Genomic DNA, 57,671 nt, shown 5'->3' on the forward strand with positions numbered 1-57,671 from the left:
CGAATCGTTCCATAGTGTCTTAAAAAAAGGGCTCATTTATCAGCAACAATACGCAACACGTGCACAAGCACAGCAAGATAGTTGGGAATACATTGAAATTTTCTATAATCGTAAAAGAATCCATTCAGCGAATGGTTATTTATCGCCGGCAGAAAAAGAACGTATGTACGAATCATGGGCTGCATAATTTAAATTTTCTGTGTCTATTTTATTGACGTAATATCACAGAGTCAAAACTTAACATTTTCCACACACATCACTACACATTTTTCCTTTACTGAGAATATACTAATTATTGTGGTTCCATGGCATATGCTAACAAGTTGGAATCATATTATATTCGATACAATAAGGAGGTTATAATGTATGGATCATTCTTTTTTTAAACCGGGTCCCTGTAGTCAGTTTCCTTTTCCTCATGCCTTTCCTGCAGCATCCGGAGACTGTTGTCCGCCGCAGGTCTTTTTTTCTCTAGAACAGCAGCAACAGTTCCCTCAGCTTTTACAAGCTGTTAACTCATCACTCCAAGCATTTTTTACAGATCCAAACGCACAAATGAGTGCAGCATTACAAGCTACTTTGCGGCCATTACTCACATTTTTACAACGTCTCATTCCACAAACACCTCAAACACAATTCTCTATTCAAACACTGCAGCAGCTCCTAGCGGCATTACAGGATCCCACATTACCAGTAGAAATAATTTCAGAGTTATCCCAGCTCTTTTTACAATCTTTATCCGCAGTAGGAAGCGCTTCAAATCTGCCTTCCACGTCCTTACAAGTACTATATCAGTTAATTTTACAAGGTATTATAAATAGTACACCGCAAGGTACAACACCTGGGGTGCCTGTAGAGCCAGGACAAATACAAGGGTTAGAGGCGGTATTAGCGCAATTAGCCCATGCCCTTGCAGCCTTTTTTGGAAATCCAAATGCAAATACAGCGGCTAATTTACAACAACAGCTCAATCAACTGTTAGCGATTTTGAATACCTTTCCTTCCAACCCGCAAACTGAATCCCTAAAAATTTTCATTCAAAATATCGTTGCACAATTACAAGGCCCGGACTTTAATACGAGTCTCATCTCCCAATTGATTTCTCAATTATTTAATGGTCTTTCTTCTTTCTTCGGAACATTACTTTTAGATCCGGCGACCTTGCAAGCCCTTATTCAATCCTTAATCGATGCGGCGTCCAATAACATTCCCCAAGGACCTTCGCCAAGTATTCCTGTTGATCCAATACAGTCCCAACAACTCCAACAATTATTACAGCAACTGACTTCCCTATTACAAGTGTATTTGACAGATCCAACGAATCCAGCAAATGTAACGGGGTTACAAAATGTACTTTCTCAATTTTTAGCGATTTTGAATACCTTTCCTTCCAATCCACAAACGGAGTTTTTAAAACAACTCCTACAAAATATTGTGACATTACTACAGGACCCAAATGCTTCTCCTTCTCAAATCTCACAATTACTCCAACAATTTTTAAATGGTCTTTCTTCCTTTTTTTCTACGCTCATACTCGATCCTACTACTTTACAAACACTCTTAACGGCATTATTACAGGCTCTTAACGTAACTGCAGGAGAATCTGGTGCTGGACCTCAAGGACCAACAGGACCTCAAGGGCCTACAGGATCTCAAGGGCCTACTGGAAGCTTTGAAGGTGCGCAGCCTTTTGATCCAAATAATACAGGATTGTACCAACCAGGTGACATTGTCATATATGAAGGCGCAGTATATGTGGTCAATACGGCAGATCCTCAAGGGATTCCAGGGGAATCTCCAGACTATACGTCTCTTGTTTCTTCTGGTGCAACTGGACCTACGGGACCTCAAGGGCCTACTGGAAGCTTTGAAGGTGCGCAGCCTTTTGATCCAAATAATACAGGATTGTACCAACCAGGTGACATTGTCATATATGAAGGCGCAGTATATGTGGTCAATACGGCAGATCCTCAAGGGATTCCAGGGGAATCTCCAGACTATACGTCTCTTGTTTCTTCTGGTGCAACTGGACCTACGGGACCTCAAGGGCCTACTGGAAGCTTTGAAGGTGCGCAGCCCTTTGATCCAAATAATACAGGATTGTACCAACCAGGTGACATTGTCATATATGAAGGCGCAGTATATGTGGTCAATACGGCAGATCCTCAAGGGATTCCAGGGGAATCTCCAGACTATACGTCTCTTGTTTCTTCTGGTGCAACTGGACCTACGGGACCTCAAGGGCCTACTGGAAGCTTTGAAGGTGCGCAGCCTTTTGATCCAAATAATACAGGATTGTACCAACCAGGTGACATTGTCATATATGAAGGCGCAGTATATGTGGTCAATACGGCAGATCCTCAAGGGATTCCAGGGGAATCTCCAGACTATACGTCTCTTGTTTCTTCTGGTGCAACTGGACCTACGGGACCTCAAGGGCCTACTGGAAGCTTTGAAGGTGCGCAGCCTTTTGATCCAAATAATACAGGATTGTACCAACCAGGTGACATTGTCATATATGAAGGCGCAGTATATGTGGTCAATACGGCAGATCCTCAAGGGATTCCAGGGGAATCTCCAGACTATACGTCTCTTGTTTCTTCTGGTGCAACTGGACCTACGGGACCTCAAGGGCCTACTGGAAGCTTTGAAGGTGCGCAGCCTTTTGATCCAAATAATACAGGATTGTACCAACCAGGTGACATTGTCATATATGAAGGCGCAGTATATGTGGTCAATACGGCAGATCCTCAAGGGATTCCAGGGGAATCTCCAGACTATACGTCTCTTGTTTCTTCTGGTGCAACTGGACCTACGGGACCTCAAGGGCCTACTGGAAGCTTTGAAGGTGCGCAGCCCTTTGATCCAAATAATACAGGATTGTACCAACCAGGTGACATTGTCATATATGAAGGCGCAGTATATGTGGTCAATACGGCAGATCCTCAAGGGATTCCAGGGGAATCTCCAGACTATACGTCTCTTGTTTCTTCTGGTGCAACTGGACCTACGGGACCTCAAGGGCCTACTGGAAGCTTTGAAGGTGCGCAGCCTTTTGATCCAAATAATACAGGATTGTACCAACCAGGTGACATTGTCATATATGAAGGCGCAGTATATGTGGTCAATACGGCAGATCCTCAAGGGATTCCAGGGGAATCTCCAGACTATACGTCTCTTGTTTCTTCTGGTGCAACTGGACCTACGGGACCTCAAGGGCCTACTGGAAGCTTTGAAGGTGCGCAGCCTTTTGATCCAAATAATACAGGATTGTACCAACCAGGTGACATTGTCATATATGAAGGCGCAGTATATGTGGTCAATACGGCAGATCCTCAAGGGATTCCAGGGGAATCTCCAGACTATACGTCTCTTGTTTCTTCTGGTGCAACTGGACCTACGGGACCTCAAGGACCTACGGGTATAATCGAATCGTTTGGTGATTATTATACACTCAGCCCAGCGGATGGAACTCCAATAATCGTTAACGGTGGAGAAATATTCCCTTTACTAGGTATAAATGTTCAAAATGGAATGACATTAGCGGATAATATCATTACAATAGGTGTCCCAGGGGTCTATTTTATCTCATATTTTTATACACCTTATAATAATAATCCCAGTACACAGTACACCATGCAGTTATTGGTAAATGGTACTCCGCCGTTAGGAACAGTGCTGTATACTAACTCTGCACCGGGAACGATTGCCGCACAACTCACATTTCTAGCTGCACTTCAGGCAGGAGATAAATTATCATTTAGAAATTCAGGGTCGGGGGCTATTCGAATAGATGTTCCAGGTATTCAAGATCAACCACTAGCATGTTCATCTACGCTATTTCGAATTTCCAGTATTCCTGGTACTTTTAGACTAGGCCGTTCTAGGTTTTTTAATGAAAATTAACTTTAGTGATGACCTTTCATTCTAGAATATGTTTTTATATACGATACAAAATCTGATAAAATTATTTTGATGCAAATAATTGATAAATTAAATAAAAAGCGAAGATTCCCATGCAGTGCCCCCTGTCAAGTAGACAGTATTTAAAAAGAGCAACTAAGCAACCTGAGTTCTATATTTATATGGACTCAGGTTATTTAATTTCTTTTGAAATCTTTGATGATTATAAAAGTGCATATATTTACGCACGGCAAGTTTGACCTCATTCGCTTTACGGAAGGAGCGTAAATGAAAACACTCTGCAATAGCGGATAAGTACAAGCGCTGTCCATTGAAAATCAAATAGGTAATATCGGTTACCCATTTTTCATTGGGTTTTGAAGCTTGAAACTCCCTATTTAGATGGTTCTCTGAAATCACATAAGCTTCGTTTTTTCCGTAATAAGGTCGTTTTTTCCCTAATTATGGCTTTGATACCTAGTTCACTCATCAATCTTTGGATGCGCTTATGACTCAAATGAAGGTTATATGTGGCTTTCCGCCACACTTGTATTCTTCTATATCCATAAATTCCTCTTAATTTTTTATGACACTCCAATATCTTTTTCTTAATTTCGATATCCTCGGATTGTTTTTTTGAAGGCGTCGTATGCCGTTTTATCCATTTGTAGTAGCCACTTCTGGTTACACCAACAATATCGCATAGAATGGTCATTGTATAACCTGTTTTTGTCATTTCATGGATGACTTCGAATTTTTTCGTTTTGGATACGACTTTCATTCCTCCTTTTACATCCCTAAGAATCTGCTTAAAATCTTTTCAATAAAATTGCCACACCTGCCAATAAGCAACTCTGTCTACTATTTTCAAGTGTTCGTTCACAATTCTTCCACATTCTACGGTAATTTTCTAACCAAGCAAAGGTGCGTTCCACAATCCAGCGTTTTGGTAACACAACAAATTTGTGAAGTTCAGAGCGTTTGATGATTTCAACCGAACAATCAATCGTTCCTTTTATGGATTGTGCAAAGGATGAGCCCGTATATCCGCCATCACAAAGTATAGTTGTCACTTTTTCCAATGTTTTCTTGTGCCTTTCACACATTTGGATGGCACCCTCTCGGTCTGTTATGTTCGCAGTTGTTACATCAATCGTATGAATGAGACCGTTTGTATCTACAGCGATATGACGTTTGATTCCTAACACTTTCTTTCCAGCATCATAACCCTTTTCACCAGCTATCCATGTGTTTTTCACGCTTTGTGCATCTACGATGCAGAATCTTGTCTGATTCTTACGTCCATCTTGCTCACGATAGGTTTCAACCAATTTTTTTATGCACTTTTTCGAGAAGACTTATACCATTCTCGTTTGTTTTTCGCCAAATCTGATAGTAGAAATACACCGTTTGCCAGTTTGGGAAGTCACTTGGTAGATTGCGCCATTGGCAGCCTGTTGGTAAGCACGTACAGAACACCGCAGAATACCTCATATAAATCAACTGTGCGTGAACGCGTCCTTTTTCGTGCGTGTTCCAAATCTGATATTACGTCAATAAAATAGACACAGAAAATTTAAATTATGCAGCCCGCGATTCGTACATACGTTCTTTTTCTACCGGCGATAAATAACCATTCGCTGAATGGATTCTTTTACGATTATAGAAAATTTCAATGTATTCCCAACTATCTTGCTGTGCTTGTGCACGTGTTGCGTATTGTTGCTGATAAATGAGCTCTTTTTTTAAGACACTATGGAACGATTCGATACAAGCGTTATCATAACAGTTTCCTTTTCTACTCATGCTACATGTCATTCCATACTGTTGTAATTGATTTTGATAATCGTTGGAAACATATTGACTTCCCCGATCAGAATGATGCAAGACAGAACTTGCCGGTTTCTGTCGGAAATAGGCTTGTTGTAAAGCTTTCAATACTAATTCTTTTGTCATCGTACGATCAGCATGCCAGCCCACAATTTTTCTAGAATACAAGTCCATCAGACTTGCTACATACAACCAGCCTTCTTTCGTCGATACATAGGTAATATCGGCTACCCAAACTTGATTTGGCTTTTCTGCCTTGAATTGACGATCTAACACATTGTTATGTACCGGATAAGAATGTTTGGAATTTGTAGTAGCTTTATATTTTTTTACAGTTCTTGATTTTAACCCTTGTTCTTTTATGATTCTTGCCACTGTTTTTTGTGAGATACGCCTGCCCTTTTGGCGTAAGATGGACGTTACTTTAGGGCTTCCATATAAACAACGTGATTCTAAGAAAATACAGTGTATTTCTTTAGTGACTTGTTCTCTTTGTACTTGCCTGGGATTTTTAGTATGATTTTTCCATTTGTAATATCCGCTTCGGGATACATGTAGAACTTGGCACATCTTCTCCACTCGGTATGTGAAGCGGTGTTGATGGATAAGTTGAAATTTTACCGATGGTCTTTCGCGAAGAAGTGCATCGCCTTTTTTAAGATTGCATTTTCTTCCTCTAAATCTAAAATACGTCGCTCCATCTCGTTTGTTTTTTGATCTTCAGAACGGAACGTTCGTTGCTTTACAAATTTGGGCTCTTTTTTATATTTCTTTACCCAACCGTGAAGGGTATTTACTGAAATCCCTAATTCTCGAGCAACTTGAGCTACATTCTTTCCTGTTTGTAAAATATGTTTTACGCTTTGGCGTTTAAATTCTTCTTCATATTGTTTTACTTTCCCCATGTAGACACCTCATTTAGTTCATTTTTTATCATATTAACTTGTGTCTACTTTTTAGTCTAACATCATTTGTGGTTACGTATAATTTTGCCAGTGTCTATCCACCTTTATCGATGTTAAAACATTAAACGGAACTTAAATAATGGTAACTCATCCTGTTACGTGTCTGAATTTGACGGTGTCCGATCTGAAGCCGTATTTCGAAGACGCCTACGAAAAAGCGTCACCACTAAAAGAAGAATAGGAATACCCGTCTGAAAAGGAATGGATACGAACTGGATGACTTGTAAGCCCTCTGTTATATGCTCTGAGAAATTGCTTGAAATGATGATGGAAGAAAAAAGAATCGTCACTCCAAAAGGAAATACAAGTTTATGATGCTTTTCCACTTTAAAAAGATCTGCCGCTGCGATCACGGATATATAATAATAAATCGCTACCTTAAAAAAATTCCCGATAATTAAAGCGAACATAACAATTACATCTATACGTTGTAGAAAATCTCCAATGCCCACTTTACTTAATGCCGTATACAAAGGGATAGGCGTTCTACTAACAATATTCACACCAAGTACCCCCACATCAAGTGCCACTGTATAACTCAAGATGGCTCCGCTTACCATCATCGCCCATAACCCAATCGGAATCCCTTGTTTAGGTTTATTCAAATATGGAAGCACCATTGAAAAAGCAAGCATCTCTGCGAAAGGGAAAAAATATGTCTGCGGAACTGTTAGTAATACAGGTTTGTAACCTTTTTCTAATATAGGTAAAAGATTGGGGACATGAATAATTCGAGAGGAAAATAAAACAATAGTCCCTATTACTCCAATGATGATTAATATCATAAAGTATATGCTAGCTGTTCGAGCTAGCACCTCAATTCCTTTATAAATCAAATAGGCGACTACCAGGGTCATGGAAAGATTGAGTACAAATAGGGGAGTTAGATCATATAAGGCGATGTTTAGCAGATTACTACAATCTCGTAAGTTTCTAGCAGCCGCATTCATAAAATATGCCGTATACAAAAGAGCAATGGGCCAGCCAATATATTTCCCTAGAATTTTTTGTATATAACTTGTAAAAAGCAGATTGGGAAAGAAGCGATGCAGCGTACCATGAACAATAAACATGGCCATTCCACATGCCAAACCGAGTAGAACAGCAAGCCAAGCATCTTTTTCTGCTTCCATCCCCACGCCAACTACAAGTGCACTTCCAAATTCAAATAAAATAATTAAAGCGAATAATTGTACTGCGTTTATTTTGATTTTTTCCAAGACCTCACATCCTTTTTTGTATATTTATTCGTTGGTCTCTTTCGTATGATACGTCTTGGTTCGCATACCTGAATGATGAATAACTACATTCACAGTCACATCCACTTTACTTTCAGAAAAAGTATGATTCCAATCATGTTTCCATTTATTCCATACTTTTGGATGCGAGAGATTGAGTACTTCTCCAAATCCTAAAACATCACTTTTCTCGTTTTGTGCTAACTTGACTGCTGCTAAGATATCTGTCTCTGTTTTATTTCTCCATTGTCGTTCCAACTCTTTGATGATAACTGTCTGATTCAGATCGAGAGCGCATTGTACCTCGCTTATAATTCCTTCCTCATGTATATTGACATGGAACATTGGCTTCCCGTGATGAAGGCTTGCTGTCACATTCGTTTTGGAACGGAGTATTTCAATACCAATGGCATTTTTTTTCTTTTGACAATTGAGGTTTATAGTGGACCCCTTCATCTTATTTTGAATCAATATAATTCCTCTTGCTTGTCTGTTCGGAAGCCAACGCATGAGTTTCCCATCCTTGAAGAGGGCCAATCTACCGATATTAACAGAAACAGAAGGTTTGCTTTTTTCGACATTCGATTTCTCATCTCCTTCTAGCGAGTCTCCATCCAGTCTTACACCACTTATCACCAACTGTTTTCCTTGTTTCCCCAATCCATTAACGATATCATCGATTTCTACCCTTGTATTCTCTGACCACAACTTTTCTGTTAATTTCATTTTTGTAGAAAGACTGTTGGAGGGGAGTTTCTCAATAGGTGTGAGCGTTTCAAGGATCTGTTTGGCTTCATCTCTTTCTGCGATCAATACCATAGAAGTAAGGCGAGTTTCAGGGGTCCTCTCAAAAAAGTCGAATAGATTTGAGATCCCTTTTTTTGCTAACGATTCCCCGATAATGACAAGCTGTAAATGGGAGAAATATAATTCCCGGGGCACCTTTTTTGATGTTTTTCGAATGGCTTCTAATAACGTACGTCCCGTTGTTGTATAAACTGTGATTGGAGTGGAATATCCAGATCCCCCCTCGATACTTCCCGCTGCTTCACCTACGTTAGCAATTTGAAGTGATACTCGGTATCCTTTGTTTTCTGCATCCTTATCTATGCCAAGTGCCATGACAATCGCCAAACTTTTTATTTCTTTGCTATCCCAACAGCCGGTAAGTAGGACCGTAGTTATAACCAACATGACAATGATACACTTGCTATTTCTCATCCATATCCTCCTTACTCATGTTTTGACTGGGAGAAGATTGAAGATCGCGTGCCATCCTGGTTCTATTCTGCCGACTAATAAGTCGAGGTCTTGTGAAAAAGGACCATAATGGAAAACGGAATAAGGTATCCTTTTGATCTGATGAAACCCATGGTGCAAAAGGAGCCAGATAAGGAATACCGAAAGAGCGTAGACTGGACATATGACCTATAATCATAATCGTACCGAGCATAACACCATAAAAACCCAGTATCCCCGCTACTATCATGAAAGGAAAACGCAAAATACGAGTAGTGGCTAAACTGAAAGAAGGTATGGTGAAACTGGCGATCCCTGATGCTGCCACGATAATGACCATAGATGCTGATATAATACCTGCTTGCACAGCCGCTTGACCCAATATTAAAGCGCCTACGATTGAAACCGCTTGACCTAGCGCTCGTGGCATTCTCAATCCAGCCTCACGTATTACTTCAAAGCTTACCTCCATTAACAACGCCTCGATTAATAATGGAAAAGGAGCACCGTCTCTTTGCGCAGCAAGACTCAAGAGAAGAGAGGTTGGAATCATCTCTTGGTGAAACGAAAGGGCGGCGATGTATACGGGTGTTCCCAATAGGCAAACAAGAAAAGAAAAAAAACGTAAGAATCGTAAAAATGTACTAATGACGAAACCTTGATAGTAATCCTCGGGTGATTGGAAAAATTGAAAAAATACAGTAGGTGAAAGGAGAACAAAAGGTGTTCCATCCACCAGAATGGCAACTCGCCCTTCTAGTAAATTGCCTACCACACTATCTGGACGTTCTGTACTATAGATAGTTGGAAAAAGAGTGAATGTCTCATCTTGAATGAGTTCCTCGATATAACCTGATTCCAAAATTGCATCTATTTCAATGGAATTTAAACGTTGTTTGATTTCTCGCACGAGTTTATCACTGGCAATGTCTTTTATATACAGGATACCAATGTCGGTTTGAGTCACGCTACCTACTTTCGTTATTTCCAGCCAAAGTTTCGAGCTCTTGATCCGCCGACGAACAAGAGAAATGTTTGTTGCGATGGATTCAGTGAAGCAGTCTTTCGGACCACGTATCGTTACTTGGGAAGTTGGTTCTGTAATAGAACGGGTTTCCCCCCCTCTTGTGTTAACACTAAGCGCTTCGGGCCAATCATCCATTAAAATGATCGTGTCTCCCGATAACATCGACAAGCATAATTCATCCCAACGTGAAATACTTTGTAGTTCACCCACCACCAAGACATCTTGTTTTATCCTGTTATATAGTTCACAAACGTCATGGATTTTAGTCTCATCCAGATCATCCTTCAACGATTGCAAAATCCAATCATCCATTGCGCCCTTATTTACTAATCCATCTATATACATTACCACAACGGTTATTTTAAGGGATATTCCTATTTCTATTTTACAAAATTTAATATCAGGGCTGTTACCAAACTCTTGTTTTATATGGTCAAGATTTTTTGTTATATCTGAATGAAGAAGATTCATGCCTTTACCAGCACCCTTTTGTTCTTTCTTACATGTGATGCCTCTGCTCGTTTTATGAAATTTACATTCCATTTTTGATTCTCCTTTAGCTTTGATAAGTATTGTTTTGTACATAGAAATTTTTATGTGGGGGCATGTCATATCTCGGATAAAATTTTAAAAAACCAAAAGCTTATAAATAATAAAATGTGTATTCGGGAATATATGAGATAAACTCCTTTTTATAAGAAATTGTGTGTACTATATAACCATAAGTTTTATAAAGATATGATATTTTTAATATGCGATGTTTATGGTATTGTATACCATAAATTACTTGGTTCTGGTGATATTAAGTCAATAAAATAGACACAGATAAATTTAATTATGCAGCTCTTGTCCCGTACGTACGTTCTTTTTCTGTCGGAGATAAATAACCATTCGCTGAATGAATTCTTTTACGATTATAGAAAATTTCAATGTATTCCCAAATATCTTGCTGTGCTTGCGCACGTGTTGGATATTGTTGCTGATAAATAAGTTCTTTTTTCAAGACACCATGGAATGATTCGATACAAGCGTTATCATAACAGTTCCCTTTTCTGCTCATGCTACCTTGCATTCCATACTGGGGTATAGCCGCATGCCCATCAACTTAAGAATCTTTACTACCCCAAAGTGTAAAAAAAACGTTATTCTTTCTAAAAATCTAAATAGAAAGGATGGCGTTTTCTTATGAATCTTTCGATTCAAGATGAATTACAACTATTTTCTGAAGAACTGTGCTGTCATTTAACCCCTTCTCTTTTAGAAGAACTCGCAAAAGAATTAGGGTGTGTCTAAAAACTATTTTTATGATACGATTACCTCAAACAATCCAAAGAGAGGTATTTTCCATGACATCACGCCGCTACGAACTTACAAATGAACAATGGGAACAAATCAAAGACATCTTTCCACCGTACACGACTGGACGTCCCCTTAAAAGGAGTAATCGCGAAATGTTCAATGCAATGTTGTGGATAGCCAGAAGCGGTGCACCCTGGCGTGACTTGCCGGAACATTATGGTTTATGGAAAACCGTGTATGCCCGCTTCTGTAAATGTGAACTGTCCATACTGTGCAACTTCCATACAAATTGATAAGAATGGTGTAGTACAAGAGATTTGTGAATTCTGTGGTGGTCATATGCGGGAACAACAAACAGGTATGCTACAGATTTGTCAAAATGGTGAGCGTTTTGAATTTACAACAATGCAACAGCATATCTTCTTAGAGCATATTAATCAGTCTGTAGGTGAATTGAAACAGTATCACACGTACGATTTGTATTTGTTGCTAAAAGAAGTCAGAGAAGCACGCAGTCAAACGTATTATGGTTTGCAATTGCTCAATAAAGCATCTAAAACAGAAAAAAAATTAAAGGTTACTGCAAATGAAACGGGTGGAGAGTATGAGTATTACACAAGAAAAGCATGGGTAATTGAGAATATTCTCTTAGAACGTCAAGAATTCTTTCCAGAAAAGATTACAGCTCGTGTTCTTCAATATATGGAAGAACAAATTCAAAAATCGAAAAAGAAGACCATGAAGATATCAAAGGTACAACGTCAGCATAGAAGAGAAGCTTGAGAAATCTTTATACAATTTGAATTTTATATAAAATGGGGGAATGAATTATGAATACGGTAGTTAATTTGAGTATTGAAGAACTTCATAAAAAACAAGAAAAAAAGTATAAGGATATATTTGATAAATTTGAAATCGGTCAGCGAATAGAATTAAGTTCATCTTCTTATGAGCCAGATATTCCTCTCGGAGCCACAGGTAAAATATTAGATAAAAAATATAGCAAGAACGGATGTGATCTAAGAGTTGACTTTGAAGGCTATGAAACTTGGATTGATGGAGAAGATGTTTTCTAAAAGCAATTGCATATTTTAGATAGTTAATCAGTCAAACCTCCACTGATGAAAGTTTGACTGATAACGTATTACAATTTGAATTTTGTATAAAAATGGAGGGGTAATTATGAACGTTGGTGAATGGGTTTTAGCTGAAAATCAAGTCGGTTTTATCGTTTTTAAAAACCATACTGAAACATCTATAAAAGTTAAATGTAACTACTCAGCTTCCTCACGGAGGCTTTTTTCATTTACTAGTCTGATATGTACTTTTTGTGTGAATACTAGATATATCATACAAGGAGGTGGTATTTATGTTGAAAAAACAAGAAATTCTAGCTGTCTATCAAAAGGGACCTCAAGCTATTTGCGATTTTGTTCATCAATTAGAAAGTCAAATACAGAATTTAAAAGAGCGTATAGAAGAATTAGAAAATCGTTCAAAAAAAAACTCTACAAATAGTCATAAACCACCCTCTACAGATGGTTTTCGTAAGCCTATTACAAAAAGTTTGCGAAAATCATCCCAGCGTCAAACCGGTGGCCAGTTGGGCCACAAAGGACATACTCTTGGTTTGACAGCGACTCCAGACCATACAATTACATATTCTCCTACCTATTGTACTTGTTGCTATACTTCTTTAGACCATGAGCCTGTAAAAGGATACCGCATTCGCCAAGTGTATGATTTACCACCTATCCAGATAGAAGTAACAGAACATAAAGTGGAACAAAAAGAGTGCCCACATTGCCATTCTATTCAAGAATCCCAGTTTCCTTCTACTGTCTCTCGTCCTGTTCAATATGGTCCAAATATAAAAAGACTAATCCCCTATTTAACGCATTATCAGTGTCTTTCTTTAAAAAGAACAAAAGAATTCTTTCAAGATTGTTTTGGACATTCTATCAGTGAAGGAACGTTAGTCAATCATACAAACAGTTTTTCGGCTCAATTGCAGCCTTTTCTCCAAGAAGTAAAAGACCAGATCCTTCAGTCTTCTGTTGTCCATTTTGATGAAACCGGTATGCGTGTAGAAAATAAAACACAATGGTTACATACTGCCAGTACACCGGAGGTGACATTGCAACATATTCATCAAAAACGCGGAAAAGAAGCGTAACTACTCAGCTTCCTCACGGAGGCTCTTTTAATTTACTAGTCTGATATGTACTTTTTGTGTGAATACTAGATATATCATACAAGGAGGTGATAGTTGTGTTGAAAAAGCAAGAGATTCTAGCTGTCTACCAAAGGGGACCTCAAGCTATTTGCGATTTTGTTCATCAATTAGAAAATCAAATACAGAATTTAAAAGAGCGTATAGAAGTATTAGAAAATTGTTCAAAAAAAAACTCTACAAATGGTCATAAACCACCTTCTAGGCTTAGTGACAGGGTGTCTGCTCTAATCCGCAGAATAATTCCCATTAAAAGTAAAATTAGATTGCATATTTTGAAGCATGCAGTATTTCATCAAAAATCATTCAATTTTTTGCTGTTTATAAACATAAGTTATGACACCGAGCAATACCTTGCATTTACTGCATATAAAATATAGAGTCAAATCTTTAGAGTTATGAAGCTTTTTGTAAAAAGAAAACATTTATGTTAATGATAAACTCATATTTTTTACTATAACTGGAAACAATCTTGCGGACCACAGCAGTTACCCTGTCACTAAGCCTTGAAGCGATTGAATAGCGATATTTGATTTTTCAGATAAAACTTTACTGTCTGTTACTAATTGTACTTTGAAACGCTCAAGTGAAGAATTCGTTTGTTCTAAATGTTCATATGCTGCTTGTGCTTGTTGTTGCATTTGATCAACAGCCGTGATAAAATCCTTTTTCGCTTGTTCATTATTATTTAGACTCCCAAGCAAATCCAATAATTTATTGTAGTAACCGTTAAATCGATTATTGCATCGTATCATTTCTTGATTCATGGCTAAAATTTGCGGATTATATTCATCTAACCATTCACGGACATTTGTTTTCGCAAAAGATTGATGATTAGTCAAACTGCTCATCGCTTCAACTTTTGCATCCGGTTGTTGTAATATGACTAATCCATAAGCCTGAATTAATGGTGCTTGTATTCCTAGCATTCTAATAGAGTTTGAGAGTGTATGTACCTCAGCTAATCCTTGAGTATGGACTTGCTGACTATTTGGAGGGTGTTGCAAAACTCATAAATATTCAAAAATAAATGCATAAAAAAATCCGTTTTCCTGGAAGAATGATAGTACCCTAAACTATCTCCAGAAAGGACGGATTTACTAGTATGATAACCAATTTTGATCACAATCAATCCATTTTACACATTTTATTTGCCTACGTAGACAGTTTAACCATTGGAGGCGTTCCGCCTATTACAGGCCGCCCACCTATCTGTAGAAAAGCTTTACTCAAATGTTTTTTTGTGAAAACGGTATTCCAAATCAATTCATTACGTAAGTTAACTCGCTTTTTGCATCAATATCCTTCATTTCGTGTATCTTGTGGTCTTTCCTTTGTTCCTCATATATCCACTTTCTCACGTGTAGGAACTTGGTTTCGCAATGAAGGTATTCCGTTGATTCATAAACAAACTCTTGAAGAAATGAATTTAGGATTAATTCCGTGTGTTTTAATTGATAGCACTGCCTTACGGAGTAGTTTATATGATTCCCAAGCAAAATGGGGGAAATCTACTCGTTATGGTTGGTATAAGGGATATAAAGCTCATGTCTGTTCTACACCAGAAGGTGTTGTATTGTCGTATGCATTTACAACAGCGAACGTACATGATAGCAAAATGGCTCCTGTATTGCTTCAAGATATACAAAATCAAAATGTGTTATTTTCCATTGCAGATGCTGCTTATGATAGTCAGCGCATTTATGAAATTGCAAAAACATGTGATATTTTTGCGGTGAATCCAATTAACCCACGTAATGGCGAACAAAGCAAAAGTACACATCGCCGTGTATTATCTCATTTTGCACAAACCATCTTTGGCAAACAGTTGATGAAAGAGCGTGGGAAAATTGAACAACAGTTTGGTCATCTCAAAGATAAAGGGCTGGAACAGCCACGTTGGTATGGTCAAAATCGCTATTTATTACATGTTCAGCTAGTTTTTCTGATTCATAACATTGCATATTTATTTTAGTTTTGCAACACCCTCTATTTGGTGCCGCTAGAGCCGTTACGCTAGTAAAACAGCTCGTTGATAATGTTGTCGCTACCAACCCAATAAGACATATTTTTTTCATGGGTAATTTCCTCCTTTTATTGCTTATCACGTCAGAAATCATTATATACATCATGTAAAGGAATATAACAGAATATAAAGTAACTTTATTAAATGATAATAACTTTAGTTTTGTATATTAAGTTGTAAGGTAATAGTCTACACTATTTTATAGTTAGTCACTTCTATCTGGATAAGTGGTAAATCATATGCTTGGCGAGTGTCGTATCCTTTTATTGATATCCAAGAGATACAAAAGGTAGAGAGGAGACGGTTCTGTTGTAAAGTTTTTGAAAGTAAGCTGAATTTTTGAAAAATAGGGTGAGGAGTATCCAAAATGAGATATTTTAAAGGGAAACCATTCAAGAAAGATATTATTTTAGTAGCCGTCGGCTACTATTGTCGTTTTTCTTTAATCTATCGTGACGTATCTGAAATTTTAAAAGAACGTGGTGTATCGGTTTATCCTACAACGATTATACGTTTGGTGCATGAATATAGAAATTTGATTTATCAAATGTGGAAGAAGAAAAATAAATCAGCACATTTCGTATGGCATTTAGATGAAACCTATATCAAAGTCAAAGGAGAGTGGCGTTACCTTTATCGTGCGATTGATCAAGAAGGATACACCTTGGATATCCAACTTCGTAAAACAAGAGATCATCAAGCTTCCTATATGTTTATGCAAAGATTAGTAAAAGCTTTTGGAGAACCAACGGTTCTCACAACAGACAAGGATCCATCCTTACTTTGTGCGTTCAAAAAATTGAAAAAGAACGGTTTTTATGCGCATACGGAACATTGCACCATTAAGCATCTCAATAATCTCATCGAACAAGACCATAGACATATCAAACGACGTTTGGTTAAATCCGCAGGATTTCAAAATCTTCGTCATGCTTCCCGTACCATTAAAGGAATCGAAACGATTCATGCTATATACGTCGAAAAAGAGAAGTCATATTCCATCCTTCTCCTTTTCGACGTATAAGGAATTACAGGAGTTATTCAGAACCGCTTAAACTATAATTGTATTTTGTAAAAGAATTTGTGTTTTCTCAAACTTTGCAACAGAACCCGTATTCGTATTTTAGATTTAACTGCATTTCAACTTCCGGATATATTTTCATCAATTTATCCTGGTGCGGGAGGATGCAGCCATACAGCGTGAGTATGATTTATTATCCTTCATATCCATCATTGTAAAAAGATAAAACGAGAACGATTGGAATGCCATTTGTATGGGCAACTGATTGCCATTCTACTTTGTTCTTCTACCATGTTTCAAATGCGGCAATTGCTTCTTATGAAAAAGAAACGAGAACGGAGTGAATATAAGGCCATATATACGATTAAAGATTACTTTTTTCTTCTTTTCCAATTGATACAAAACACCCAAGAGATAACAAAGCTTTTAATCCGCCTGTTCCACCTTCTAGAGAAAAACGGACGGAAATCTCATCGATATGAGAAGAAAACGGTCTTTGATATCATGGGTATTCATTATGAGTATAGTATAGCTAGGGAACAAAAGAAAGCTGCATAATTTTAAAAATAAAACTCGTTAGAGTTTATTTAGCATGCGGATTTTTAAGAATAATCAATCTGTTGAACAGTTTGTAACTCTTTTGAAGGGAATTCCATTTTATTTGTTCTCTTAAGTTGATGGGCATGTATTCTTCCCCCTGTTTGATTGAAAACTTCATTTTTAAAGCAAGCGTATCTTCTTGGAATATATGGTGACATCTTCTGTTGTTTTCGAGTTTAAATTTCCTCTAGAATCGATTTATTTTCTTACGCTGCAGCTTACCAACGTTATTTGCATACCCTGCAGAAAGATGACTATTGTGAGATAATCTGGCGTCTTTCATTCTATCCGATTTTTTTGTAACAGAACCAATAGAATGATATCAGGTTGATAATGTTTCCATTTGAATATATTTTCTGGTTCCATACGGATCACACACCTTTTTTTAGTAGTCGTACCAATATAGCCAAGTTTGAAAGACCATTTTCAAAGCATTTCAATTTTTTACACCAGAACCTTTGAATATTCTGATCCTGTAACAGTTGATTTTGACCCTTGTCATAGGACATATTTTTAGTTGTAATTTCGAATGTATAGACCTACAATCAATTAGGTGCAGAAAATCACCTGCTAAAATTTTTGCATATTCTTCATAAAATTTAAAATTTTCGTACATAGGAGAACTATTTATGATGTTAGAATTTCCAATATTAGAAGAAATACCACCCATAACTTGGTGATTTCATACAAATAAAATTATGATAAGGAAGGAGGATATACCCATGAAACAAATTTCTATGATTCCAGAATTTCCATTACCAGATGAAGTACCACCAACCCTTTTTTGGTAATTCACGATAGAATTCAAAACAGAAGCTTGATGCAGAGCTTCTGTTTTGAATTTGTCAATATTAGGAGCGCATTATTATGAACAAATTGATATTAAAGATACCTACTCAGTTTTCTACAAATAGATTAATTATACGGGTTCCAAAACCTGGAGATGAGATAGTTGTGTATGAAGCGATTTGCCATTCTATAGCTGAATTAAAACCATGGATAAAATCGCTACAACAAACACCTACAAAAGAAAATATCGAAACGCTCATTATAAATTATAATATCCAATTTCTACAACGTTCCACATTACCATACTTAATGTTTTCAAAAATAACTGGTGAATTTATTGGTTTTGCAATTTTTCATGAAATTAATTGGGAAATACTTAAATTTGAAGTTGGATATTGGATTCATTCTAAATTTAGTAAAAAAGGATACATGACTGAAGGAGTACATAGACTTGTAAAATTTGCCTTTGAAGAATTAACAGCAAACAGAGTGGAAATTCGTTGTGAAGCTGCTAACATTCAAAGTCATGCTATACCAAAAAAATTGTATTTTAAACTAGAAGGTATTTTAGAAATGAATGAATTAAATGCCAATAAAAAAGAGTTAAGTGATACTTATCTATTTGCCATGACTAAACCATATTATTATCTGACTTTGGCAAATGGATAAAAAGAAATCAAGACTAAGATGAAAAAAACTTCATTAAGACTTTTATTTTATAATTCAAAAGTCTCCCCAATAAGTGACGTTTTATTATTAATCTGTATTTTTATTTTGTCACTAAAAATCTTTTCAGATCTCTGAATAATAAAATACTTCATACCGACTGATTTTTTCATTCATGACTTTTTCACTATAAATTGTTCTTTGTACTTTAACAAAGAAAGCTGATTTTTCCAACAACAAAACAGATTTGGTTCAATAGCCTCTTTTCCACCATATTTAGGCTCTACAATCAAATTTAATGGTGAATCATATTGTTTCATATCAACATAAACGTCAGCGATAGCTAAAAAGTGTAGGATTTTTTGACTATCAAATTAGTGAGAATAAGTGCATATACAAGCGGTTTGTAAAATTTCACGTACCATAATAAAAAACAAAACACACCCAAAGAAACAACAAAGGTTGCTTCTTCTCTTCTTTTTCCGATACAATAGATATATATGCTTTGCCCATTCCCCCGAAAAAGGGAACTAACAAAAAAGATAGAATATGAAATAAGAAAGGTAACTCATATTATGAATCAACCTTTAGTGAATTTACGAGTGGATTTTGCTTTTAAGCAATTATTTGGAACAAGAGGAAATGAACAGATTTTAATGCAATTTTTGAACGTGACGTTGGCCTCTTCGCTCTCTTCACCGATTCAATCGCTGACAATAGAAGACCCACATATGCACCGCGAATACGAAAAGGACAAATTGTCCATTCTAGATGTATTAGCAACTTTAGATGACGAAACCCAAATTGCAATTGAAATACAATTGAATGACCAACATGATTTTCTGAAACGTAGTTTGTATTACTGGAGTCGCTTATACGCTTCTCAAATGCAAAAAGGTGGTTCGTATGATGCATTGCGAAAGACGATTACCATTAATATTTTGAACTTTCCGGTCTTTTCAGAATACGAAGGGTTCCGTACAACAGGGAAACTGTGGGATATTGAGTTACAAAAACTACTGATAGACGATTTAGAGTTGCACATCATTGAAATCCCTAAATTAATGGCGCAATGGAAAGAAGAACAAGTCAATCCATGGGAAGACGACTTTGTACGATGGCTACTCTTATTATCTGCCAATGAGGATACACAATTGACGCATACGCTGGAGGAGATCGCCATGAACCGAGACCCGATTTTAAAAGATGCGCTGCAAAAATGGGAAAAAATGAGCCAAGACCCTGGATTCCGTATGCTATATGAAGCAAGACAAAAGACGCTTATTGATGAAGCCTCTAAATATAAATATGCAGAGAAAAAAGGGCGAGAAGAAGGGAAAAAAGTTGGAAAAGAAGAAGGGCTTCAAGAGGGTATGGAAAAAGGCATGGAAAAAGGAAAATTAGCCGAAAGAGAGCAAATAATTCGTGGCATGCATAAAAACGGCATGGATATTGAAAATATTGCTAAATTTACGAATATGGATATATCGGATATACGCCATATTTTGAGACAATAACAAAGATTATTCTGGATATTAACGGCGCATTTCTTCTGCACCATACAATTGATTGTACTGTTCCTGTATACTTTGTAGTTGTAGACTTAATCCTTTTGCGAGGGATGTCATTTTGGGGTCTTGTTGTAAGGTGAGCAATAACTGCGACACTTTTATAAGCATCTCGTGAATCTCATATGATTCTTCTATCAAACCATCTATAGAAACCTGCTGAAGAATCGATTCAATTTTGCTCATTTTCCAATCAATTTCTTGTAACAATTGAGCAGAATTACCAGACCATGACTTATCCACGTATAATCCCTCTCCTGTCTTCTATATCTATTTGTATCCAACGTACTGATAGTTTTCATGTTATACTATGGGGAAATAGAAAAAGGTAACTACTCAGCTTAGTTAAACAAAAAAGCATGCCAAATACATGTTTCCTGTTCGAAAACATGAAAAAGAACACACTCCGATAAGAGAAAGAATCTATATGAAATAGAAACATTCTCTTACGAAAGAGTGGTATTCCAAGGAACCGTTCCGGTTTTTAACACCTGACTTATCGCTTGTAATACTGATTGATTTTGTTTTTTCATGGTGCTCATAAAACTGCGTATGTGGCAAAATGATTCTGCACCTTCCTTACTTCGAAACGTCCCAGACACTTTTTGTTTGACTTTCGTCATCCGAATATCTCGCTCCGCTTGATTGTTATCAAATGGAATATCTGGACTTTCTAAGAACGCTAGAATTCTGTCAGCATACTTGGCAAAGCGATTCCATAAATTTTGAGTAACTACTCAGCCACCTTTTGGTGTCTTTTTTTATTTTACTTGTTTCATATGCCTCCCATTTGTAAATACTGAGTATATCAAACAGGGAGGTGAATAGGATGATCCATCGAAAAATCATTTTAGATGCATATAAAAAAGGACCTGAAGCTGTTATTTCTTTATTTGAAGAAACATTTTCTAAGTTAGAAAAACGTATACAAGAACTAGAAAATGCTTCAAAAAAAAACTCCAAAAATAGTCATAATCCACCTTCTACAGATGGTTTGGGTAAGCCCGTTACAAAAAGTTTGCGCAAACCGTCTCATCGTCAAACCGGTGGCCAGTTGGGCCACAAAGGACATACGCTTTATTTGACAACGACTCCGGACCATACGATTACCTATTCTCCTACACATTGTACTTGTTGTAACACTTCCTTACACCAAGAACCTGTAAAAGGATACCGCATTCGCCAAGTGTATGATTTACCACCTATCCAGATAGAAGTGACAGAACATAAAGTGTCACAAAAAGAATGCCCACATTGCCATTCTATCCAAGAATCACAATTTCCTTCTACTGTCTCTCGTCCTGTTCAATATGGTCCAAATATAAAAAGACTGATTCCCTATTTAACGCATTATCAGTGTCTTTCTTTGAAACGAACGAAAGAATTCTTTCAAGATTATTTTGGGCATTCGATTAGTGAAGGAACGTTAGTCAATCATACAAACAGTTTTTCGGCTCAATTGCAGCCCTTTCTTCAAGAAGTAAAAGACAAGATCCTTCAGTCTTCTGTTGTCCATTTTGATGAAACCGGTATGCGAGTAAAAAATAAAACACAATGGTTACATACCGCTAGTACACCGGAGGTGACCTTGCAACATATTCATCAAAAACGCGGAAAAGAAGCAATGGATGCAGGCGGAATTTTACCGTCTTTTTCTGGAATTGCGATGCATGATGGTTGGAAATCGTATGATGCGTATACAGATTGTCGACATGTATTATGCAATGCCCATCTCTTACGAGATTTGCAAGGAATTATAGATAGTACGGGGCAAAAATGGGCTCAACAGATGCAGAAATTTCTCACGCAAGCTTTAACGCTGAAAAAACAATACAAAGGAAGTCTGCCAAAAGCAAAGCAACAGAATCTGTTTACTGTCTATCAAGCCATATTGAAAGAACAACCAGTCTTTTCTGCAAAATTAAAAAAGAAAGGAAAGCAGACGCCTGCTCAAAATTTATGGAATCGCTTCGTCAAATATGCTGATAGAATTCTAGCATTCTTGGAACATCCAGACATTCCATTTGACAATAATCAAGCGGAACGGGATATTCGAATGACGAAAGTCAAACAGAAAGTGTCTGGGACTTTTCGAAGTAAGAAAGGCGCAGAATCCTTTTGTCAGATACGAAGCTTTATAACTACCATGAAAAAACAAAAACAATCTGTCTTACGAGCAATAGGCCAGGTTATAGAAACCGGAACGGTTCCTTTGAATCGCACAACTTCATAAGAGAAATTCTCTATTTGATCTAGATTCTTTCTCTTATTGGAGTATTTTCTTTTCATGTTTTCGAATCGGAAACATGTATTTGGCCTGTTTTTTTATTTGAAGAAGCTGAGTAGTTACAATTTTGAGAAGGCGTCTGCTTTCTTTTCTTTTTTTGTTCTGCAGAAGGCACCTGTTTGCCTTTCAATATAGCCTGGTATGCGGCAAACAGATTCTTTTTCTCCATTTCTGGAATATTTCCCTTGTATTGCTTTTTTATTGTCAAAGCTTGTGTAAGGAATTCTTTCATTTGTTGTGCCCATGTTTCTCCGGTACTATCTATAATCCCTTGCAAATCTCGCAAGAGATGGGCATTACATAAAACATGGCGACAATCTGTATACACATCATACGGTTTCCACCCATCATGCATGGCAATTCCAGAAAAAGAAGGCAAGATTTCACCTGCATCCATCGCTTCTTTTCCGCGTTTTTCATGAATATGTTGAAATGTCACCTCCGGTGTACTCGCAGTATGTAACCATTGTGTTTTATTTTCTACTCGCATACCGGTTTCATCAAAATGGACAACAGAAGACTGCAGAATCTGTTCTTTTACTTCTTCGAGAAACGGCCGCAATTGAGCAGAAAAAGCATGGGTATGATTGACTAACGTACCTTCGCTTATCGAATGGCCAAAACAATCTTGAAAGAATTCTTTTGTTCGTTTCAAAGAAAGGCATTGATAATGTGTTAAATAAGGAATCAGTCTTTTTATATTTGGACCATATTGAACAGGACGAGAGATAGTAGAGGGAAACTGGGATTCTTGGATAGAATGGCAATGTGGGCACTCTTTTTGTTCCACTTTATGTTCCGTCACTTCTATCAGGATAGGTGGTAAATCATACACTTGGCGAATGCGGTATCCTTTTACAGGTTCATGTTTTAAGGACATGTCACAACAAGTACAATGCGTAGGAGAATAGGTAATCGTATGGTCAGGAGTCGTTGTCAAATGAAGTGTATGTCCTTTGTGGCCCAACTGGCCACCGGTTTGACGCTGGGATGATTTTCGCAAACTTTTTGTAATAGGCTTACGAAAACCATCTGTAGAGGGTGGTTTATGACTATTTGTAGAGTTTTTTTTGAACGATTTTCTAATTCTTCTATACGCTCTTTTAAATTCTGTATTTGACTTTCTAATTGATGAACAAAATCGCAAATAGCTTGAGGTCCCTTTTGATAGACAGCTAGAATTTCTTGTTTTTTCAACATAAATACCACCTCCTTGTATGATATATCTAGTATTCACACAAAAAGTACATATCAGACTAGTAAATGAAAAAAGCCTCCGTGAGGAAGCTGAGTAGTTACAGAAAAAGAAACTTGAAAATTCAAACGATATACTTCTTCTGTTGCATTCTTTTCAATTGTTTTTATAACTGAAATTTATATATGTATTACTAGTCCTGTAAGTTTAGTGGTATATGGTATAAGCATTCCGAATTTCTATTAAAATGGCATTCAATTTGTTTATTTAAAACAAATTGAATGCCATTTTCTTTTACATCAAATCGATATAAGAAAATCATATACACATAGCACACCCTTTTCATATGATGTGTGAAGATATAAGAGAGAATAAGAACCGTATACTGTTTGTATCATCCACTCATTCCCTCAACTGAATAAAAGAATGGTCTATATTCATTATATATCAGGGGAAGTCACTATTCAATTTGTTATTTCATTTTAGCTGGATATTTCCAATCTGGCTTATCTTTTTTATCAGGGTTTATGTTTGTTTTTTGTTTTGATTTCTTTTGCCCTACTTTGTTCTTCACTTGATTTTGTTGTTCGAATGTATCTAACGTTATTTGTATTTGTTCCAACTTAATTTCGGACTATGAAATAGAACCGTTCTTTCTTTTCGTTCTTCACCTAGCTTACGGATTGCATGTTTACACTATCTATGCCTAGTATACGGTGAACGTTATGGACAAAAGAACTTCTCCCTAATGTATGTGTCGTACCAAAGGGAACGCCTAATTCTTTTGCTATCCGTACCACACCTTTAGAACCGGAGGTTGCACCACCATGTCCCATATGTTCTAACATGAGTATGACAATATCTGCATTCCGTATCATTTTGCGTAATGTAACTTCTCGTTCCTTTTTCCCATGCGCCCACTGAAAATTTCCACCTCTAACGGTAATTTCTTCTTCAATGGCTGCTCGACCTGGTTCAAATCCTACCATCAAAATTGTCTTTCCTTCCAACGTTTGTACATACTCTTTTTGATTTTTTTCTTGCTTTCTCTTCATACGGGCTGGTTTACTAAAATCATTTACAAAACTAGACGGATACGTCCAAGCAACCCTGACAATGTCTGGAGAACTCTTGAAATAGGCAAGATCAATAATATCTCCCTGGACGACAGAAGCAGCATCTTTTGGCGGGATCCAAAATCGATGAGGAGCTCCATTGACATATATACGATTCTGTTGCATATCTTTCTCCACAAAAAATTGTTGTCGTGTTTCATCATATTCTACAATGGCATAGGAACAACAACCACGTTCTTCATTTGGTGGCATATGTCGCCTTTCGGCCACTTCAAATCTATGCTTATACCGCCCATCCGACACAGGTGCATGTTCTGTTACATACACGAAATCTCCATGCTCTAATTCTATCGCCCTGACGATGCGTTCGGGAACAAAATATCCTGTTCCTTGTAATTCTCCGCCCTTTAATTTACGCTGAAATACATAAGATTCCCTCTTTTCAAAGGGTTCTGTTTTAGCAAGAGAATTTGTATGCAGGGTATTCGTCTCCGGTTCTGTGGATTCCTTCTCTCTATTGGTCGTTTGTACGATTGTTACATCTGGTAAACGGAGGACACCTTTCATCACATGTAGGTAGCTCTGTAGAACCTCCTCAGTTTTTACAATTGATTGTTCCTGTAATTCTATTTCACAAATGACCGCTTCCATGCCTTTCTTTAGTTCCGACAAAATGTTTTGTTTATCCATCTTCCCCACCCCTATTCACATAAAATGAGCTATATAAGTCCACTATAAAATATCATCATGTATAAATCACTTCGAGATACCCCCTAATGTTTGTAAAAACATTAGGGGGGGAAAATACACTATGTCATATAAAATACAAAAATTACAACCTTTAACAATATCAGATTTACGAAAATTAGAGAAAAAGGAAAAACAAACTTCTCGTCAACGACGTATTACAGCTGTTCGAATGGTAATGGAAGGATATACAATGGTGGACGTAGCGGCCATACTTGGTATGCATCGTCAAAGCGTTGCTAGTTATGTAAAAAAGTTCAAAAAACATGCACTGGAAGGATTACTTACTCGTAAACAAATCCCAGGTAAAAAGCCGTATTTAACTACGCAACAACAGGAAGAATTGAAGCAACTCATTTTACATACAACTCCAGCGGAGTTACAATTCGGTCAAGAATCTTTCTGGAATACACGTAATATCCAATACATCATCAAAGAGAAATTTGCGATTTATATGTCGCGTGAAGGCATCCGCAAAATGTTACATCGGATGAATTTTTCCTATACAAATGCTACTTATGTATTGAAAAAAGCGAATAAAGAAAAACAAATACAGTTTCAAAAACAATTAGATATAATAAAAAAAACTTAATGGATGAAAATACTGTACTCTTGTATCAAGATGAATGTCACTTTAGAGATAGTCAAACCGTTCATGCTACATGGTTTGCAAAGGGGAAGCAAAAGAAAATTGCAGTATTAGGAAAGCGTATTTCAACGTCTTTATTCGGCACAATTGATGCAATCACGGGTAAATTTCTCTGTACAAAAGCCGAGCGCTGTAATGCTGAAACATTTCAGGCATTTTTAACATATGTATTAAAAGAATACAAAAATAAGCACGTCGTGCTTGTATTAGATAATGCAAGGTATCATCATGCGAAACTACTGAAATCCTTTTTACGAGAAAATAATCGCCGTCTAACTTTGCTGTTTTTACCTCCATATTCCCCGAACTTAAATATGATTGAACGTGTATGGAAGGTAATGAAAGAAAATGTATTGGCAAATTGTTATCATGAAAAGAGGGATCATTTAGTGGATTCAATCTATCAATTTATAGAATCTATTGATAAAAATCCTGAGGCAATTCTCAGTCGTATTCAACGTGCAGACATGTCGATTTTTTAAAGAGGACTTATATAATTCAGAAAATTAAAACCTATTAGATTAATATTAACATATCCTCCATATGCAGGGTGTGAATTCTAAAGAATTCTCAACTATATTCATAAAAAATGATCCTCGGTATAATAAAAGAAAATCAGAAAGCTAGGAGAATACGAAATGGACGCAAGAGACATCAGGATTCATATTTTAAATTTACTAGATCAGCATTGTGTTGCGTGTGAACAGCGAACAAATCGGTCACCGAAATATTGTATGGAGAATTGTAAGGTTGGAGAACATCTATATAGACTAGGGAAAAAGTTGCATCCGGATGTAAAAAAATCAGAAAACATGCTAAACGGGGGAAAACGAGCAGCTTTGAGTGAATCACAAAAAGTAGCTATTACCTTATTCTTCATCATTGATATCAACTAGCCTGTTTAATCGGTATGATAGGTGGAATTGAAATAGACAAAGGATAGCTGCGGGTTTCTCCCATCGTATTTTTTGCTACCACATGATACATATAAGATTGCCCCGGCATAATATTTAAATCTGTAATAGTAGCTGTCGTAAAGGTCTGGATTTTTTGGTTATTTTTATACAAATCGTATGCAGTCGCATTTTTCGCTGCTATATTGAATTTGATTTCAGAAGGATTTATACCTGTCGTTGTCATTTTCACACCAAATGGTGGATATTGTTTTTGCGTAGGCTTAATCACATACGCCACACTATTTGACATATCTAATAATGTCTGATAATGCATATATGCATATCCTTGGTCCCCGAATGTTGTCCCCCAGCTATTTCTTACAATGAACCATTGGTTTGCCTCATCATACCCCACGACCACAAGAGCATGTCCCCCTCTGGACTTCCTTTCTGTAACAGGTGGTACAATTCCGGATGTAGAAGTTGCATCAAAGTTGGGATATACATGTATTCCCACTAAAATAGGGTCTTGATTGGCTACTGCTTGCTTTATATCAGCAATCATATTTGCTTGACGTATAGCTTGATAGGAACTAATTTTATAAGGTACTGCATTTTGTTGCTGTAAGGCTGTAAGGGGTTCTTTAAATTGGTTTGTATTTTCTGGATTTAAATCATACAAGCGTTCTGTTTCTGGAGGTACTCCTTCTTGTTTTAAAATTTGAAAGGCTGATTCGAAATACATACCGTCCTTTGGCCCACTTGGATAATAAATATAAGAGGGCGATAAATACGTAATGTCTGTTCCACGTGCTCCTGCATCTTTTGCAATATAGTATTCTCTTAAAGCAGTTGTAGCAAATGGGACACATGTACCAAACTTCCCTTGACTTCGTACTTCTGAAAAATATTCACGTAAATCAATGCGATTGGGAAGAATATTTGGATTTTGAATGCCCTGTTGTTTTTGTTTGGTTGCTTCTTGTTTTGTGAGATAAGAAATAGATGGTGTATACTCGGGTATATCTTTTTTCATTTTAGTATCTTTTAAACCCAAGCCATACGTAGAGAAATTATTTGTTTGAAATGATGTTTCTGTTTCAGCATGTACAACTGGCACGAATAAAAATCCGATGATGCCGACTAGGGGTATGACAACCAAAAGCGAAATATGGGGCCATATGCAAATATATTCCAATTAAACTCTTGATTGGTAGTTCAAAAGAATCTACAAATATAGTGGATTCTTTTTTATTTTTTCTAAAGAAAACCCGATAATGAAAATTCCCGTTGTCACAAAAACGACCATTTTTGTGACAGGGGTGGGGATCAAGAACTGAAGTCAAGTGAACTAGCAATCTCGCTGTCACAAAAATATGTAACAAAATTATTTTGTAACAATACCTATTTCATATCGTTTTTGATACAATATAACAGAAAAGGAGGAATTATATGAAGTTTGGATATATGCGGGTATCTACCATTGATCAAAATTTAGACCGCCAGGAACAGCAACTAATAGACGCTGGGTGCGAGCGTATGTTTTTTGAAAAAGTAACAGGAACCAAACGAGATCGTCTGGAGCTAAATAGAATGTTAGAGTTTCTGCGTAATGGAGATACAGTAGTAGTAACAGACCTGACTCGACTTTCACGTTCTACAAAGGATTTAATTGAGATTGCCGAGATCATTTCTCGAAAAGAAGCGAATTTAAAAAGCTTAAAAGAGTCCTGGCTTGATACAACAACTGCACATGGAAAAATGCTGTTTACTGTTTTTGCTGGTATTTCTCAATTTGAACGAGATTTAACTTCAGAGCGAACAAAAGAAGGGATTCTGGCAGCAAAAAAAAGAGGCAAATATCCTGGTAGACCATCTGTAGACAAAGAAAAATTAAGTTATGCATTTTATTTAATAGAACAAGGAACAAGTATCACAGAGGCTGCCGAAAAAGCCGGTGTATCTAGAATGACCCTTTATCGAAACATGGACTAATAAAAGATTGTATTAGTAGTTAAATTCATATAAGGAGTTTTTTTATGCCTAGTATTGAAGATACAGCTTATCCTCGACTGAAAAGTAATCCATCCCAAAAAGAATTACAAGAGCTATATTCTCCTACAATTGAAGAAATTCATTGGATGAAGCCACATGTAAAAGGAGATGTAGCTAAATTAGGATTATTCGTTTTACTAAAAACATTTCAACGATTAGGATATTTTCTTCCTGTAACAGAAATACCTGAAGACATTGTCATACATATTGCTCAAAAAATGAATCTTACTCTTGTATCACGAAATGATTTACAGAAATATCATAACTCAGGTACTCAAAAACGTCACCATGCCTTGATTAGAGAATATAAAAACATTCATTTCTTCAATGACCAAGCTAGAAAAATTATGACTGATACAATGAATCAAGTATCATCAACAAAAGACGACTCAGCCGATTTCATTAATGCTGCAATAGATGAATTAATTCGTCAGCGTTTTGAATTACCTACTTTTTCTACTTTAAATGAGACAGCTAAGAGGTTGCGATCTCAATCGTACCATGTGGTGTATGAACAAATATATCAATCGATACATGAAAACGATAAAAATAAGATTGATTCTCTCTTTCAAACGAATGATGGTACGGTGTATACTCCCTGGCATCATCTCAAGCAAGATGCCAAAAGTCCTACTATAAAGCATTTCAGGGAATTAGTAGCACAAATGGAATGGTTAATGGATCAAAAAGTAAATACTACTATACTGAAGAGTATTCCTTCTGTTAAAGTACGACAAATGGCCTCGGAAGCCAAAACGCTCGATGCAGCACGAATGAAAAAAATGGAACCTAAAAAACGATATGCACTTGCTCTCTCTTTTATCCAATCTCAACTCGCCCATGTTTTAGATAATATTGGAGAAATGATGGTTAAGAGAATGATGTCCGCCCGTAATAAAAGTCGTGATCAGTTACAACACTATCAAATGAAGAACCAAAAACGGACCGATTTGTTAATTACAACTCTTCATGATGTCATTCTTGCTTATCGTTCAGGAAATGAATCTCAAGATAAAATGGAAGCGATTGAACAAGTAGTAGGAAACCGACATGAGGAGATATTACATGATTGCGAATCACATCTTGCTTATAGTGGTGATAACTACTTTGTCTTTGTCTGGGATTATTATAAAAGTAGTCGTTCTACGTTGTTTAAAATTTTAAACACGGTTTCCCTACGCTCTACAAACCAAGATCAAGGATTAGAAGATGCGATTGCGTTTTTAAAAACTCATCAAAATTCCCGAAAAGAGTCTCTTTCTATCGTAAGTATTGAAAAAAAGGGATACTGGAAAAAGGAAATAAAACCTCTACTCGATTTATCGTGGATTCCTGATGCATGGTGGAGATGGATAGCTCCAAATCGAAAATCTGGGTGTTATCCAGAAGAAGTGAATCGCCGTCACTTTGAAGCTTGTGTATTTACCCAAATTATGTGGGGTTTAAAATCTGGAGATATTTACATTGAGGGAAGTGAAAAATACGCTGATTATCGACAACAACTTATCACTTGGAATGAATATGAACAAAAATTATTGGATTTTTGTCATAAAAACAATCTCCCCTCTACAGGTAAAGAATATGTAAAACAATTACGGAAAAGGTTTATGAAAATAGCAAAGAAAACAGATGCTTCTTTTCCATACAATAAACAAGTGCGTATTGAGAATGGTGAAATTGTTATTGGAAAGTCAAAGAAAAGAAAACCTTCTCCTAAATTAAAAAGTTTAGAAAAATATATTGCTCAAAATCTAGTTCCCATCAATGTTTTAGATATGCTAGGTGATACAGAACATTGGTTAAACTGGACTCGATTTTTTAAACCCATTTCAAAACATGAGGCTCGATTAGAAGATCCGATTGAACGCTATTTAACTACTGTGTTTTGCTATGGTTGTAATCTAGGGCCTGTTCAAACTGCAAGATCATTAGGAAATATGGACCGAAGGCAAATTTCATGGGTAAATCAAAGACACATTACGACAGAAAATCTAGATCAAGCAATCCAATTCATTATTAATTCCTATAACAAATTCGGCCTACCTAAGTATTGGGGAGACGGGAAAAGCGCATCTGCTGATGGAACAATATGGGCCTTATATGAACAAAACTTGTTATCTGAGAGGCATATCCGTTATGGAGGATATGGGGGAATTGGCTATTATCATGTTTCTGATAATTACATTGCATTATTTAGTCATTTTATACCGTGTGGTGTATGGGAAGGACTTTATATACTAGATGTCTTAATGAATAACAATTCTGAGATTCAACCAGAAGTCATTCATTCTGATACACAAGGACAAAGTGCTACCATTTTTGGATTATCTACCTTAATGGGAATCGAGTTAATGCCACGAATTCGAAATTGGAAAGATTTAAAAATGTTCCGTCCAGATAAAGAAAGTCGATTTAAGCATATTGACGATATTTTTACCGATGAAATTGATTGGGATTTAATTGAAATCCATTATAAAGATATGCTACGAGTAGCCATGTCAATTGAAGTAGGAAAAATTACCCCTTCAACTATCTTAAATAAGTTAGGAACCTATAGTAAGAAAAACAAATTATATCAAGCGTTTCGTGAATTAGGACGTGTGATTCGTACCATGTTTTTATTAAAGTACATAGCTGATGAACAATTGAGACGTACCATTCAAACGGCTACAAATAAGAGTGAATCATTTAATGGGTTTACCAAATGGCTATTTTTTGGCGGAGAAGGAGTCATTACTGAAAATAATAGAGAAAACCAAAGAAAAGTGATTAAGTTTAATCATTTAATAGCCAATTGTTTAATCTTCTACAATGTATTTGCATTAACACAAGTGTTACATGCTTATCGGCAAGACGGAAATGAATTGGACGAAGAAGTATTAAGCGAACTAAGTCCATATATCACAGCTCATGTGAATCGGTTTGGCAAATATGGAATTGATCCAAATAGACAGCCACCGGATTTACAGTTTGATATGCCAATTTACCAAGTAGCTAATTAACAAAAAGGGTATGTGGCGAATAAAAACTTCTTCACATGCCCTTTATAAATTGGAATATATTTGCATATGGCCCCATATTTCGCTTTTGGTTGCCATACCCCTTTTACGAGAACAGCAACGTTCTATAAGTGAAAACCTTATTTCTATATTGAGTGAAGTTTTACATACAACTCATACGCATGATGATACGAACATGATAGGAAGTAAAATAACGGAGTTATTTGAAGAAAAAGGCGGTATCGATTCTTTGCAACAAGATTGCTTAGCCATTTCGGCGTATAACAGGAATAATTATCTTCCTTTATTAGAAAAGTTCTATAACAGTCACAGAAAGACTCTATTTCGATTGATTTCATTATTAGAATTGGATTCAACGACTCAGGATGATTCTCTTATAAAAGCTTTACAATTTTTGTTGCTAAATGAAAATCGGAGAGTAGAACAGCTTCCTACTAATCTTGATTTATCATTCGCAAACGAGCAATGGAGACAAACTCTTCGAGTTGGAAAAGACTCTAATTTATTGTATCGTAAACGTCTGGAACTTTGTATATTTTCCTATTTGGCTTCCGAATTAAAGACAGGTGACGTAAGTGTACAAGGTTCTGAAAAATACGCTGATTATAGGAAACAGTTATTACCTTGGGAAGAATGCGAACCGATAGTTAAGGAGTATTGCGAAGAACTTAATTTCCCTTCATCTCCTACTAATTTTGTTAAACAACTAAAACACAAATTAACTTCTGTTGCCAATACGGTAGATTTAAATTATCCAAATAACGGACAAGTGATTATAACAGAAGATGGCGAACCTATTTTAAAACGATTAGCACGAAGAAATGTATCTACAAGTAGTAAATTATTAGAAAAAGAAATTATACAACGTTTACCAGAGCGAACCGTATTAGATATACTTTGTAATGTAGAACATTGGACTCATTGGACAAGACATTTTGGTCCTTTATCCGGATCTGATCCTAAATTAGAAAATCCTACGGAACGTTATATTGTTACTACATTCGGATATGGATGTAATTTAGGACCAACGCAAACAGCCAAACATATGCGTAATACGATGACGGCTCACATGCTTTCTTTTGTGAATCGTAGACATATTCATATTCCGAAATTAAATACGGCACTTCAGGATGTTTTAAATCAATATAATACATTTAGTCTACCAAAACTATGGGGAACGGGAAAAGTAGCTTCAGCTGATGGAACGAAACATGATATGTATATAGAAAATTTAGTATCAGAATACCACATCCGTTATGGCGGATATGGAGGACTTGCCTATCATCATGTTGCGGATAATTATATCGCCCTTTTTAGTCATTTTATCCCCTGTGGTGTTTGGGAAGCGGTATATATTATTGATGGGCTATTAAAAAATAAATCTGATATTCAACCCGATACTCTTCATGCGGATACACAAGGACAATCGACACCTGTATTTGCCTTATCCTATCTATTAGGAATTCATCTTATGCCTAGAATTCGCAATTGGAAAGATTTAAAATTTTTCCGTCCAGATAAGCATACAAACTACAAACATATAGACCCTTTATTTAAAGATGTAATTGATTGGAGAGTGATTGAAACACATTGGAAAGACTTATTCCAAGTGGTTGTTTCAATTAAAAAGGGAAAAATTTTACCTTCGACGCTTCTTAGAAAATTAAGTAGTAACAGTAAGAAAAATCGATTATATCAAGCATTTCGAGAGCTTGGAAGAGTGATTCGAACAATCTTTCTTCTTCAATATATTTCAGATATGAAATTACGTGAACAAATTACAGCTAGTACGAATAAAGTAGAAGCCTATAATGGTTTTTCAAAATGGTTGTTTTTTGGTGGCGATGGTATTATTACGGAAAACGATCCAATTGAACAGGAAAAACGTATTAAATACAACGATTTAATCACCAATTCCGTAATTTTTCAAAATGTAGTGGATATCACTATGATTTTATGGCAACTAAAAAAAGAAGGTTATCGCTTTGCACGCCAAGATTTAGAAACGCTAAGTCCTTATATGACTAGACATATAAAACGCTTTGGGGATTATGTAATTGATTTAAAGAAAGTTCCTCAACCAATAGAAGAAACGATCCCTATATAAGCTCAATAGGTCATAGTTGGAAATAAAAGTAAGCCTATGACCTATTTTTACACGTATCTCGGCTGTACCCCATTTACAACGCTATTTACAAAGTCGTACAGATTCTCAAAGTGCTTTATTTCTTTCCAATTATGGGAAACGCTTATCAAAACGTTCCGCTCAAAGAGTGTTTGAAAATTACGGGATTCATGCGCATATGTTAAGACATACGTATGGCCGAGAGTTAGTAGCTTCTGGTATCGACATTGCAACAGTTGCCGAGTTAATGGGACACAATGATGTGAATACAACTAAACGCTATGCCGCACCTTCAATGACCGATTTAGAACATGCAATAGACAATGTCTTTCAACGATAGGAGTACTTTATGAAACAACAATTAAATATTAACGAAGAAATTGAGGCTTTTATGTTAAATCCTCAAGAATTAGCGTTAGTTACAAGTAAGCATAAAACGACTCGAGTTGGTTTTGCGGTTCTACTGAAATATTTTCAGTTAGAATACTGTTTTCCGTCAGGAAAAAGTGAAGTTCCTAAGAACATGTTACACTTTATTGAGAAGCAATTACAACTACCTTTAGAATTATACTCATCTTACCAATTTGATTCTCGTACTACCCATCGACATAAGCAAGAAATCCTTCAATTTTTTGGTTTTAAAGAAGAGCAAGATGAAGACCGAGAATACATTCAAACATGGCTCTATAATCGAGTTTACGAATATAATCTAGACACTACTCTATTGAAGAAACATTTATATATCAAGTATCGAACAGAGAAAATTGTAGCTCCTTCTGAGTGGCAAATAAATCAACTGGTTCAGCAACTTATTTTTCAAAGAGAACAAGATTTTTATCAAGAAACGTATAAAAATCTTTCAACTAGTACTTTGAAAAAAATTGATGATTTATTGGACTATTGGGGACATTTAGAAAATCAAGAAAGCGGTTCTAATGAAAGCGAAACATCAGAAATTACATTCCGAAAATTAACAATGGGACCTGGACGTTTAAGCCAAGCCACATTATTTACTGAACTTGATAAATTAAAAACTTTGCTAGCTTTAGAACTACCTATGAATTTATTTTCTAAAATACCACCTAAAGTGCTTCAGAAATACAGGTTACGTGCTATTTCTGAGGATAAAACCGAGTTGCAACGTCACAAGAATCCGATTCGGTATACATTACTCGCCACTTTTTTCTGGTTAAAAATAAAAGAATTAAATGACAACTTAATTGAGCTTCTTATTACCCTTATTCATAAAATTAATGGTCGTGCTGAGAAAAAAGTAAAAATGGAAATGATTTTAGAGGTAAAAAAAGTGTTTGGAAAAAACAAAATGTTAATTGATTTGCTCGAAACAGCACTTCAAAATCCCGAAGGGACTATAAAAGACACCCTGTTTCCAGTCGTAAAGCCACAAATCCTTGAGGATATTGTTAAAGAATTAAAGTATAAAAAGTCTATGTATCAACAAAAAGTTCACTGGAAAATTCGAAATTCTTATAGCAGTTCTTATCGTACTGCAGTAACAGAGATATTAAAACTGCTTAATTTTAAGTCTAACAATCATCTTCACCAGCCTGTTATTGAAGCGATTGAACTTCTACGAAGTTATGATGGTTCCAAACAAATCACATTTTCACCGCATGAAGATATTCCGCTTGGAACAGAAATCATTCCAAGGAAATGGTATGATTTAGTTGTAACAGAAGATAAAAATGGAGATATACGTGTGAATCGAATCAACTATGAAATTTGCGTTTTACATGCTTTAAAAGATAAATTGAAATGTCGAGAAATTTGGGTTACTTTTTCTCATCGTTATCGGAATCCAGAAGAGTATTTACCAGCTGATTTTGAGGAAAATCGTATCCAACATTATGAAGAATTAAATCAACCTTTAGAATCTCAAGAGAAAATAGATGACTTACAACAACAACTACGTGCAAAACTAGATATGTTAAATAATAATATTCCTAAGAATAAAAAAGTGAAAATTTTAAGTAAACATAATGGGTGGATATCTATAGCTCCAAATGAATTAAGCCCAGAACCGAAACAATTAGGTCATCTAAAAAGAGAACTGTCCAACCGTTGGTGGATGACAAATTTGATTGATATTTTGAAAGAGACAGCGCTAAGGACTGGTTTTATCAATCACTTCCAAAGCTTAGCTACTCACGAACGATTAGATCGGGATGAAATCCAAAAAAGATTATTGCTCTGTTTGTATGGCATAGGGACAAATACTGGAATTAAACGGGTATCTTCTAGTGATGCCAGCATGCAATATAAAGCACTTTTATATGTGAAAAGAAAGTACATACATGTAGAAAATTTAAGAATTGCAAATCAAAGGATAGTAAATGCAATTTTAACTGAACGAGCCGAACCTATTTGGGGACAAGGTACCACTTCATGTGCTTCAGATTCCTCACGCGTAGTAGCTTACGATCAAAATCTAAGGACACAATGGTTTCCTAGATATCGTGGGCCAGGTGTTTCTGTTTATTGGCATGTTGAGGAAAAATCAATGTGCATTTATTCTCAAGTAAACGCACCTAATTCTTCTGAAGTTGCTGCCATGTTACATGGATTACTTAATCATGATACGGATAAAGAGATAGATCGTAATTATGTAGATACACATGGTCAAAGTACAGTTGGATTCGCCTTTTGTCATTTACTAGGTTTTGAACTATTGCCACGTTTTAAAAATATTCAGTCTCAAAAACTTTATAAAGCTTCTACAACAGATTGTTATGAAAATTTGTCCCCTGTCATTGCAAAACGAGCTATTAATTGGGACTTAATTAAGCGGCAATACAACGAAATGGTTAAGTATGCGACAGCGCTACGAGTAAACACAGCTGATACAGAAGCCATTTTGAAAAAATTCTCTAAGAATAGCTCTCATCCAACATTTTTAGCTTTTCAAGAATTAGGAAAAGTGATTAAAACAATGTTTTTGTGCGATTATTTAGCTTCAGAACACTTAAGAAAAGAAATCCATTCTGGATTGAATACGGTTGAAAGTTGGCATTCAGCAAGTGATTTTATTTTTTATGGCCAAGGTGGGGAAATACGTCGTAATGAGCTCGAAGAGCAAGAGGTTGCCATGTTAAGCTTACAATTAATTCAAAATTGCATCATTTATATTAATACTTTAATCATCCAACAACTACTCAGCGAAGATGAATGGGAAAATCGTTTGGACGAAGAAGATTATCGGGCACTTACACCTATGATTTACTCTCACATTAACCCATATGGTGAATTTCATTTAGATATGGATAAAAGAATGGCCATTTAAAAGGAGAACCAGCATCATTAATCAAGGGGTTGTATTTAGAATATTCTAAAATGTCCATTCCGCTCGAAGATGCTGGTTCTACCCCTATTATACCGAATCAAACAGAAAATTCAATCTATTTCACGTTAAGAAAATACGCATCTTCTGAAGTAAGATGGTTGTTATGAATAAAGGCGATGCCATTTTAAGATTGCAATCCGAAATTAAGTTGGAACTTAAAGAAGTAAAAGAACAGGTGAAACAAATGCAAACAAAATTAGATACATTCGAACAACAAAATCAAGTGAAGAACAAAGTAGAGCAAAAGAAACCAAAACAAAAAACAAACATAAACCCTGATAAAAAAGATAAGCCAGATTGGAAATATCCAGCTAAAATGAAATAACAAATTGAATAGTGACTTTCCCTGATATATAATGAATATAGACCATTCTTTTATTCAGTTGAGGGGATGAGCGGATGATACAACCGTATACGATTCTTATTCTCCCTTATATCTTCACACATCATATGAAAAGGGTGTGCTATGTGTAAATGATTTTCTTATATCGATTTGATGTAAAAGAAAATGGCAAACGAATTGCTGATATTTTAATAGAAATTCGGAATGCTTATACCCTATACCACTAAACTTACAGGAATAGTAATACATATATAAATTTCAATTATAAAAACAATTGAAAAGAATGTAACAGAAGAAGTATATCGTTTGAATTTCCAGGTTTCCTTTTCTATTTTTCCATAGTAACACGAAAACTATCAGTAAGTTGGATACAAATAGATATCGAAGACAGGAGAGGGATTATACGTGGACAAGTCATGGTCTGGTAATTCTAAACAATTGTTACAAGAAATTGATGGAAAAATGGGCAGAGTTGAGTCTATTCTTCAGCAGGTTTATATAGACGGTTTGATAGAAGAAGTATATGAGATTCACGAGATGCTTATAAAAGTGTCGCAGTTATTGCTTGTATTACAACAAGACCCAAAAATGACATCACTCGCAAAAGGATTAAGTCTACAACTCAAAAGTCTACAGGAACAGTACAATCGATTGTTAAGTAAGGGCAAAATACCCCGAAATATTTCTGAATAATCAGACAATAAAAGAGAGACATCTCATGCGATGGGATGTCTCTCTTTTATTGTTCCAAAATATGGCGTACTTCCGACATATCCATATTCGTAAACTTCGCAATATCTTCTATATCCATGCCATTTTTATGCATGCCTCGGATAAGTTGGATTTTTCCTTCTTGAATGCCTACTACTTTCCCTTTTTCCATTCCCTCTTGAATCCCTTCTTCTTTCCCAACCTCACGAGCATGTGCTAATTTTGCTTGTTCATCAAATAACACTTTTTCCCGTGCTTCATATGCGAGACGGAAAGAGCTACTCTGACTCATATTTTCCCATTTGTGGATTGCCTTTTGTAACATCGGGTCTTGTTTCATAGCGATGTCCTCCAGTGTGTGGGTCAAATGCTCATCTTCATGCGCTGGTAGTAAAAGTAACCAACGAGCAAATTCATTTTCCCACGGATTAATTTTTTCTTCTCTCCATTGCTGTAGCAATTTCGGAATTTCAATGAAATGGATTTCTAAATCTTCGAGTAACACTTCCTTGTGTTGTTGACTCCAAAATTGTCCGACTGTATGCATGTCATCATATTGAGGAAAGAGATCAAAATCTAATAGATTAATCGCAATCGTTTTTCGTAAAGAACGATAGGGCATCCCTTGCTCTAATTGAGATGTATACAATTTACTCCAATAATACAGGGAACGTTTTACTATCTCTTGTGTATTTCGTAACTGTATTTCTACATTTACCTTCGTCCCATCTTGAAGTGTAGCTAATATATCTAGTATGGATAATTTATCTTCTTCATATTCTTTATGGAGGTGTGGGTCTTCAATTTTTAGCGATACTATCGGTATAGATAAGGATTCATGCAAGATTGCATTTAAAAAAGAAATCAGTAATTCCTCTTGTCCTTGTACACCAAATAATTGCTTGAAAGCAAAATCGACTCGTAAATTGACTAAAGGTTGATTCATAGAGTGAGTCACCTTTCTTATTTCATATTCTGTCTTTTTTGTTATTCCCCTTTTTCGGGGGAATGGGCAAAGAAAGTATATATCTATTGTAGCGGAGATAGGAAGGAAGAAGCAACCCTTGTTGTTATTTTTACTGTGTTTTGTTTTTATAAACATTATGGTACGTGAAATTTTATATATTTCTTGTATATGCACCTATCCTCACTGATTTATATCCCTTTCTACCTAAAATATTTACTACCGATCTTTTCATTATCTTATCTCCTTGTATGATAGCTATTTGCCTTCCGAGACTCAAACGTATTCAGAACCTTCTTATCTTTCGTTAGAGAGGAATCTGGGCGTTCATTTTTATCCCTCTCGACTAATGAATTGGATATAATAACCATTTTGGTGGTATTTAGGTGATCAGGGCATTCTCCTGTGCTTCCTGAATTACATGTGAATCATTAAATGAGACGAACAGTAATACACCGCTCGGTGTTTCAACTCTTCATACGTGTATAATCTTTGTTTCTCAAATAATTTCGGATGTTTCTGTCTATAGTATTGGAACAATTCTTCCCCATTTTTCCGTATACGATACCGACGTGTTTCTCTAATTGTGCCTGATATTTCTTCAGAATTAAATTGTCCTAGAATCTGTAATGCTTGTGAAGAGGGAATTTCTTCCCCTGTCACATAGGCATGAATAAAAATGACTTCTTTTATTGTGATATACGTGTAATATGAATTTACACCCATAAAAGAATCCCCTCCTCGTTCTATTTTTGTATCTGTACATGACTAGGCAGATACAAAAAGCTATCTGTTTATCCCATCAGTATGTGAACCGTTTGTTTCACTTGTTTATCGTCCACTCGATAAAATACTTCTGTTCCTTTGCGTTCATGTGATAACACTTTATGATTTCTCATTTTATGAAGATGTTGTGAAACCGTAGATTGTGGTAATTTTAAAATCTTTTGTAATTCGGTAACATTTAAAGCATTTTTCCCTAATAATTGATGTACAATTTGTAGACGGACAGGATGTGCCAATACCCTCAGTATTTCCGCACTTCGCTCGAGTTCATAATTAAGATCGTTGAGCTCCATATAAAAAACATTTGTCATCTTCTTTCGCCTCATTCTTTTTTCAGGGTATTTTCTCATATACACGTTTTTTCGTTAGCAAAGAATCTAACATGTTACACTTACAAACTATCTTGCACCGTTCTCTTTCTCCCTTTATACTGAAACAAGTATATATCACAATAAGAGGTGACTCATGAACAAATCAGAATTAATCAAACAAGTCGCAATACAATCTGAACTAAAAAAGCCACAAGCAAGTCTTGCTGTAGATGCAGTATTAGAATCCATTCAACATGCACTACAAACTGGAGAACATGTTCAGCTACTTGGCTTCGGTACATTCGAAGTTAGAGAACGTGCTGCACGTGAAGGACGCAATCCACATACTGGTGAGGCGCTTACTATTCCTGCGGGAAAAACACCTGCCTTTAAAGCAGGAAAAGCATTAAAAGAAGCTGTAAACGCTAAATAATCTTTCTGTAACAGTAGCATGAATCCAGTAGGAATCATGCTACTGTTTTATTTTAGAAGCGAATCGTGGAGATCGCATGTTTATATACAAGCTGTTGCTTTCCTTCAACTTCCATTAAAACAGAATAAGTATCAAATCCTCTTATCATTCCTTTTACATGCAATCCTTTTAACAGAATTAAAGTGATATCCTTCCTCTTTTGAAACGCCTCTTGCAACAATTGTTCCTGCAAAGATAGCATGTTCTTGCTTTTATCCTTTTGGAATGCTTGTAATTTCATTTCCAACGAGTTCGCCCCCTATTCTTCTCATACCGTTACTTTGTATTGTTCTAATTCTTCCATCAGCTGTTTCGCTCCTGCTGGGCTCAACGTCAGCTTTCCATCCGCTAGTTTGATATTCTGGGGAGAAATTTCTCCTGTAATCGGACAAGTACCATACGATTGATATTTCTGTAGAATAATCGTTTCACCTTCTATAAATATTTCTAATGGTTCTTTTTCGTGAATGTTGAGTGTGCGCCTCGTTTCCTTCGGTATCACAACTCGACCAAGCTCATCCATTTTCCGTACGATACCTGTTGCTTTCATAGAAATGTCCTCCTTTTGTACACATAGACTATCTCACATCATATGTGACCGTTTTCATTTTTAAAAAACTGCATATACTATAAAAAGTTGACATCAATCTGTAGAAATAGCGAGGTTTCCCCTGTCTACATCTGATGTTACCCACTTACAAAAACAAATCGAAGAAAAAAAGAAACAACTGCGACAGTTGGTAAAGGCATACGGATATACAGACCCCATTGTTCTTGCATGTAGCCAAGAATTAGATCAATTCGTGTATGTTTTTATGCGTGATTATTCTCCTCGAACAGCTAAATGTAAAAAATGATTCCAATTCATCAATAGAATTGGAATCTCACTATACATATGTCCTCTATATTTTACCATAACTGGACTCTATGTGGACTGAATAAACCAACTTCTGCATAAAAACATTTCACTTAGGATATATTAGGACTAACAATTCCACCCTACCATATTAATTGCCACTCTAGAATGAAGTCACCTAACATGATTATAGGTGGAATTGTCTATCATTCCTTCAAAACAAAAAAAGACGTGCTAACCGGTTCGTCTTTTTTCTAAGATTTTATCTAATCTATTACTTGCTCTCATTTCTTATAGAAACCAATTTCATCCCAAAACTCCCCACAATATCAGGATTAAATCATAATAAACATGTAACCAATATGCCATGTGCATATTTCTATATGTAACAAACCACAAAAGGTGAGTCGTAGCTGGTATACCAATTATTAAAATACATTGTAAAATATTGAATTGATAAGCAGTCAGATGCATCACACCAAAAGTAATTCCTGCTAAGAATATTGAAACGCCAACTATCACTTTACTACTTATTTTTAAGTATTCCATGCATTTATACCAAAATAACAAGAATGAAATAAACATAATATTTTCACCCAATAGTTGAATAAACACTCCTGGAATACTCAAAAGTATTTCTTGCTCACTTTTTTTATTCATCACATTTGTGGCTGGATTAATTGAAATTACACTGTTTAAAAACAGAACCCAATATAAACCCAATACAATTAGTACTATAGCAGCTATCACACATATCATATGTTGTCTAAACGACATTTTATGAAACAACTCTTTTATAACATCTCTAAAAAGATAACAAAAGACAACAACAATTGGGCCTGTATATACCAATGCCTTAATGATTGATTTCAACACTATCGGAATATCCTTCAACCAAATCTTTAATGTAGCACCATATGGAATATATATCACCGCAATACTTATCAATACCAGTAAACACAAACTAAAGATACTTTTCGATTTCACCAAACCATGTAAATATTCATCTATACTTTGAAAATTAAACAATGGCTCTTTTTCAATATTCTTTTGCTGATTCTGTTTTTGGATAGCCAACATATGTATCACTACTTTCCTTTTTCTCTCCTACAATTATAACATTCTTCCGTTTTTAAATATTCAAAAAATAAGCAAAACAAAAAACATCTACCTTTAAAAGGCTAAAAGTTCCGCAAGGAACAGGTCGTATTTTCTTTCGCTATGCTTCAGAAAATCTCCACCTTTTATTTTTACTGCTTCACTCCGTAACTGCAGTAAAAATAATCCTTGCCCAACTTTTTTTGGCTCGTGAAATGGCATCGCCAAGCCGACATACCCAAAAGTAAGTGTTTTCTCTATCGGCTTGATCTTCCCAGTATACGAGCCAAACCGCTAGCCTTTCGTCCTCCTAATTAGTTTTTATCCATCGTCACCAGACGTTTCAAACCGTGGGGCCTCGTCCCCACACGACGAGCCAACCTCTCTCCCAAAAGGCAAGGGAAACCTTTTTATTCTTTAATATAGTGCGCTTTATTCTCCGTATATGTAAAGATTCGTGTCACATTATTAATAAAAAAGACTCTACGACTTCACTGTAGAGTCCCCATTCTTATTCCGTTGTACTTGCTACTTTCTTTTTCTTCGGAAATACAAACTGAATTTTCCCAGCGTCCAATTTTAAATACGCATCAAATTCCTTTTCTGATTTCCCTTTCAAGCCTTTCAACAACGTCGTTTTCTTACCCTCTAACAGCTTTATCATATTACTTTCACTAATTTTCTGTCCTAAAAATTCTTTCGAAACAGAAAACTTACAACTCTTTAGATTGTCTTTCTCATATCCTGAACAACCATATATCGTTTTCTTATCTACGACTGGCTTTCCACAGGATGGGCACTCTCCTATATGATGTTCAGTTTTTCTATCTTCTACAAAATCATTTATTGCCCATGCATTTACTTGGTCTTTTGCTTCGTCGATGAGTTTCTGTGCTAACTTTTTGGAGGTTTCTACGAAAGGCTTATCCTTTTTCTTCCCTTCTCCAATTCCCTTCAAATATACTTCCCATTTTGCAGTTAATTCTGGTGAACCGATTGCGGTATCTTTAATGGCTTCCACCATCATTTTCCCTTTATTGGTTACATATACGATGTTCTTTTCAATTTTGATATACAACAGTGTTTTGATTCTCTCTATAATGCCTGATCTCGTTGCTTCGCTGCCAATATCATGCTTTGCCATCACTGTAATTAATTGCCCTTCTGTATATAGTTTAGGCGGTTGTGTTTTCCCTTCATGTAACTTGATTTCTGTTGTCTCTACAGTTTGACCTTGTTCTACAAGTGAAAGCGTCTGTTCTTTTTGGTTCTCTTTCTCTTCATTTTCTTCTTTTCCAAACACGACTTGCCATCCAAGATGGGTGATTTGCTTCCCTGTCGATTTAAAAACCTCTTGATTTACTTCAGTGAAAAGTTCTGTTTGATTATATGTCATAGGCTCATAGGCCTCACCATACATGCCCATCAACTTAAGACTTTTTACTACCCCCAAGTACAAAAAAACGTTATTCTTTCTTAACAAGCTAGATAAGAAAGGATGACGTTTTTTATGAATCTCTCGATTCAAGATGAATTACAACCATTTGCGGAAGAACTAAAACGATACATTACACCTGTATTTTTAGAAGAACTGGCAAGAGAAATTGGATTTATAAAACGAAAACGTAAGTTTTCTGGCTCAGATTTAGCTACAATTTGTATTTGGATTAGTCAACGAGTGGCTAGCGATCCCTTAGTCCGATTATGTAGTAGACTTCATGCAGCCACTGGTACTCTTCTTAGCCCTGAGGGCTTAAATAAACGTTTAAATACAAAGGCAGTTTTGTTTTTACAACATATTTTCTCTTTATTGTTACAACAAAAAATATGTGAACAAACTCAAATCTCTAACCAACTTTTTTCTTATTTTAAACGCATTCGTATCCTGGATGCTACTGTATTCCAAGTGCCAAATGCTTTAGAGAATGTATATCCCGGCTCTGGAGGATGTGCCCAAAAAGCTGGAATCAAAATTCAATTAGAATATGACCTACATAGCGGACAGTTTTTAAACTTTCAAATAGGACCAGGAAAAAATAATGATAAAACATTTGGTACGGAGTGTTTAGCTACCTTACGACCAGGAGATTTATGTATTCGTGATTTAGGCTATTTTTCATTAGAGGATTTAGATCAAATGGATCAACGTGGCACCTATTATATTTCTCGATTGAAATTAAACACAAATGTATATGTGAAAAATCCAAACCCAGAATACTTTAAAAATGGTGCAATTAAGAAACAATCGGAATACATACAAATCGATGTAAAACAGATTTTGAAGCAATTACAACCAGGAGAAACATTTGAATTAAAAAATGCTTATGTCGGTGATAAACAACAACTGTTTGCACGCGTCATTTTTAATCGATTAACAGAAAAACAACTTCAAAAACGACGAGATAAGATAGCTGAAAAAGAAAAATCAAAAAATAGAACGTACTCAGAAAAAAGTAAATTGATAGCGGGGTTAAACGTGTACGTGACGAATACACCTTGGGAATGGGTTCCGATGGAACAAGTACATGAATTATATACATTACGTTGGCAAATAGAGATTATTTTTAAAACGTGGAAATCATTATTCAAGATAGATCATTATTCTACGGTAAAGCAAGAACGATTAGAGTGCCAATTATATGGGAAACTCATTACCATTTTCCTATGTTCCTCTACTATGTTTAAAATGCGGCAATTACTTCTACAAAAAAAGAAAAAAGAATTAAGTGAATACAAAGCAATTGGAATGATCCAAGATCATCTATATCTGTTATATCAAGCTACGCAGAAAGACACCCAAGAGATAACAAAGGTCCTAATCCGCCTGTTTACCCTACTACAGAAAAATGGACGGAAATCTCATCGATACGAGAAAAAAACAGCCTTTGATATTATGGGTGTTGTCTATGAGTATAATGGATTGAGAAAACAAAAGAAAGCTGCATAGTGAAAAAATGAAACCCGTTAGGGTTTATTTAGTATGTCTATTTTTAAGAAAATCAAATATTTTAAGAACTTTTTAGTTTATATGAAAAAAATTCATTTTATTTCCGTTCTTAAGTTGATGGGCATGTATGGTGACCCCTAATAGGGAAAAATAGTTATTCCCATGCTTTTGGATTGAATTTAAGTTCCATTTCATCAGGTATATTAAGACATGATTGAATATGTTTAAGCACCATTGGTGAAATATCTTTAGGGCTTGGAAAATAACCTAATCGCTGAAAAGACTTCAACATAACTAAACAAATAAAAACTGAACTCTTTCCACGTGCTACACGATGTGCAAATATATTTTCTTCATGTGTAATTGTATAAATTGCTGCAAGTTCTTTCTTAGATATATTTTGTTTGAACCTGGGATATGCAGTACGCTCAATTGAAGTCACTGGTATTCCTCCTGATTAAAATTATCGCAATGGAATCGTTGATTCTTTCATCTTACGATAAAACATTTAAAAATGTCTATTATGGGTAGACCCTAATCATCCATCGGTCGGTTATTGAAAACACTCGCTTTCGATTGTATGATTAGGGTGTATGATAATAGGTTAGAAAATGAGGTGGATTTTTAAAAATGAAAATTGCTTATGCTAGAGTTTCAACTTTAGATCAAAATTTAAATAGACAAATACAAACATTAAAAGAATTTGGAGCGAAAAAAATATTTACGGAACAAAAATCTGGTGCATCTGTTCATAATAGAGAGGCATTTCAAGAGGCGCTACAATTTGTTCGAAGTGGAGATACATTTATGGTAGAAGCTATCGACAGACTCGGACGTAATTATGATGAAATTATTGAGACTGTTAATTATCTAAAGAGAAAGGAAGTAAAGTTAATTATTACTAGCCTACCTATTATGGCAGAAGCAATTGGAAATTCTTTGTTAGATAAATTCATCAAGGATTTAATTATTCAAATCTTGGCTATGATTGCGGAACAGGAACGAACAGAAACGAAAAGGAGACAGGCACAAGGAATTTCGATAGCCAAACAGAAAGGTGTCTATAAAGGAAGACCTACTATCTATTCTCCAACAGCAAAGGACCCTCAAAAAAGATTAGTATACAATCGAGTAGTTGAAATGTTAAATGATGGCGAAGCCATTTCTCATATTGCAAAAGAAAACGGTATAACTAGGCAAACTGTATATAGAATAAAGAACGCCATATCTAATTCAGACAGTTATATGGAGGTATAAATGAAAAGTTCGGATTCTCAATTAAAAAGCCGCGGGAAAATTACACTTGAAGATTTACAACATTATAATACTCACTCAAATCTTGAATTATTAGAAATGATTAAATCAAAAGAAGCATATAAAAGAACTATCGCTATAAAATTACTATCAGAGAAAAAGGATTTAAATGATAATTTGATTCGTTTGTTTCTTCAAACTCTTACACAAGAAAACAAACTTTATACAAAAATTGAATTATGTGACGCACTTTCAAAAGGTAATGTTCAGTCTGCTAAGATGATGGTCGAATATTTAGGGCAGATAGGCAATAATCAACATAAAGTATTACCTACTAATGGTTTCAATAAGAAAAGTTATCCTTTGCCGAGGGATATTATCGCTAGAACTCTAGCTCATATGAAAAAAGAGATTCTACCAATTTTATTGGATGTACTAAAAACAGATAATATTCTTGCAATTAGAGAAGTCATTGATGCAATAGGCTTTATGTGTTTTTACCAAAAACTACATTCAAACCATCAAATTATCGATGCACTTTTACTATGTTTAAAGGCCAATTTCAAAGATGATATTACTCGATGGAAATTGGTTAGAGCTTTTGAAAGTTTTAACGATATCAATGTTATTCACACTCTTTTGGACATCGAAAAAAATGATGATCAGCCGATTATAAGAAATGAAGCCAAAAGGTCCCTGAGAATAATAAATAGCCGAACTGGCAATTAAAAAATGACTTATCTATTGATAAGTCATTTTTATATCTCAATTATCAACAATATAATTTAACAAAGCCAAAAAAGAAAAAATCCGATTCCAAAACTAATTGGGAATAAAAGTAAGTCTATGACCTATTTTTACACGTATCTCGGCTGTACCCCTAAAAGGGGGCTTGTGTATATGATTTTCTTATATCGATTTGATGTACAGGAGAATCGCGTTCATTTTGTTTTAAATGAACAAATCGTTGCGGATATGCTCCCGCCATATGATGTCTTGTTGAGACCATTAGTAACATCTTTGGCTGAAACATTACAATTGTATTGCTCTTTAAGTAAGCAACCTACTTTGCTAACAAGTAACATACAAGACAGCGGTGAAATAGAAGTGATGTTAAATCAAGAATTAGGACAATGTATAGATGGATATACAAAAGACCGCATGATTTTGAAAAACGGCAAACGAATTGCGGATATTTTACTGGAAATTAGGAATGCTCATACTGTATATCACTAAGTCTATAGGACTAGTAAGATATATACTCCTTTTCAATCGAAGGATCCCATTTGAAAATAGATAATTGACGTTTTTCAAACCTCCGTAGGGGAAATGGACAGATGTCTGTTTCTCCTACTCCGTCAAAATGACATAGAAATATGAGTATGTTAAGCGTAAATGCTGAAGACAGGGGATGGATGAGAGTGGACAAATCATGGCCTAGTGATTCTACGCAGGTATTACAAGAAATCGATCAAAAGATGAGCCTCATCGAGTCTATCCTTCAACAAATTTTTGGGGATTGGCAGACAGAAGAAGTAGATGAGATCCATCAAATGATTATAGAAGTATCCCAATTGTTGCTCATCTTACAACAAGACCCAAAGGTGACATCCCTCGCAAAAGGATTAAGCCTACAACTCCAAAGTATACAGGAACAGTACAATCAATTGTTTAGTAGGAGAGAAATACACTTTAAATCCCCTGAATAATCAGACAATAACAGGTGGACACCCCTACATGAGATGCCTACCTGTTATTGTCCCAAAATATGGCGTATATCCGACAGTTCCATATTTGTAAACTTCGCAATATCTTCGATATCCTTGCCATTTTTATGCATGCCACGGATCAGTTGGATTTTTCCTTCTTGAATGCCTACTTCTTTTCCTTTTTCAATACCCTCTTGAAGCCCTACTTTTTTTCCTTTTTCAATACCTTCTTCTATACCGACCTCACGAGCATGTGCTAATTTCGCTTGCTCGTCAAATAACACTTTTTCCCTTGCTTCATATGCGAGACGGAACGAACTGCTCTGACTCATATTTTCCCATTTGTGGATTGCCTTCTGTAACATTGGATCTTGCTTCATGGCGATATCCTCCAGCGTGTGGGTCAAATGTTCATCTTCATGCGCTGGTAGTAACAGTAACCAACGAGCAAATTCATTTTCCCACGGATTAATTTTTTCTTCTCTCCATTGTCTTAATAACTTTGGAATCTCAATGAAATGTATTTCTAGGTCCTCAAGTAACACTTCCTTATGTTGTTGACTCCAAAATTGTCCGACGGTATGCATATCATCATAATGAGGAAAGAGCTGAAAGTCTAATAGATTGATGGCAATCGTTTTTCGCAAAGAGCGATAAGGCATCCCTTGTTCTAATTGAGATGTATATAATTTACTCCAATAATATAAGGAACGTTTCACAATTTCTTGTGTATTTCGTAACTGAATTTCAATATTGACTTTTGTCTCATCTTGAAGTGTCGCTAATATATCTAGTATGGATAATTTATCTTCTTCATATTCTTTATGGAGGTGTGGGTCTTCAATTTTTAAGGATACAATCGGTGTAGATAATGATTCCTGCAAGATTGCATTTAAAAAAGAAATCAGTAATTCCTCTTGTCCTTGTACACCAAATAATTGCTTAAAAGCAAAATCGACTCGTAAATTGACTAAAGGTTGATTCATAGCGTGAGTCACCTTTCTTCTTCTATACGTCTTTTGTTATTCCCCTTTTTCGGGGAGAGGGGCAAAGAATGTATATGTCCATTGTAGCGGAGAAAAGGGGAAAGAAGCAACCCTTGTGAGTTTTTTATTGGTTTTTATTTTTTAAAATATCATGGTACGTGAAATTTCAAACTATTCCCTAAAATTTTCACTGTCCTTTATACGCCCCCTCGCATTGTATATGCCGTTTTTTTCTTCGGGTATGTAAATGTATTAACCCCTTCCTTCTGTGTTGTTAGAAAAGAATCTGAGTGTCCGTTTTTTTACCCTCCGTTAAAAACTGGATATTATGCCCATTTTTAAAACAAGAAGAACAATCAGATGAAATATATGGTGTACCACCTTTTTCAAAATTATATGATGTACAAAACTTATAAAAGTAGAGCCATATTTATATACGTATAAATAGTAGCCCTACTTTTCACACACAGGTGCAACGGGAGGAACAGGAACCTCCCATATTATTATATATATGTTTCATAATGAAATGTAAGACTAAAATTTTCTTATTTTATATATTTTTCCTTATTTTTGTTCTCTTTCTCAAAAGCGCTAATGTTTCGTCTTCTTAACGTTTAAAGAATTGGTTATTTTTGTTCAAATCGTGTCTAAATGTACGTACAATTTTCCCAAAATGGTATGGTGAGGCCTAATAGATAAACAATAGAATCACCCCATTTTTATTGCATGAACTTTGTTTGATGCTAGTCATATTTTTGCTTTTTTACATAATTTTGATTCAAACAACACACGCTACTATACATACCAATTCTTAACATAAGGAGTAGATATGAACGCTATTCTGAAACTCATTTTTGTTGGGTCTCTTTTTTGTTTATTATGTGCTTGTGCGGAACGAAGAGAAATCGAAGAATTAGGCTTTATTGTTGGTGCTGCCTATGATCAAGCACCGCAGTCAGCCATTAAAGGGACCTATCAAATGGTATTACCCAACACACTTAATAACTCAGAGCGTGGAACAGCTACACAAAAAAATTTCATAAATCTAAGTTCTACAGGTGAAAGTATTTTTGCACATTTCCGCATGATTGCCAAAAGAATTAGTCGCCCTTTATTTTTTCCACATATACAAGTGATTATCTTTTCTGAAAAGGTATTACGAACACCCTATATGCTGCAAAATATTTTAGATGTCTATACACGTGATGAGGCAATGCGAAGAAACATTCGGTTATTTGTATCAAAGGGGCGTGCAGAACCAATTTTAGCACAAAGCGCAGGTCCTGAATATTTACCTGCTAAGTACGTTTGGATGTTATCGGAACATACGAAAAAAAGTGCACAAATGGTGGAGAAAAAGCGAATTGGCGATATTCACAGTAAAATCATTGCAAAGAAAAGCTTTTTCCTTCCGGTTGTATTTCGAACAAAACAAGGGGTAGAATTAAGTGGTTCTGCCCTATAATCGTTTAGTTTCCATGTTAAACGAACAGGATACAGCGGCCTTACAATATATAACTAATCCAAAATTAAGGGGAATTGTTACTGTTCCTATGAGTAAACAACGCATCACCTATGAATTTCACCGTGTACACCAGCGTACGGAACTCGATATTACAAATCCCAGGTACCCTAAGGTCGATATATATGTAACAGTAGATGGAAAGATTGCAGAACTTCATCCATCCCTAGCTCACCACTTTTCAATGGAACAACTCAATCAGGTATTGGCAAAAGACATGAAAAAACAATTACAAACTACGACAAAGCGTCTACAAAAACAATATAAATTAGATGTCATGGGAATCGGAGACAAGTATCAACGACAACACTTCAAAAAATGGAAAGAGATAGAGGGTGATTGGGAGAATGGCAAACAATATTTCTCTACTTGTCAAATTCGTATTCACGTACAACCCCAGATTACACGATCTGGATCGACATTGCCCAAATAGCGCCCCCTATATATAACACATCTATCATGAAGGTATTTTTCGTTTACTTTTTTATTTGGATATTGTTTCATTTGTATCACATACCAGATAGCGGGAGTAAAAAACAATGAAGATTAATAATGCATATCAAGTATCTCCAATTTATGTATTTTTGTAACTACTCAGCCACCTTTTGGTGTCTTTTTTTATTTTACTTGTTTCATATGCCTCCCATTTGTAAATACTGAGTATATCAAACAGGGAGGTGAATAGGATGATCCATCGAAAAATCATTTTAGATGCATATAAAAAAGGACCTGAAGCTGTTATTTCTTTATTTGAAGAAACATTTTCTAAGTTAGAAAAACGTATACAAGAACTAGAAAATGCTTCAGAAAATGCTTCAAAAAAAACTCCAAAAATAGTCATAATCCACCTTCTACAGATGGTTTGGGTAAGCCCGTTACAAAAAGTTTGCGCAAACCGTCTCATCGTCAAACCGGTGGCCAGTTGGGCCACAAAGGACATACGCTTTATTTGACAACGACTCCGGACCATACGATTACCTATTCTCCTACACATTGTACTTGTTGTAACACTTCCTTACACCAAGAACCTGTAAAAGGATACCGCATTCGCCAAGTGTATGATTTACCACCTATCCAGATAGAAGTGACAGAACATAAAGTGTCACAAAAAGAATGCCCACATTGCCATTCTATCCAAGAATCACAATTTCCTTCTACTGTCTCTCGTCCTGTTCAATATGGTCCAAATATAAAAAGACTGATTCCCTATTTAACGCATTATCAGTGTCTTTCTTTGAAACGAACGAAAGAATTCTTTCAAGATTATTTTGGGCATTCGATTAGTGAAGGAACGTTAGTCAATCATACAAACAGTTTTTCGGCTCAATTGCAGCCCTTTCTTCAAGAAGTAAAAGAAAAGATCCTTCAGTCTTCTGTTGTCCATTTTGATGAAACCGGTATGCGAGTAAAAAATAAAACACAATGGTTACATACTGCTAGTACACCGGAGGTGACCTTGCAACATATTCATCAAAAACGCGGAAAAGAAGCAATGGATGCAGGCGGAATTTTACCGTCTTTTTCTGGAATTGCGATGCATGATGGTTGGAAATCGTATGATGCGTATACAGATTGTCGACATGTATTATGCAATGCCCATCTCTTACGAGATTTGCAAGGAATTATAGATAGTACGGGGCAAAAATGGGCTCAACAGATGCAGAAATTTCTCACGCAAGCTTTAACGCTGAAAAAACAATACAAAGGAAGTCTGCCAAAAGCAAAGCAACAGAATCTGTTTACTGTCTATCAAGCCATATTGAAAGAACAACCAGTCTTTTCTGCAAAATTAAAAAAGAAAGGAAAGCAGACGCCTGCTCAAAATTTATGGAATCGCTTCGTCAAATATGCTGATAGAATTCTAGCATTCTTGGAACATCCAGACATTCCATTTGACAATAATCAAGCGGAACGGGATATTCGAATGACGAAAGTCAAACAGAAAGTGTCTGGGACTTTTCGAAGTAAGAAAGGCGCAGAATCTTTTTGTCAGATACGAAGCTTTATAACTACCATGAAAAAACAAAAACAATCTGTCTTACGAGCAATAGGCCAGGTTATAGAAACCGGAACGGTTCCTTGGAATCGCACAACTTCATAAGAGAAATTCTCTATTTGATCTAGATTCTTTCTCTTATTGGAGTATTTTCTTTTCATGTTTTCGAATCGGAAACATGTATTTGGCCTGTTTTTTTATTTGAAGAAGCTGAGTAGTTACGTATTTTTTTTGATACATAGTGCGCAATTTGGAGCTGGTGTACTGGGGTATTCTAGAATTGTCGCAAAAAAAGCAGGATATGATGGCTGGATTGGAGTCATACTAGCAGGTTTTTTTTTACATATTTTAATGTGGATGATGTATCGTATGCTCTCTTGGGTTAACGGAAGTATTTTAAAACTTCAAACGTATATGTTTGGCGGATTTATCGGCACATGTTTGAATCTTCTATTTCTCGTTTATTTCTTTATTGTAAGTACCTCTATCTTACGAACTTATATTGAAATCGTACAAGTATGGATGTTTCCTACTGCTTCTACCCTTATACTTGCGATTATTTTGTCTATTTTAGTATATTACATTATCTCATCAGGATTTCGGGTAATGACCGCAATCTGTATTGTCTCTATATTTATCTCCATATTTTATGCAGCTCTCTGTGTGTACTGTTTAGGATCATATGGACATTGGGATAATTTTACACCTATTTTGAACCATTCTTATTTGGATATTGCGGATGCGATGCAAAAATCCGTTTATACGATGGCTGGTTCCGAAATCATTCTTATGATTTTTCCTTTTCTTCACACTCCTAAAGAATCTCATAAATTCGCACAATATGGTTTGCTGTTTTCGAATCTGTTATATGTCTTAACCTTCGTTTCTGCATTGGCATGTTTTAATGAAAAACAACTTTCGCATCTCATTTGGTCCCAACTGTCGCTTTCTCAAGTGATTACATTTCCTTTCCTACAAAGGTTTGAAACCCTTATGGTATCAATATACGCTTGGCAGATGGTGACAAGTATCATCTTACCCCTTTGGGCTTGTACACGGGGCATGCGAGAAATAGCGGGGATTCGTCAAAGATATACGTTACTGATCTTGTTAGGTTTGAATATTATCATCGCCTGTTTGCTCCAAGATCAGCATAGCATTAATACATTTATTACACAAACTTCACGTTTTACATTTTATTTAATTTATATCTATATTCCTATACTCTTTTTGTTGTTTTGTTTGAAGACAAAATATCAAAAGAAAGAGAATACACTATAAGGATTCAATCTATATAGGGTGTTCTCTAGGAGTGGCTATGTACACTTCCCCGCGTTCATATAGAAATCATTTCATACTATCAAAACCTTTGTACAAAATAAGAACGCAAGTGTGATGCACAAAACAATGAATGTTTCCTTTTTAACGTTTCTTCTTTAAATGGGAGACAAAAGGAGAACACAGTGTATGTACCGTGTCTGCAAAAAAACTTTTATGGTCTATAAAAAAGAGAAAATAAATAATGGTACAGTCCTTTAAAAATCTATTCGGCCATCTCTTGTTTGAATACGTCTAGTATAAACCCACCTGGACGACGTTCTTTTCTCTTACTGTTGTTTTAGCATTTCTAATTCCAATAATCTTTTCTTCATACATAAATGTTCAAGTCCACCATTAGGTATCAAAAAATAACTCGGAACTTTTGTGCCGAGTTATTTTTTGATTGTATTTTAGGTATAGAAACTATTCGGGACTTTTTATTGTAATATATCGAACAAAATCATACGGTTGTTTCTTATATGGACTGGATAAATAAACGGTTTTATTTGTCATCTTATAGGGGAACTCTATATTGGTGATACGCAGTTCCTTGATACTGTCTAAATTGATTATAAAAATCTAATTTTCTTTCTTGTACCCATCTTCCTGGCAAAACTTCCCTTTGCTTCATATAGGTTTGAATTACCCATCCTTGCAAAGAATCTGGGCGTATCAGATACTTCTCTCCAATATGAGGCGGTAATGCCACTGGGGCTGGTGCATCCATTGCACCTGGTGGTGCGAATCGATAATATACGTTTCCATTTTGTTGAAACATGTCTTGTAACTGTAAAAAGGTCGTTCCCATATATAGATATTCATCTTGTGTGCTATAGGTATGTTGTACATGTCGCTCATCAGCTTGTGCAGACATACCTGGTATAGAATTTATGGCTAACAGGATGAATAAACTACTACACCATTTTTTTCTTTTACTCATAAGAACCCTCCTATATTTTTCATTATGTAACAATTCAGAATAGAATGTAGTACATATAGTTTATTAGCTTACCTGTTTTACTTTCTGCAAAATAGGTAAGTGAACGAATAATGGGGTAATTCCAAGGTTTCCACAACAAAACTCTATGTGAATCATATAAAACGAGTAAAAAAGATGCAATCCTTTGAAGTTGAGAAATAAATTTATAAAAAAGAGGAGAAAACTAAAAAACAGTATGGATATACACTCCATACTGTACAAGAATAGCGATTCAAACCTTTTCTATTCTATTGTAACAAGCCCCTGATACCCACCTGATTGATTATCATAACTATATACATACAAATAATATTTCCCCGGTTGTGCCGTATACGTTTCAAATAATCGTTGTCCTTGAAACTTGGCATACGCTACTGGATTTTTTAAGTCCTTTTCATGATATAGAATCCAATTCATTTGAATCTGATTTTGATTGGTAACCTCAATAGCCAATTTGGTTGGTGATTGCACATCTAATTGATAAATATCTAAGGAATTATTTGAATCAAAGTGACCTCTAAAATTTGTTCGAAAAGGTAGTGGCGTTGCCCCTTGAATGGATTCATTTGGTTCTTTGGATTCTACTATATTATTTGCAATGCCTTGAAAAACAATCTCACATTCTATTTGATTATTGGTATTGACTCGGTAGTTTGTAAAATAGGCTGTCACTGTTTTGTAGCCATTCCAAGATTTCGTAGATAACTGTTCCAGTATGGTATCTAATACAGTATTTAGATTTCTCCAATCGGACTCAACACCTGCTGTTTTCTTTCCTGTGTACGTACCTCGTAAGGTAAACGTATGAAAGAAGTCAGATTGTTGCTCTGTCATATTCGCATTTTGAAGCGGTATAATTTTGGTAATTTCTTTTTGTACCTCTGCCAAGGGCTTCGCTGTTGGTTGTTGTAAATACTCATCTGAAACGGCTGGAACGGTATATTCTTTTTGATGATCAATTAGCATCTGCATATAGTTTTGATACGCTGTATTGAGTGTCACATTCTTACTTACTGTTTCACGATATTGATCATATTGTATCACTTGATTATTTTTTATGATATGGTGCAATTGAGAAAATAAATCCCATCGATTTGCATACAGATAGGACTGCAAGGCAAACGCATAATTATAGAATTCCCAATTTCCATACGTGGCGTATAAGGTCTGCTGTAAAGTGTATCGATTCAAAGGATTCACCGCTAACTGTTGAACGATTGTTTTTCTTGGTACAACTTGATGGGTACGGGTAGATCCAGCAAAAAATTCTGCACCACCTTCTTCGAACCAAGTTAAACGCTCATTTTCATAGAGCTTCCCTTCACCAAATAACCCTGGAACGAGATAACGTCCTTGAAGATAGTGTGTATACTCATGACGAAATAACTCTTCTAAACTAAAGATACTATCCTGTGGCGTTCGCTCATACGTAAAGAAGGTTCCATCTTGTTCAATATACATCCCACCATTATTCGTGTCATACCCATATAATAAACGATTCAACCGATATTCTTCTGGATTATTATAAATCACCATCGTCAAAATATCATCGCGATGTCCTTGCTCTAATGGCGTATCCGACCCCACTACACGATAAAATTG

The 57,671-nt window shown here is 35.8% G+C and carries 48 protein-coding genes and 12 pseudogenes (1 of these 60 running past the window's edge); 34 read left to right on the forward strand and 26 right to left on the reverse strand.

Going from position 1 to position 57,671, the window contains the following annotated elements:
* Positions 1 to 187, forward strand: a 187-nt coding sequence (locus QCI41_RS29320; RefSeq protein WP_353839256.1) for an IS3 family transposase, incomplete at its 5' end; no start/stop codon positions are given.
* A 179-nt stretch (positions 188 to 366) separates the two neighbouring features.
* Positions 367 to 3,906, forward strand: a complete 3,540-nt coding sequence (locus tag QCI41_RS29325; protein WP_353839236.1) for a collagen-like repeat preface domain-containing protein — start codon at positions 367 to 369, stop codon at positions 3,904 to 3,906.
* 153 nt (positions 3,907 to 4,059) lie between these two features.
* On the opposite strand, the gene QCI41_RS29330 is transcribed toward QCI41_RS29325, so the two are convergent.
* The 8 genes and pseudogenes from QCI41_RS29330 to QCI41_RS29370 all read right to left on the reverse strand — a co-directional run.
* A complete protein-coding gene (locus tag QCI41_RS29330) occupies positions 4,060 to 4,323 on the reverse strand; it encodes an IS3 family transposase (RefSeq protein ID WP_353838987.1) in 264 nt (87 codons plus the stop codon).
* Entirely contained in the window at positions 4,298 to 4,684 is a 387-nt protein-coding gene (locus tag QCI41_RS29335) for an IS3 family transposase (protein WP_353838788.1), read from the reverse strand. Before QCI41_RS29335 ends, QCI41_RS29330 begins: the two co-directional genes overlap by 26 nt.
* A gap of 28 nt (positions 4,685 to 4,712) precedes the next feature.
* Positions 4,713 to 5,479 (reverse strand): annotated as a pseudogene (locus QCI41_RS29340) (IS5 family transposase).
* Between the two features lie 5 nt (positions 5,480 to 5,484).
* Positions 5,485 to 6,638 (reverse strand): annotated as a pseudogene (locus tag QCI41_RS29345) (IS3 family transposase).
* A gap of 155 nt (positions 6,639 to 6,793) precedes the next feature.
* Complete coding sequence (locus QCI41_RS29355) at positions 6,794 to 7,918, reverse strand: GerAB/ArcD/ProY family transporter (protein WP_353838786.1); 1,125 nt, start codon at positions 7,916 to 7,918, stop codon at positions 6,794 to 6,796.
* Between the two features lie 24 nt (positions 7,919 to 7,942).
* Positions 7,943 to 9,157: a Ger(x)C family spore germination protein gene (locus QCI41_RS29360; protein WP_353838785.1), complete on the reverse strand. Its 1,215-nt coding sequence runs from the start codon at positions 9,155 to 9,157 to the stop codon at positions 7,943 to 7,945.
* Entirely contained in the window at positions 9,147 to 10,745 is a 1,599-nt protein-coding gene (locus tag QCI41_RS29365; protein WP_353838784.1) for a spore germination protein, read from the reverse strand. The genes QCI41_RS29360 and QCI41_RS29365 overlap by 11 nt, the downstream gene beginning before the upstream one ends.
* A gap of 292 nt (positions 10,746 to 11,037) precedes the next feature.
* A pseudogene (locus QCI41_RS29370) lies at positions 11,038 to 11,277 on the reverse strand (transposase); the annotation flags it as partial.
* A gap of 271 nt (positions 11,278 to 11,548) precedes the next feature.
* Here QCI41_RS29370 and QCI41_RS29375 point away from each other — a divergent pair.
* The 5 genes and pseudogenes from QCI41_RS29375 to QCI41_RS29395 form a co-directional block, all read left to right on the forward strand.
* A pseudogene (locus tag QCI41_RS29375) lies at positions 11,549 to 11,755 on the forward strand (transposase); the annotation flags it as partial.
* Positions 11,739 to 12,284, forward strand: a complete 546-nt coding sequence (locus tag QCI41_RS29380) for a hypothetical protein (RefSeq protein WP_353838783.1) — start codon at positions 11,739 to 11,741, stop codon at positions 12,282 to 12,284. The pseudogene QCI41_RS29375 and the gene QCI41_RS29380, both read left to right, overlap by 17 nt.
* 47 nt (positions 12,285 to 12,331) lie before the next feature.
* Positions 12,332 to 12,577, forward strand: coding sequence for a hypothetical protein (locus QCI41_RS29385; protein ID WP_029440397.1), 246 nt, complete (start codon positions 12,332 to 12,334; stop codon positions 12,575 to 12,577).
* A gap of 293 nt (positions 12,578 to 12,870) precedes the next feature.
* A pseudogene (locus QCI41_RS29390) lies at positions 12,871 to 13,674 on the forward strand (IS66 family transposase); the annotation flags it as partial.
* Between the two features lie 98 nt (positions 13,675 to 13,772).
* The gene (locus QCI41_RS29395; protein WP_353838989.1) at positions 13,773 to 14,114 is read left to right on the forward strand and encodes a hypothetical protein; all 342 of its coding nucleotides are present in this window, start codon (positions 13,773 to 13,775) and stop codon (positions 14,112 to 14,114) included.
* A gap of 123 nt (positions 14,115 to 14,237) precedes the next feature.
* On the opposite strand, the pseudogene QCI41_RS29400 reads toward QCI41_RS29395, so the two are convergent.
* Positions 14,238 to 14,714: pseudogene (locus QCI41_RS29400) on the reverse strand (HBL/NHE enterotoxin family protein); the annotation flags it as partial.
* Positions 14,715 to 14,839: 125 nt separating this feature from the next.
* On the opposite strand from QCI41_RS29400, the gene QCI41_RS29405 reads away from it, so the two are divergent.
* From QCI41_RS29405 to QCI41_RS29425, 5 genes and pseudogenes are all read left to right on the forward strand, one after another.
* Positions 14,840 to 15,709 (forward strand): transposase, encoded by an 870-nt coding sequence (locus QCI41_RS29405; protein WP_353836336.1) that lies wholly within the window; start codon positions 14,840 to 14,842, stop codon positions 15,707 to 15,709.
* Between the two features lie 418 nt (positions 15,710 to 16,127).
* Positions 16,128 to 16,815 (forward strand): IS6 family transposase gene (locus QCI41_RS29410; protein ID WP_483299075.1). Its coding sequence is split into 2 segments (ribosomal slippage): positions 16,128 to 16,736 and positions 16,738 to 16,815, totalling 687 coding nucleotides; the frame shifts between segments, so codons are not numbered across the junction.
* Between the two features lie 170 nt (positions 16,816 to 16,985).
* A pseudogene (locus tag QCI41_RS29415) lies at positions 16,986 to 17,339 on the forward strand (IS4 family transposase); the annotation flags it as partial.
* A 909-nt stretch (positions 17,340 to 18,248) separates the two neighbouring features.
* Entirely contained in the window at positions 18,249 to 18,839 is a 591-nt protein-coding gene (locus QCI41_RS29420) for a GNAT family N-acetyltransferase (RefSeq protein WP_353838991.1), read from the forward strand.
* A gap of 572 nt (positions 18,840 to 19,411) precedes the next feature.
* Positions 19,412 to 20,353, forward strand: a complete 942-nt coding sequence (locus QCI41_RS29425; RefSeq protein ID WP_353838992.1) for an Rpn family recombination-promoting nuclease/putative transposase — start codon at positions 19,412 to 19,414, stop codon at positions 20,351 to 20,353.
* Positions 20,354 to 20,371: 18 nt separating this feature from the next.
* Here the strand turns inward: QCI41_RS29425 and QCI41_RS29430 are convergent, their stop codons facing one another.
* Entirely contained in the window at positions 20,372 to 20,647 is a 276-nt protein-coding gene (locus QCI41_RS29430) for a hypothetical protein (RefSeq protein ID WP_353838993.1), read from the reverse strand.
* Positions 20,648 to 20,850: 203 nt separating this feature from the next.
* Positions 20,851 to 21,132, reverse strand: a pseudogene (locus QCI41_RS29435) (IS66 family transposase); the annotation flags it as partial.
* Positions 21,133 to 21,233: 101 nt separating this feature from the next.
* Between QCI41_RS29435 and tnpC (QCI41_RS29440) the strand changes: the two are divergent.
* Positions 21,234 to 22,637, forward strand: a complete 1,404-nt coding sequence (gene tnpC, locus QCI41_RS29440; RefSeq protein WP_353836579.1) for an IS66 family transposase — start codon at positions 21,234 to 21,236, stop codon at positions 22,635 to 22,637.
* Between the two features lie 118 nt (positions 22,638 to 22,755).
* Here tnpC (QCI41_RS29440) and tnpC (QCI41_RS29445) read toward each other — a convergent pair.
* From tnpC (QCI41_RS29445) to QCI41_RS29455, 3 genes and pseudogenes are all read right to left on the reverse strand, one after another.
* Positions 22,756 to 23,891: pseudogene (gene tnpC / locus QCI41_RS29445) on the reverse strand (IS66 family transposase); the annotation flags it as partial.
* 467 nt (positions 23,892 to 24,358) lie between these two features.
* Positions 24,359 to 24,508: a hypothetical protein gene (locus QCI41_RS29450; RefSeq protein ID WP_166669643.1), complete on the reverse strand. Its 150-nt coding sequence runs from the start codon at positions 24,506 to 24,508 to the stop codon at positions 24,359 to 24,361.
* A gap of 49 nt (positions 24,509 to 24,557) precedes the next feature.
* On the reverse strand, positions 24,558 to 25,652 hold the full coding sequence (locus tag QCI41_RS29455) for a hypothetical protein (protein WP_353838996.1): 1,095 nt from the start codon (positions 25,650 to 25,652) through the stop codon (positions 24,558 to 24,560).
* 121 nt (positions 25,653 to 25,773) lie between these two features.
* On the opposite strand from QCI41_RS29455, the gene QCI41_RS29460 reads away from it, so the two are divergent.
* The 3 genes from QCI41_RS29460 (at position 25,774) to QCI41_RS29470 (ending at position 27,254) form a co-directional block, all read left to right on the forward strand.
* Positions 25,774 to 26,301, forward strand: coding sequence for a helix-turn-helix domain-containing protein (locus QCI41_RS29460; RefSeq protein WP_353838997.1), 528 nt, complete (start codon positions 25,774 to 25,776; stop codon positions 26,299 to 26,301).
* Between the two features lie 20 nt (positions 26,302 to 26,321).
* Complete coding sequence (locus QCI41_RS29465; RefSeq protein ID WP_353838998.1) at positions 26,322 to 26,840, forward strand: IS630 family transposase; 519 nt, start codon at positions 26,322 to 26,324, stop codon at positions 26,838 to 26,840.
* 156 nt (positions 26,841 to 26,996) lie between these two features.
* Positions 26,997 to 27,254: a zinc-finger domain-containing protein gene (locus QCI41_RS29470; protein ID WP_353838999.1), complete on the forward strand. Its 258-nt coding sequence runs from the start codon at positions 26,997 to 26,999 to the stop codon at positions 27,252 to 27,254.
* On the opposite strand, the gene QCI41_RS29475 is transcribed toward QCI41_RS29470, so the two are convergent.
* Entirely contained in the window at positions 27,247 to 28,374 is a 1,128-nt protein-coding gene (locus QCI41_RS29475) for a C1 family peptidase (RefSeq protein WP_353839000.1), read from the reverse strand. The genes QCI41_RS29470 and QCI41_RS29475 overlap by 8 nt on opposite strands.
* Positions 28,375 to 28,706: 332 nt before the next feature.
* Here QCI41_RS29475 and QCI41_RS29480 point away from each other — a divergent pair, with 332 nt between their 5' ends.
* From QCI41_RS29480 to QCI41_RS29510, 7 genes and pseudogenes are all read left to right on the forward strand, one after another.
* A complete protein-coding gene (locus QCI41_RS29480) occupies positions 28,707 to 29,249 on the forward strand; it encodes a recombinase family protein (protein ID WP_353838034.1) in 543 nt (180 codons plus the stop codon).
* Positions 29,250 to 29,293: 44 nt separating this feature from the next.
* Positions 29,294 to 32,311, forward strand: a complete 3,018-nt coding sequence (locus QCI41_RS29485; RefSeq protein WP_353838033.1) for a Tn3 family transposase — start codon at positions 29,294 to 29,296, stop codon at positions 32,309 to 32,311.
* A gap of 94 nt (positions 32,312 to 32,405) precedes the next feature.
* Positions 32,406 to 34,436: pseudogene (locus QCI41_RS29490) on the forward strand (Tn3 family transposase); the annotation flags it as partial.
* Between the two features lie 55 nt (positions 34,437 to 34,491).
* Entirely contained in the window at positions 34,492 to 34,794 is a 303-nt protein-coding gene (locus QCI41_RS29495; RefSeq protein WP_353839061.1) for a tyrosine-type recombinase/integrase, read from the forward strand.
* Between the two features lie 9 nt (positions 34,795 to 34,803).
* Positions 34,804 to 37,755, forward strand: coding sequence for a Tn3 family transposase (locus tag QCI41_RS29500; protein ID WP_353839001.1), 2,952 nt, complete (start codon positions 34,804 to 34,806; stop codon positions 37,753 to 37,755).
* Between the two features lie 163 nt (positions 37,756 to 37,918).
* Positions 37,919 to 38,140 carry a hypothetical protein gene (locus QCI41_RS29505; protein WP_353839002.1) on the forward strand — a complete coding sequence of 74 codons (222 nt, stop codon included), beginning with the start codon at positions 37,919 to 37,921 and terminating at the stop codon, positions 38,138 to 38,140.
* A 423-nt stretch (positions 38,141 to 38,563) separates the two neighbouring features.
* Positions 38,564 to 38,851: a hypothetical protein gene (locus QCI41_RS29510; RefSeq protein ID WP_353839004.1), complete on the forward strand. Its 288-nt coding sequence runs from the start codon at positions 38,564 to 38,566 to the stop codon at positions 38,849 to 38,851.
* 46 nt (positions 38,852 to 38,897) lie between these two features.
* Here QCI41_RS29510 and QCI41_RS29515 read toward each other — a convergent pair whose 3' ends face one another.
* The 3 genes from QCI41_RS29515 to QCI41_RS29525 form a co-directional block, all read right to left on the reverse strand.
* Positions 38,898 to 39,815 (reverse strand): Rpn family recombination-promoting nuclease/putative transposase, encoded by a 918-nt coding sequence (locus QCI41_RS29515; RefSeq protein ID WP_243169147.1) that lies wholly within the window; start codon positions 39,813 to 39,815, stop codon positions 38,898 to 38,900.
* Between the two features lie 435 nt (positions 39,816 to 40,250).
* Positions 40,251 to 40,559, reverse strand: coding sequence for a hypothetical protein (locus QCI41_RS29520; RefSeq protein ID WP_006919111.1), 309 nt, complete (start codon positions 40,557 to 40,559; stop codon positions 40,251 to 40,253).
* Between the two features lie 68 nt (positions 40,560 to 40,627).
* Positions 40,628 to 40,930: an ArsR/SmtB family transcription factor gene (locus QCI41_RS29525; RefSeq protein WP_023523672.1), complete on the reverse strand. Its 303-nt coding sequence runs from the start codon at positions 40,928 to 40,930 to the stop codon at positions 40,628 to 40,630.
* Positions 40,931 to 41,084: 154 nt separating this feature from the next.
* Here QCI41_RS29525 and QCI41_RS29530 point away from each other — a divergent pair, with 154 nt between their 5' ends.
* Positions 41,085 to 41,363, forward strand: a complete 279-nt coding sequence (locus tag QCI41_RS29530; protein ID WP_023521107.1) for an HU family DNA-binding protein — start codon at positions 41,085 to 41,087, stop codon at positions 41,361 to 41,363.
* A 52-nt stretch (positions 41,364 to 41,415) separates the two neighbouring features.
* Here QCI41_RS29530 and hfq read toward each other — a convergent pair whose 3' ends face one another.
* The gene (hfq, locus tag QCI41_RS29535) at positions 41,416 to 41,649 is read right to left on the reverse strand and encodes an RNA chaperone Hfq (RefSeq protein WP_197229122.1); all 234 of its coding nucleotides are present in this window, start codon (positions 41,647 to 41,649) and stop codon (positions 41,416 to 41,418) included.
* Positions 41,650 to 41,670: 21 nt separating this feature from the next.
* A complete protein-coding gene (locus QCI41_RS29540) occupies positions 41,671 to 41,952 on the reverse strand; it encodes an AbrB/MazE/SpoVT family DNA-binding domain-containing protein (protein ID WP_197229121.1) in 282 nt (93 codons plus the stop codon).
* Positions 41,953 to 42,109: 157 nt separating this feature from the next.
* Between QCI41_RS29540 and QCI41_RS29545 the strand changes: the two genes are divergently transcribed.
* The gene (locus QCI41_RS29545) at positions 42,110 to 42,259 is read left to right on the forward strand and encodes an aspartyl-phosphate phosphatase Spo0E family protein (protein ID WP_353839062.1); all 150 of its coding nucleotides are present in this window, start codon (positions 42,110 to 42,112) and stop codon (positions 42,257 to 42,259) included.
* A gap of 305 nt (positions 42,260 to 42,564) precedes the next feature.
* Here QCI41_RS29545 and QCI41_RS29550 read toward each other — a convergent pair whose 3' ends face one another.
* Both QCI41_RS29550 and QCI41_RS29555 read right to left on the reverse strand, forming a co-directional pair.
* Positions 42,565 to 43,338 (reverse strand): hypothetical protein, encoded by a 774-nt coding sequence (locus tag QCI41_RS29550; protein ID WP_353839005.1) that lies wholly within the window; start codon positions 43,336 to 43,338, stop codon positions 42,565 to 42,567.
* A gap of 529 nt (positions 43,339 to 43,867) precedes the next feature.
* Positions 43,868 to 44,752 carry a type IA DNA topoisomerase gene (locus tag QCI41_RS29555; RefSeq protein WP_353839006.1) on the reverse strand — a complete coding sequence of 295 codons (885 nt, stop codon included), beginning with the start codon at positions 44,750 to 44,752 and terminating at the stop codon, positions 43,868 to 43,870.
* A gap of 114 nt (positions 44,753 to 44,866) precedes the next feature.
* Between QCI41_RS29555 and QCI41_RS29560 the strand changes: the two genes are divergently transcribed.
* Positions 44,867 to 46,303, forward strand: coding sequence for an IS4-like element IS231H family transposase (locus tag QCI41_RS29560; protein WP_353838904.1), 1,437 nt, complete (start codon positions 44,867 to 44,869; stop codon positions 46,301 to 46,303).
* 166 nt (positions 46,304 to 46,469) lie between these two features.
* On the opposite strand, the pseudogene QCI41_RS29565 reads toward QCI41_RS29560, so the two are convergent.
* A pseudogene (locus QCI41_RS29565) lies at positions 46,470 to 46,745 on the reverse strand (DUF4158 domain-containing protein); the annotation flags it as partial.
* A 188-nt stretch (positions 46,746 to 46,933) separates the two neighbouring features.
* Here QCI41_RS29565 and QCI41_RS29570 point away from each other — a divergent pair.
* From QCI41_RS29570 to QCI41_RS29585, 4 genes are all read left to right on the forward strand, one after another.
* On the forward strand, positions 46,934 to 47,560 hold the full coding sequence (locus QCI41_RS29570) for a recombinase family protein (protein ID WP_098386518.1): 627 nt from the start codon (positions 46,934 to 46,936) through the stop codon (positions 47,558 to 47,560).
* Positions 47,561 to 48,286, forward strand: coding sequence for a HEAT repeat domain-containing protein (locus QCI41_RS29575; RefSeq protein ID WP_098214526.1), 726 nt, complete (start codon positions 47,561 to 47,563; stop codon positions 48,284 to 48,286).
* A gap of 171 nt (positions 48,287 to 48,457) precedes the next feature.
* Positions 48,458 to 48,793: a hypothetical protein gene (locus tag QCI41_RS29580; RefSeq protein ID WP_165689486.1), complete on the forward strand. Its 336-nt coding sequence runs from the start codon at positions 48,458 to 48,460 to the stop codon at positions 48,791 to 48,793.
* 179 nt (positions 48,794 to 48,972) lie between these two features.
* Positions 48,973 to 49,266, forward strand: a complete 294-nt coding sequence (locus tag QCI41_RS29585) for a hypothetical protein (RefSeq protein WP_353839063.1) — start codon at positions 48,973 to 48,975, stop codon at positions 49,264 to 49,266.
* Positions 49,267 to 49,310: 44 nt separating this feature from the next.
* Here the strand turns inward: QCI41_RS29585 and QCI41_RS29590 are convergent, their stop codons facing one another.
* Complete coding sequence (locus QCI41_RS29590) at positions 49,311 to 50,252, reverse strand: Rpn family recombination-promoting nuclease/putative transposase (RefSeq protein ID WP_353839007.1); 942 nt, start codon at positions 50,250 to 50,252, stop codon at positions 49,311 to 49,313.
* Positions 50,253 to 51,081: 829 nt separating this feature from the next.
* Between QCI41_RS29590 and QCI41_RS29595 the strand changes: the two genes are divergently transcribed.
* From QCI41_RS29595 to QCI41_RS29615, 4 genes and pseudogenes are all read left to right on the forward strand, one after another.
* A complete protein-coding gene (locus tag QCI41_RS29595; protein WP_353839008.1) occupies positions 51,082 to 51,717 on the forward strand; it encodes a Ger(x)C family spore germination protein in 636 nt (211 codons plus the stop codon).
* Positions 51,701 to 52,207 carry a Ger(x)C family spore germination C-terminal domain-containing protein gene (locus QCI41_RS29600; RefSeq protein WP_353839009.1) on the forward strand — a complete coding sequence of 169 codons (507 nt, stop codon included), beginning with the start codon at positions 51,701 to 51,703 and terminating at the stop codon, positions 52,205 to 52,207. The genes QCI41_RS29595 and QCI41_RS29600 overlap by 17 nt, the downstream gene beginning before the upstream one ends.
* A 253-nt stretch (positions 52,208 to 52,460) precedes the next feature.
* A pseudogene (tnpC, locus tag QCI41_RS29610) lies at positions 52,461 to 53,875 on the forward strand (IS66 family transposase).
* Between the two features lie 54 nt (positions 53,876 to 53,929).
* Complete coding sequence (locus tag QCI41_RS29615; RefSeq protein ID WP_353839012.1) at positions 53,930 to 55,051, forward strand: GerAB/ArcD/ProY family transporter; 1,122 nt, start codon at positions 53,930 to 53,932, stop codon at positions 55,049 to 55,051.
* A gap of 553 nt (positions 55,052 to 55,604) precedes the next feature.
* On the opposite strand, the gene QCI41_RS29620 is transcribed toward QCI41_RS29615, so the two are convergent.
* Together QCI41_RS29620 and QCI41_RS29625 are read right to left on the reverse strand one after the other, a co-directional pair.
* Complete coding sequence (locus tag QCI41_RS29620; RefSeq protein WP_353839013.1) at positions 55,605 to 56,030, reverse strand: hypothetical protein; 426 nt, start codon at positions 56,028 to 56,030, stop codon at positions 55,605 to 55,607.
* Positions 56,031 to 56,312: 282 nt separating this feature from the next.
* A protein-coding gene (locus QCI41_RS29625; RefSeq protein WP_353839014.1) for a collagenase crosses the window boundary here: on the reverse strand, positions 56,313 to 57,671 show its final stretch. The gene runs 1,362 nt beyond the window's last position; 1,359 of the gene's 2,721 nt are visible here — the last part of the coding sequence; its start codon lies beyond the right edge, outside the window; the stop codon is at positions 56,313 to 56,315.

This window comes from Bacillus cereus group sp. MG4 (assembly GCF_040460055.1).
In the GTDB taxonomy this organism is placed as follows: Bacteria; Bacillota; Bacilli; order Bacillales; family Bacillaceae_G; genus Bacillus_A; species Bacillus_A wiedmannii.

What these genes read in the sequence shown, in the direction of transcription:
- QCI41_RS29555 (WP_353839006.1), bottom strand. Translation starts at nt 44,752, where the DNA reads ATGACATATAATCAAACAGAACTTTTCACTGAAGTAAATCAAGAGGTT.
- QCI41_RS29590 (WP_353839007.1), bottom strand. Translation starts at nt 50,252, where the DNA reads ATGAATCAACCTTTAGTCAATTTACGAGTCGATTTTGCTTTTAAGCAA.
- QCI41_RS29365 (WP_353838784.1), bottom strand. Translation starts at nt 10,745, where the DNA reads ATGGAATGTAAATTTCATAAAACGAGCAGAGGCATCACATGTAAGAAA.
- QCI41_RS29460 (WP_353838997.1), top strand. Translation starts at nt 25,774, where the DNA reads ATGTCATATAAAATACAAAAATTACAACCTTTAACAATATCAGATTTA.
- QCI41_RS29325 (WP_353839236.1), top strand. Translation starts at nt 367, where the DNA reads ATGGATCATTCTTTTTTTAAACCGGGTCCCTGTAGTCAGTTTCCTTTT.
- QCI41_RS29385 (WP_029440397.1), top strand. Translation starts at nt 12,332, where the DNA reads ATGAATACGGTAGTTAATTTGAGTATTGAAGAACTTCATAAAAAACAA.
- QCI41_RS29420 (WP_353838991.1), top strand. Translation starts at nt 18,249, where the DNA reads ATGAACAAATTGATATTAAAGATACCTACTCAGTTTTCTACAAATAGA.
- QCI41_RS29470 (WP_353838999.1), top strand. Translation starts at nt 26,997, where the DNA reads ATGGACGCAAGAGACATCAGGATTCATATTTTAAATTTACTAGATCAG.
- QCI41_RS29580 (WP_165689486.1), top strand. Translation starts at nt 48,458, where the DNA reads ATGATTTTCTTATATCGATTTGATGTACAGGAGAATCGCGTTCATTTT.
- QCI41_RS29520 (WP_006919111.1), bottom strand. Translation starts at nt 40,559, where the DNA reads ATGGGTGTAAATTCATATTACACGTATATCACAATAAAAGAAGTCATT.
- QCI41_RS29380 (WP_353838783.1), top strand. Translation starts at nt 11,739, where the DNA reads ATGCCCGCTTCTGTAAATGTGAACTGTCCATACTGTGCAACTTCCATA.
- QCI41_RS29550 (WP_353839005.1), bottom strand. Translation starts at nt 43,338, where the DNA reads ATGTTGGCTATCCAAAAACAGAATCAGCAAAAGAATATTGAAAAAGAG.
- QCI41_RS29540 (WP_197229121.1), bottom strand. Translation starts at nt 41,952, where the DNA reads ATGAAAGCAACAGGTATCGTACGGAAAATGGATGAGCTTGGTCGAGTT.
- QCI41_RS29515 (WP_243169147.1), bottom strand. Translation starts at nt 39,815, where the DNA reads ATGAATCAACCTTTAGTCAATTTACGAGTCGATTTTGCTTTCAAGCAA.
- QCI41_RS29585 (WP_353839063.1), top strand. Translation starts at nt 48,973, where the DNA reads ATGAGAGTGGACAAATCATGGCCTAGTGATTCTACGCAGGTATTACAA.
- QCI41_RS29425 (WP_353838992.1), top strand. Translation starts at nt 19,412, where the DNA reads ATGAATCAACCTTTAGTGAATTTACGAGTGGATTTTGCTTTTAAGCAA.
- QCI41_RS29455 (WP_353838996.1), bottom strand. Translation starts at nt 25,652, where the DNA reads ATGGATAAACAAAACATTTTGTCGGAACTAAAGAAAGGCATGGAAGCG.
- QCI41_RS29560 (WP_353838904.1), top strand. Translation starts at nt 44,867, where the DNA reads ATGAATCTCTCGATTCAAGATGAATTACAACCATTTGCGGAAGAACTA.
- QCI41_RS29615 (WP_353839012.1), top strand. Translation starts at nt 53,930, where the DNA reads ATGTTTTCGAATCGGAAACATGTATTTGGCCTGTTTTTTTATTTGAAG.
- QCI41_RS29480 (WP_353838034.1), top strand. Translation starts at nt 28,707, where the DNA reads ATGAAGTTTGGATATATGCGGGTATCTACCATTGATCAAAATTTAGAC.
- QCI41_RS29570 (WP_098386518.1), top strand. Translation starts at nt 46,934, where the DNA reads ATGAAAATTGCTTATGCTAGAGTTTCAACTTTAGATCAAAATTTAAAT.
- tnpC (WP_353836579.1), top strand. Translation starts at nt 21,234, where the DNA reads ATGATCCATCGAAAAATCATTTTAGATGCATATAAAAAAGGACCTGAA.
- QCI41_RS29360 (WP_353838785.1), bottom strand. Translation starts at nt 9,157, where the DNA reads ATGAGAAATAGCAAGTGTATCATTGTCATGTTGGTTATAACTACGGTC.
- QCI41_RS29485 (WP_353838033.1), top strand. Translation starts at nt 29,294, where the DNA reads ATGCCTAGTATTGAAGATACAGCTTATCCTCGACTGAAAAGTAATCCA.
- QCI41_RS29575 (WP_098214526.1), top strand. Translation starts at nt 47,561, where the DNA reads ATGAAAAGTTCGGATTCTCAATTAAAAAGCCGCGGGAAAATTACACTT.
- QCI41_RS29530 (WP_023521107.1), top strand. Translation starts at nt 41,085, where the DNA reads ATGAACAAATCAGAATTAATCAAACAAGTCGCAATACAATCTGAACTA.
- QCI41_RS29595 (WP_353839008.1), top strand. Translation starts at nt 51,082, where the DNA reads ATGAACGCTATTCTGAAACTCATTTTTGTTGGGTCTCTTTTTTGTTTA.
- QCI41_RS29505 (WP_353839002.1), top strand. Translation starts at nt 37,919, where the DNA reads ATGAATAAAGGCGATGCCATTTTAAGATTGCAATCCGAAATTAAGTTG.
- QCI41_RS29335 (WP_353838788.1), bottom strand. Translation starts at nt 4,684, where the DNA reads ATGAAAGTCGTATCCAAAACGAAAAAATTCGAAGTCATCCATGAAATG.
- QCI41_RS29500 (WP_353839001.1), top strand. Translation starts at nt 34,804, where the DNA reads ATGAAACAACAATTAAATATTAACGAAGAAATTGAGGCTTTTATGTTA.
- QCI41_RS29525 (WP_023523672.1), bottom strand. Translation starts at nt 40,930, where the DNA reads ATGACAAATGTTTTTTATATGGAGCTCAACGATCTTAATTATGAACTC.
- QCI41_RS29405 (WP_353836336.1), top strand. Translation starts at nt 14,840, where the DNA reads ATGATAACCAATTTTGATCACAATCAATCCATTTTACACATTTTATTT.
- QCI41_RS29620 (WP_353839013.1), bottom strand. Translation starts at nt 56,030, where the DNA reads ATGAGTAAAAGAAAAAAATGGTGTAGTAGTTTATTCATCCTGTTAGCC.